Origin of the sequence: Ferriphaselus sp. R-1 (genome assembly GCF_000746095.1) — a bacterium.
Lineage (GTDB): Bacteria > Pseudomonadota > Gammaproteobacteria > Burkholderiales > Gallionellaceae > Ferriphaselus.
The window spans coordinates 1-57,671 of sequence record NZ_JQKP01000011.1 but is presented as its reverse complement, the minus strand read 5'-3'; the positions used below and the strand labels follow the sequence as shown (position 1 = coordinate 57,671).

The window sequence follows — 57,671 nt, the reverse complement described above, 5'->3', positions numbered from 1 at the left end:
GCGACGGCAGCCTGCTGCGCCACCTCGCCGACACCAAACAGGTGCGCGGCTACGGCGTGGAAATCGCCGACGCCGACATCGTCGCCTGCCTGAACAACGGCGTGGATGTGATTCAGAGCAATCTCGAATCCGGCCTGTCCGGCTTCGAAGATGGCGCGTTCGACTACGTCATCCTGTCGCAGACGCTGCAAGCCACCCGCCACACCGAACCGCTGGTCAGCGAAATGCTGCGCGTAGGCCGCGAAGCCATCGTCAGCTTCCCCAACTTCGGCTACTGGAAGGCCCGCCTCAACGTCCTGCGCGGCCAGATGCCGGTGTCCGCCGAACTGCCCTACCAGTGGTACGACACCCCTAACGTCCACCTCTGCACTCTGGACGATTTCGAGATGTTCTGCGCCAACTCCCGCCTGACCATCCTCGACCGCCGCGTGATGACCGGCGGCAACGAAGTCGGCTTCCTGCCCAACCTGCTGGGCGCGACGGCGATGTACCGGTTCAAGCGGGCAGAATGAACGTCTGGCAGCAGTTGTTCACGCGGAGGATGGCGATCTGCGTGTTCACCGGCTTTGCGTCCGGGCTGCCGCTGTATCTGTTGCTCAACCTGGTTCCGGCGTGGTTGCGCAGCGAGCATCTCGATCTCAAGACCATCGGCCTGTTCGCGCTGATCCAGTTTCCCTACACCTGGAAATTCCTCTGGTCGCCCTTGCTCGACCGTTATGCCTTGCCCATGCTGGGGCGGCGGCGGGGGTGGATGTTTTTGACGCAGGTCGGGCTGCTGGTGAGCATCGCCTTGCTTGGCGGGTTCTCGCCACAGTCCGAGCTGGCTACCATCGTTGCTATCGCCACGCTGCTGGCCTTTCTTTCCGCCACCCAGGACATTGCGCTGGACGCTTTTCGCCGCGAGATCTTGTCCGATGCCGAACTGGGGCTGGGCAACTCGGTGCACGTCAACGCCTACCGCATCTCCGGGTTGGTACCGGGCTCGCTGTCGCTGATTCTGGCTGACCATTTCGCCTGGGCTACGGTGTTCCAGATCACGGCGCTGTTCATGTTGCCGGGCATTGCCATGACGTTGCTGGTGCGCGAACCGTCTGCCGCAGCGCAGCCGAAAACCTTGCGCGCGGCGGTGGTCGAGCCGTTCCGCGAGTTCATCGGGCGGCAGGGCTGGCGCAGCGCGCTGTTCATTCTGGCCTTCATCTTTCTCTACAAACTGGGCGACAGCCTGTGCACCGCGCTGGCCACGCCGTTCTATCTGGACATGGGCTACAGCAAATCCGACATCGGTCTGATCGCCAAGAACGCCGGACTTTGGCCCGCCGTCATCGGCGGTCTGCTGGGCGGGCTGTGGATGGTGAAGATTGGCATCAACCGTGCGCTGTGGCTGTTTGGTGCGGTGCAATTGCTGGCGATTTTCGGCTTTGCCTGGCTGGCGACGCTGGGGCCGCAGGCGGAAATCGGCGCGGTGCAGCGCATCGACCTGGCGTTGGTGATCGGCCTGGAGGCCTTCGGTGTCGGGGTCGGCACGGCGGCCTTCGTCGCCTTCATCGCACGTACCACTCACCCGGCCTACACCGCGACCCAGTTTGCGCTGTTCACCAGCTTGGCCGCCGTGCCGCGTACCTTCGCCAATGCCACGACCGGCTGGCTGGTCGAAGGGCTAGGCTGGAGCGGGTTCTTTTTGCTGTGTGCCGTGCTGGCCGTGCCGGGAATGGCGTTATTATTCAAGGTGGCACCGTGGAAAGGGGAGGGGGCTGGCGGCCGCCTTGGCTCAGGTGCGTGAGTGCCGGATACTGAACGGGGGTGATGATGAGATATGTACCCAGCTTGCCGCGACCATTGGAGTTGTCCGAGGGGCGCACGTCTGGCCCGCTGACCCAGAAGCACACCGTCAAGCCGACGCAACCGCACGGCATGATCCAGCCAACGTCCCGCCATCCCGAGACCAGCGAGCGGCCAGTCGCTGACGCGGTCTCAGCGCCAGCTCGGCGGGAGAAGCGTGACCCGCAGAGCGGCACGGATGAGCGGCGCACCTTGTGTCGCCGTATCCGTCGTCAGCCGGTGTTGATCGAGCTGCGTGCCGACCGTGACCGCCGCAAGAATCGGCAGCGCGAAACCGATCGTCTGGAACACATCAGCCAGCACGCCTAAAGCGGAACGGTCTCGCTATTCTTGGTGGGGTTTCCATCCCGATTGAACGTGCGGATACGCATGCTGCGCTGTTTCCAGTCCAGATCCACCTGAGTGTAGTTGTCGTCCTGCTCGAAGCTCCAGGCTTGGTAGCGCATCATCCAGCCGTTCCCGATGTCGAAGTCATCGTTCTCCTTGCTGGAGTTGTGCACGTAATCTAGCGGGTTGCCGTCGGCGAACGGGTAGGGCCAATAGAATGCTGACGAGGTGATGGAGTAAGCGCGTATCGGACTGTCTTTCCCGTTCTGCTTGTCGTAGAAATTGATCGCCGCCACGTTCGAGCAGTGGATGTCGCCGGACAGGAACACCACGTTCTGGATGTGGTTGTCGGTGATCGCCTGCAGCAGATGCCGGCGCGTGTTGGGGAAGGCAGCCCAGGCGTCGTCTTGCGCTTTCTCGCGATCATTGCGGGTCGTGCGCACTTCGTTGGGGGCGAACACACTGGCGGTGACGATGAACTTGGGCCGGTCGCCACGGGTTTTTTGCTGCTCGATCAGCCAGTCCACCAGATTGTCTATCTGCCCCTGGTAGCCAGTCCCCTTGCCGGGGCGGCCCAGCAGGTAATTGTCAGTCAGATCATAATCTTCGTCATCGCGCAGGCGCTGCGTCCGGCCATCCACCACAAAGAAGGGGAAGCCGCCCACCTGGAACGAGTAATACAGATATTTGCCGAAGTTGCGCGGCCCGTGGAACCACTGATAGCTGGTGTAGGCCTGGATGGCCATCTGGAACAGCTGACGCTTTTCGGAGCGGCGTATCCGGCCTTGCACCCAGTTGTCCTCGATCTCGTGGTCGTCCAGGATCATGTAGGTGGGCACGCTTTGCAGCAGTTTGCGCGTGTTCGCGGCCCCGAAGGCGCTCATGTAGCGCTCGCGGAACTCCGCCTCGGTGTCCGCCACCCCGATGCCCAGATCCTTGGGGAGCGTGTCCGCATAGATCTGGTCGCCCACCATCATGAAGAAGCGTGGCTGGGTGCCATCGCCCGGCGCGTTGAAGCGTTTCAGGATGCTTCCGAAGATCGCATCTGCGCGCTTCTTCGTCCACAGCAACCCCGGATAACGGCACGAGCCGAAGATGAACGACAGTTTGTCCACCTCGCCGCCGGGGAACGTCCGGAAGTTGGCGGCAGCCGTGTCCAGTGGCAGGCTTTCCAGCTGTTTGAGCCAGCTCTCGGCAGGCGGTAGCAGGCCGAACACCTCCTCGTCGGGAGTGGCATCATGAGGGTCCGCCGTATCCAGCGACAGCGACCCCATGCGCACCAGATACGGCGTATCCGCCTTGATGTCGATGAAATCGGCGAGTCCGGTCCGGTCATACTCCCGTTTCAGCCGGAAGTATCGGGCCGACTGTTTGACGTATTTCCCGTTCAGATAGAGTGCCGCGATACCTACCGTGCGGCTGTCATCGGATTCGTTGCCCCGCATCCACACTCTGGCGGACGTGTCGGTAGTGTGGCCGACGATGGGGCCGAGGCTGGGAGGGCGCAGTGCTGAAGACATGGGGTTCTCCTTTGTTAACGGTTGGCCGTTTGGGCCGGGTCATCTGAGTGCGTCTGGCCCTGCACGGGCGAGGCGACTCAGCTTGCTTTGGGCTTTCCTACCGTGGGTGTGTCGGTTCCCTTCAGCTTGTCAAAGCTGCGCAGACCGGCGATGCCCAGCATGCCCGATAGCACCACCCAGAGTTGATCGGCGGGCAATACAGGCGGCGGTTCAAGTGTGGGAGGCACCCAGCCGTGCGCCTTGAAGAGCGACCATCCCCAAACCATCAGTGGGTAGAGGATGAACTGGTAGGCTAGCGCCACGCCTCCGACCCAACCGATGAAGGGCCGCCAGCCAGCGACGAACAAGCTGGCGTGTCCCGCCTCGACCTTGTTGATCTCCAGCTGTCCCTTGACCAGATCGGCCTCGATGCTTTTCTCTTGCAGCGCGATCTTCAGCCGCTCCTCGTCCGAGGTGAACAGATCGTCGGCTACCTTGCCGACACCGGAAACGATGTTGCTGATACCCAATAGATCCAGACTCATGCCAGCCCCCTGATCGTGCGATTGATCCAACCCAACAGGAATTTGCTCTGCTCCCGGTCCTTGTTGCAAATCTCCGCGTAGCGGGCGACCTTGGCGAGCGCGAATTTGAGGACGAACACACTTTCTTCCATCTCGTTCAGCTTCCCCAGAGTCACCGGCCCCAAGCTTCCGTCCGGCACGGTCCCCAGAGTGATCTGAGCCAGCTTCAATGCGGTCTTCACCCCGGCGTTCACAGCGAAATCGAAGAGCGACTCAGCTGTGATCTGGCGGGTGATCGCATCGCCGGACAGCTTGTCCCAGAACTCCGTCTTGTAAAAGCTGCCCACCAGATTGGAGAGTTGCAGGTTGGTCAGGTCATTGGCATCGATGTAACGCCAGCCCGCCCAGTTCGGGTGATAGTTGCGGGCGATCCCGGCGTACGTTTGTCCGCCACGATCCGAAGCCACGTTGATGAGTTTGTAACCGCCCTCGTTGCGTATCATCTTTTCAAAAGCAGGATCGAAATTCGCCATATTCCCTCCCTCAGGCAGGTGTGTAGTGGTTGGCGGAATAGGCCGCCAGCTCCTGATCCAGCGCGCTTACCCTGGAAACGGCCAGCATCAGTTGCTCGCGCGTCAGCACCGCATCCTTGATGGGTACCGCTGCGATGGCCAGCCAGAGCGGGAAGGAGACCGTATGGATGCCGGTCAGCTTCAGCCGGTGATGTTCGCGGCACAGCACCACCAGATTGCGCGCATCGTCGGGGCTGGTGAGCAAGGGCTTCTTCTTGCCCAGTTCGGCCAGTACCTGCCGTAGCCGATCTGTGTCCTTGGCCAGGGCGGTGTAGTCGCTGTCGTAGAATTCGATGGCTTTGAGGATGTCGGTGACCTTGCGCCGGTCCAGCGCATTCCAGAATGCCCACTCGAACACGTGGTGCACCTCAAGGTCTTCCGTCGCGCCGCAGATCCAGCATGGCGCGCCGCAATCGTCCCGGAGCAGTTTCTTGTTGGATTTGAACAGCGCGGACTCGCGCCGTTTTTCGTGGGCTGGGAGCCAGTAGCGCTCCTCGAAGGTCCCTCGCTGAAAATGCGTTACGACATCGTTCATTTCGCCTCCCCCGTCAGTGATCTACGTATTACACAGTAGTCAAACCTGCTGTGGCGCATTCTGTGCGTGGCTGCGGGTGAGCACAATATGTCGGTATATCTAGGCTGGACAGGCTAGGAGATACGCATCCGGCGTGATGGCGGGCTTGTGCCCGAACGTCCCTTGGTATACAAAGGCCGCACTTTGAAAGCTCGATGCACATGCCCAATCCCGACCTGCTGAACCGATCCCTCGCTGCCGTTTGGCACCCCTGTACGCAGATGAAGCGGCACGAGACTTTGCCGCTGGTGCCTATCGCGCGCGGCGCGGGCGTGTGGCTGGAGGATGCCGACGGGCGGCGCTATCTGGACGCGGTGAGTTCCTGGTGGGTCAACCTGTTCGGCCATTGCAACCCGCGCATCAACGCGGCTTTGACCGATCAGCTCGGCAAGCTGGAACACGTGATGCTGGCCGGTTTTACCCACGAGCCGGTGGTGGAGCTTTCCGAGCGCCTGCGCGCCCTCGCCCCGGCCGGATTGGGGCATTGCTTCTACGCCTCCGATGGCGCTTCGGCCACCGAAATCGCGCTCAAGATGAGCGCCCACTACTGGCGCAACCACGGCCAGCCGAAAAAATCGCAATTCATCAGCCTGGCCAACAGCTACCACGGCGAAACGCTGGGTGCGCTGTCGGTCACCGATGTCGCCCTGTTCAAGGATGCCTACGGCGCGCTGGTGCGGCAGAACGCCACCGTACCCAGCCCGGACTGGCGCGAGGCCGAAACGGGCGAGTCCGCCGAGGATTACGCCCTGCGTTGCGCCGATGCACTGGAGGCGCATCTGCAACGCCACCACCAGGAGATCGCCGCCTTCATCCTTGAACCGCTGGTGCAAGGCGCGGCGGGCATGGCGATGTACCACCCGGCTTACCTGCGCCGCGCGCGCGCGCTGTGTACGCAGTACGGCGTACACCTCATCGCCGACGAGATCGCCGTCGGCATGGGGCGAACGGGGACGATGTTCGCCTGCGAACAGGCCACCGTCCGGGCTGCGTCTGCCGCAGCCTCGCTTTCAGTCTCCGATCATCCTTCGACAGGCTCAGGACGAACGGAGACTGGGGTCTCTCCCGACTTTCTGCTGCTCTCCAAAGGCATCACCGGTGGTTATCTGCCACTGTCGGTGGTAATGACCACCGATGCCGTCTACCAGGCCTTCTATGCTGACGAAGTGGCGCGCGGTTTCCTGCACTCGCATTCCTACACCGGCAACCCGCTGGCCTGCCGCGCCGCACTAGCAACGCTGGACATCTTTGCCGCCGACGACGTGATCGCCGCCAACCGCACCAAGGCAGCGCTGTTCAACCAGCTCGCCGCACCGCTACGGGGGCATCCCAAGGTGCGACACTTCCGCAACACCGGCATGATCTGGGCCTTCGAGGTGGAAACACCGCACACCGACTTCGCCCAGCGTGCCTTCCGTCTGGGGTTGGAGCACGGCCTGCTGCTGCGCCCGATGGGCAACACGGTGTATTTCATGCCGCCTTACGTCATCAGCGCAGACGAGATGCGCCACCTGCTGGACGGCACTTTGCGCGTGGTGGAGGCGCTGGCATGAACAATATGCAGCGCCGTCATTCCCGCGCACGCGGGAATCCAGTCATTCAATCCATAGCCTGCGAAGCAGGACGAAACCCGCGTGGCCCGCTACGCGGGGCCAATCTTTTTAGCTGGATTCCCTCCCCACGCTTTCGCGGGGGCAGGCTCGGTGCGGGAATGACGGCTAGGTGGCTGAGCTGGCTGGTGGTTGTGCTCGGAGTCAGCGCCGCCTCGGCTGCCGACCTGCCGCCGCCAATGTTGAATGCGCTGGAGCAGGCGCACATTCCGCTGGCGAATGTCGCCATCGAGGTGCGCGAGGTGAATGCCCGCTCACCGCTGTTCTCCCACAACGCGGACCGTGCGATGAATCCGGCCTCGGTGATGAAATTGCTCACCACCTATGCTGCGCTGGATCGGCTGGGGCCGGCCTATACCTGGAAGACCGAAGCCAGGCTGGCTGGCGAGCTGGATGCCGAGGGCGTGCTGCACGGCGACCTGATCCTCAAAGGATACGGCGACCCGAACTTCAGCGAGGAGCAGTTCTGGCTGTGGCTGCGCGAGCTGCGCAACCGTGGACTGCGCGAGATTCGGGGCGATCTGGTGCTGGACCGCAGCGCCTTCGAGCTGCCTCCGTTCGATCCTGCTGCCTTCGACAACACGCCCTTGGCTCCCTACAACGCCGGGGCCGAGGCGCTGGTGGTGAACGGCAGCGTGCTCACCCTGCGCCTGCTGCCGCGCGCAACCTCGGTGCAGGTGCTCGACGAACCTCGACTGGCCGGTCTGGCGCTGGACAACCGTTTGCGCCTAACCGCTCGCCCCGGCTGCGGTGCGAACTGGGACGACGGCATCCGCGCAACGGTGGCGCAAGGCAGGCTGACACTGGTGGGCGACTATCCCGCCGCCTGTGGCGAACGCAACTTCTATCTCAGCCCGCTGCCTCATCGCGACTACGTATATGCGCTGTTTCGTAACTTGTGGCAGGAACTGGGTGGGACGCTGTCCGGCGGACTGCGCGACGGCACTGCGCCAGCCACTGCCACCTTGCTTTCCAGTCACGAATCCGCACCGCTGGGGGAGTTGATCCGCGCCACCAATAAATTCAGCAACAACCTGATGGCGCGTCAACTCTACCTGACGCTGGGCCTGAGCGAGGCCGCCCCGGCCACGCCGGAACGCAGCCGTGCCGCCATCGCGGACTGGCTAAAGTCGCATCAGGCCGACTTCCCCGAACTGGTGATCGAGAACGGCGCAGGGCTGTCGCGTCGCGAACGCATCTCGGCCCGTCATCTGGCCGACCTGCTGCAATGGGCCAGCGCCAGCCGCTTCCAGCCGGAGTTCGAGTCCTCGCTGGCCATCGTCGGACTGGACGGCACGCTGCGCCGCCGCTACCGCGAGCGCGCCTTCGCCGGTCACGCTCACCTGAAAAGCGGCAGTCTGGACGAGGCGCGCTCGCTGGCCGGTTACCTGCAAAGCCGCAGCGGTCGCCAGTGGTTGCTGGCGATCATGGTCAACCAGCCCGGCGCGGCGGCGGCCCAGCCCGCTTTCGATGCCTTGCTGGAGTGGCTGTATCAACAATGAGCAGCGGCTGTCAGGCTGCCGCGCATCCCGTATAATCCGCGACTTCCGCGCGCGACCGCGCGCATCACCCAGCCAGGAGCGAACATGAGCGATCTTTCCGTCTTGAATCAGAAATTCGGCATTGCCGGCCAACTGGAATTTGTCGAGGCTGCGCCCGGCATGGTGGTGGCGCGTATCAGCAACGCGCACGCCGAAGCGAGCATCGCGCTGCAAGGCGCACATCTGATGACGTTCAAGCCGGTCGGTCAGGCCGATGTGATCTGGATGAGCCCCGCCGCCAAGCTGGTGGTCGGCAAGTCCATCCGTGGCGGCGTGCCGGTGTGCTGGCCGTGGTTCGGCGCACATGCGTCCGAAGCCAGCTTCCCCGCGCACGGCTTCGCCCGCACGGTGGGCTGGGATGTGGTGGATGCCCGCCCGCAACCCGGCGGTGAGACCCGCATCGTGTTCGAACTGCCCGCTTCCGCCATGCCCAAGGCGCAATGGCCGCACGCCTGCCGCGTGCAACTGCACATCAACGTAGGCGCGAAGCTGACCATGGATCTGGTCACCGACAACACCGGCGACACCGCTTTCCCGCTGGGCGAAGCGCTGCACACCTATTTCCCGATCAGCGATGTGGATCAGGTCACCATCACCGGGCTGGACGGCTGCACTTATCTGGACAAGGTGGAGGGCATGTCGAGCAAGGTGCAAGGTGGCGACATCGCCATCCCCAGTGAAGTGGATCGCGTCTATCTGGACACCGAGGCGACTTGCGACATCGTGGATCGTGGCGCGAACCGTCGCATCCGCATCGCCAAGAGCGGCAGCCGCTCGACCGTGGTGTGGAACCCGTGGATCGAAAAGGCCGCCAAGATGGGCGACTTCGGCAGCGACACCGGCTACCGCACCATGGTCTGCGTAGAGAGCGCCAATGCCGCCAGCAACGTGTTGACGCTGGCACCGGGCGAATCGCACACCCTGAGCGTCAGCTACAGCAACGAAGCGCTGTGATCACCAGCCAGCACCGATGAGACTGGTTCATCTGTTCCGCCCGCTGGGCTGGCTGTTGCCGGCGCTGCTGCTCGCTGCCTGTGCCTCGACCGCGCCGGAGATACGCTACAAGGAAGTCGATCCGCCCAGCTCGGTCAGCATCCAGCCGCTGCACAACAAGGACAGGCCGGTGGTGGCGTTGGCGCTGGGCAGTGGCGGCATACGCGGTTTCGCGCATATTGCCGTGATCAAGGTGCTGGAGGCGAATCACATCCCGGTGGACATCGTGGTCGGCACCAGTGTCGGTAGCGTGGTCGGTTCCCTGTACGCCGGAGGCTTTGCCGCTGCCGATCTGGAGCGATTGGCGGTGCAGCTGGATGAGGGGCAGATACGCGATGTCACCATCACCCGGCGCGGTTTCATCGGCGGCGAGAGGTTGCAGGATTTCATCAACCGGGCGCTGGAGAACCGCAACATCGAACAACTGGCCAAGCCCTTCGCCGTCGTGGCCACCGAGCTGGATAACGGCAGGGTGGCCGTGTTCAATCACGGCAACACCGGCCTGGCGGTGCGGGCCTCCAGTTCCATACCCAGCATCTTCAATCCGGTCGAGATCGGTGACGTCACCTATGTGGACGGCGATCTGAAGAGCCCCGTGCCTGCCTCCATCGCCCGTCAGATGGGGGCCGATGTGGTGATCGCGGTCGACATCTCGCAGCAGCCGCAAGATTTTCCGGATGCCAGCGGACTCATCGACGTGTTGATGCAAAGCATACGCATCATGCGCCAGTCCATACTCAGCCATGAGTTGAAATTGGCTGATGTGGTCATCCATCCGGGTATCTCCGTCAGTTCGTTCGATTTTAGTCCCGAGATGAAGCAAGTCCTGTTCAAGGCGGGTGAAGAGGCGGCTACCGCCGCCCTGCCCAGGATACGCGAGCAGCTTGAGCAAGCCGCGCAGCGCAAGCATGTCCATGCACACTAGGCATCATCCGGTCTGCGTCTGAGTCCGTCCCGTGTTCCGCCATTCGCTGCCCTATCTCGCAGACAGTAGCACCTACTTCGCTGCCATTGCCGATCTGCCCTGGGCAGTCTGGCTGGACAGTGGCGGGCGTGACCGGTACGACATTCTGACTGCCGCTCCCCTGGTCACGCTGGTGACGCGGGGTGCGCAGACCGAGATCAGTGACGGTTACGAAGTGCGTTGCTGCGGTGACGATCCGCTCGACCTGATTCGGCAGCAGCTCGGAGCGGTGGTCGCCAGTGCGCCGGACATCCCGTTCGCCGGAGGGGCGCTGGGATATTGGGGCTACGACCTCGCGCGTCGCTGGATCGCACTGCCCGAACTGGCGGAGGATGCCGAGCTGTTGCCCGAGATGGCCGTCGGCATCTACGATTGGGCGCTGGTGGTGGACCATCACCAGCAGACCGCGCAACTGGTTTCTCACCTTCGTCACCCCCAGACGGCCACGCGGGTGCACGAGCTAGTCGAACGCTGCTCCGGGCTGGGCGGGGGGCTGGGCGATTGCCGGGTCACTACGCCCGTCCGCAGCAACTTCACCCATGCCACTTATGCTGCCGCGTTCCGCGCTGTGCAGGGTTATCTGCATGCGGGCGACTGTTATCAGGTTAACCTTGCCCAGCGTTTCTCGGCGGCGGCTACTGGGGATGCACTGGCCGCCTATCTGGCGCTGCGGCGGATCAGTCCGGCCCCGTTCTCGGCCTGGCTCAAGTTGCCGCATGTTCAGATCTTGTGTGCTTCGCCGGAGCGCTTCCTGCGCGTGGCGCGTGGCCGGGTCGAGACCCGGCCCATCAAGGGGACGCGTCCGCGCAGTGCCGATGCGACGGAAGATGCGGCCCGCATCGCCGACCTGCGCAGCCACCCCAAGGATCGGGCCGAGAATCTGATGATCGTCGATCTGCTGCGCAACGATCTGGGGCGTTGCTGTGTGCCGGGCAGCGTGCGCACGCCGGGGCTGTTCAAGGTCGAGAGTTACTCCAACGTCCACCATCTGGTCAGCACGGTGGTCGGCCAGCTGGCTGCCGGCGAGGATGCCTTGTCGCTGCTGCGTGCCTGTTTCCCCGGGGGGTCCATCACGGGGGCCCCCAAACAACGTGCGATGCAGATCATCGAAGAGCTGGAGCCGCAGCGTCGGGGTGTGTACTGCGGGACGATAGGTTATGTCGGGTTCGATGGCGACATGGATTGCAACATCGTCATCCGCACCCTGGTCTACGCCGGGGGTGAGATGCGAGGTTGGGCGGGCGGCGGCATCGTCGCCGATTCGGACATGGATGCCGAATATCGGGAGACGCTGGACAAGGCGGCGGGGATACTTGAGTTGCTGGAAGGGGTGAGCGAATAAGTGATGTACGGCAGGAACTTGGCGACGAACGTTGTGGTCATAACGCCAGTTTCTGTCATAATGACATCAGTAATTCTACCCATACGACCATGACTGAAATTACTACCACCCATAGCACCTCTATCACCTGCCCAGCGATGCTGGATCGGCGTGTACCGCCTTCCATCGAGGAAGCTCCGTTGTCGCGGTTCATGCGCACGCTGGGCGAGTTCGACGAGAGTAAGGACTGCTTGAGGAAGTTTCTTGCCCAGATGTTCGTGATCCGCGAAAGCAAGGGGGAGGCGCGTGTGGTGGCCGAGCGCTTCATCCATGATTGCTTCAGTCGAGCCTATGGGGCGAATGTCACCAGCTACATGCCGCAACTGTTCGAGCTGCTGACGCGGCGCGGGGAGTTGACGGCGGTGTTCGGGGTACGCAGCGCAGCGCAGGGGCCGCTGTTCCTGGAGACGTATCTTGCCGCTCCGATCGAGGATGTGCTGGAGCAAAAACTGGGTGCTCGTCCTCCGCGCGCGCGCATCGTGGAGATCGGCAATCTGGCGGCGATTTATCCCGGGGCGGTACGTTGGCTGATCGTGGCACTTACCGTGCATTTGTATCGGGAAGGTTATGAGTGGGTGGTGTTCACTGCCACCGCCGAACTGAAGAACGGCCTCCGGCGCTTTGGGTTGCGCCCGATACCCCTGGCCCGGGCGGACGTGGCGCTGTTGGGGCCCGAGCAGCGTGCGGCCTGGGGCAGTTATTACGATACCCAGCCGACAGTGATGGCAGGCAACATCAGCCATGTGTTCCACGAACTTGAGACTCATTTCGAGATCCCGGATGTCACTGGGGTCGATTCCATGGAGGTTGATCGATGAGCCGTGTGTTCCAGGCGGTTTCCGAGCATGCCCGGCTCAGACCGGACGCGATCGCGTTACAGGGGGCGGATGAGGCGTTGAGCTACGCCGGATTGATCGAACGGGTGAAGGCATGCAGCTCCGGTTTGAGCCGCACCGGGCTGCACGCCTTCGGTCTGCTGGCGGATAACGGCATCGATTGGGCGGTGGCCGATCTGGCTGCACTGTTCGGCGACCAACTATTGGTGCCGCTGCCGCCGTTCTTTTCGCCGCAACAGCTGCAGCACGCGATCCGGGACAGTGGCCTGGAAGCTATCCTCACCGATCAGCCGGAACGAGTCACCACCTTGCTTTCCGGCCAGGTCGAACGCGTGGATGCTGCGTACGCAGGCAACCTGAGCCTGCTGCGTTTGACGCAAGCCAGCACCGTGCGCGTGCCTGCCCGCACCGCCAAGATCACCTACACTTCCGGCACCACCGGCAATCCGAAAGGCGTGTGCCTGAGCCGGATGGCGATGGAGAACGTTGCGCAATCGCTGTGTCAGGCGACGGCAGCCGTACCGGAGGATCGCCACCTGGGGCTGCTGCCGCTGCCCACCTTGCTGGAGAACATCGGAGGCATCTATGTGCCGTTACTGGCCGGAGCGACCGCCTGCGTGTTGCCGCTGCAACAGGTCGGATTGAGCGGCGCAGCGGCGCTGGATACCGCTGTCATGCTGCGCGCCATGCACAGACAGTGCGCCTCGACCGCCATCATGGTGCCGCAGATGCTGCATGCGCTGACGGCCGCCATCGGCATGGGCGCACCCGCACCGGCCAACCTGCGCTTCGTCGCCGTGGGCGGCGCGCCGGTCTCGCCCAGCTTGCTGCAAAACGCCGCGCGGCTGGGCGTGCCCGTGTTCGAGGGTTACGGCCTGTCGGAATGTGCCTCGGTGGTCGCCGTCAATACGCCGGGGGCGAATGTGCCCGGCAGCGTCGGCAGACCCTTGCCACACGTCAAGGTCAGATTCGCCGAGGATGGCGAGATCCGGGTCGGCGGTGCGGTGTTCGAGGGCTACCTTGGCTTGCCGGAGCAGCCGGATAGCGACGGCATGTGGGCGACCGGCGATACCGGCTATCTGGACGAGCAGGGCTACCTGCATCTGACTGGGCGCAAGAAGAACATGTTCATCACCTCGTTCGGGCGCAACGTCGCGCCGGAATGGGTGGAGCGCGAACTGACTATCCAGCCTGCCATCGCCCAAGCTGCGGTATTCGGTGAGGCCAGACCGTGGAACGTGGCCGTCATCGTGCCGCGCCCCTTGCCGGGGCAGGATGTCGCGCAATCCGTGGCCGGGGCGGTTGCGGCGGCCAATACCCTGTTGCCGGACTATGCCAGGATCAAGTGCTGGCTGCTCGCGACCGAGCCGTTCACTCCGCAGAACGGCCTGCTCACGACCAATGGCCGACTGCGTCGTGCGGAGATAGCGTCACTTTATAGCCAGAACATCGATCAACTTTACAAGGAGACCCAGGCATGAGCTTTTATGAAGAACTGCAGCAAGCCACTATAGCCGAGCGCAATGCGCTGCTGTCGGTGCCCATCATCGGTCGAGCCCTGCAGGGTAAGGTCACCCTAGGCGAGTACCTCGCCTTCCTGACCCAGGCCTATCACCATGTGAAACACACCTCGCCTCTGCTGATGACCTGCGGCGGGCGTGTGCCGGAGAGCCATGAGTGGATACGCGAAGCGCTGGCGCACTACATCGAGGAAGAGGTCGGTCATCAGGAATGGATACTGAACGACATCAAGGCCTGTGGCGGCGATGCCGAGGCGGCCCGGCGCAGCCAGCCCAACATGCACACCGAGCTGATGGTCTCCTACGCCTACGACACCATCATGCGCAACAATCCCTGCGGCTTCTTCGGCATGGTGTTCGTGCTGGAAGGCACCAGCGTGCAGCTGGCCACGCACGCCGCCGGTCAGATCGAGCAAGCGCTCGGCTTGCCGAAATCGGCGTTCAGTTACCTCACCAGCCATGGCTCGCTCGATCTGGAGCACATCGACTTCTTCGAGAGCGTGGTCAACCGGCTGACCGCAGAGGAGGACAAGCAGGCCGTGATCCATTGCGCCAAGGTGTTCTTCCATCTGTACGCCAACATCTTCCGTTCGCTGGAGCCTGCTGCATGAACCTGCGAGGCAAGCGCATATTGGTCACCGGCGCGGCGGGTGGCATCGGTCGTCTGGTTTGCCTGAGACTCGCTGGCCAGGGGGCCGAACTGCTGCTGGCCGACCGTCCCGGTGACGCACTCGATACACTGCTGGGCGAACTCGGGGGGCAAGCTGTCGCGCTGCCGACCAATTTGCTGGAAGACGGTGCGGGCGAGCGGCTGGCGGCGGATGCGCAGGCCACCGGCCAGATCGACGTGGTCATCAACCTGGCCGGCATCATGAGCTTCCGCCTGTTCCAGAACGAGAGCGCCGACAACCTGCAGCGCATGTGGCAGGTGAACGTCATCGCGCCGATGCAGCTCACCCGCGCTTTGCTGCCCGCGATGGTGGCACGCGGCTCGGGGCGCATCGTCAACATCGGCTCCATCTTCGGTTCCATCGCCTTCGCCTGCTTCACCACCTATTCGGCCAACAAGTTCGCCGTGCGGGGTTTCTCCGAAGCCTTGCGCCGTGAGCTGGAAGGCAGCGGTGTGGATGTGACCTACATCGCCCCGCGCTATACCAAGACCCCGATCAATGCCGGGGCAGCCGCCCGCATGTCGGAGGCGCTGAAGATGAACATGGACGAGCCGGATGTGGTGGCCGCCAACATCCTGCGCGCCATTGAAAAAGATGCCAAGGACTACTACATCGGCTTTCCGGAGTGTCTATTCGTGCGTATCAACGCTATACTGCCGCGCCTGGTGGATGGTGTCATGCGCAAGCAGAACGCGCAGATACGCGAGTTCGCCCGCAACGAATGATACGTACACTTCAAAAAGGAACTGTAGATGAGAGTCTCAAGCTGGATACTGGCTGCGACCCTGATGGGTAGCTCGGGCTGGGCCATGGCCGATGCCATGATGGATGCGATCGCTGACTTGCAGCACGGCTGGGCCAAAGGCTATTACAGCACTCCGGAGAAACAGCAAGAGGCCTACTTCGATGCCTTGCAAACCAAGTCGCATGAAGTGACGGCCAAGTTCTCCGGCAGGGTCGAGGCCTTGATCTGGGAAGGCATCATCACCAGCAGCCATGCCAAGTTCCAGAACAAACTGGTGGCAGGGGAGAACGCCAAGGCGGCGCGCGACCTGTTGCTGGCGGCAGAAAAGATCGACCCCAACGCCCTCGACGGTTCCGCGCTGACCTCGCTGGGCAGCATGTACTACAAGGTGCCGCGCATCATCTCCTTCGGTGACCACACCAAGGCCCGCAGCTATCTTGAGCGCGCGCTCAAGGTGAATCCCAACGGCATCGACCCGAACTTCTTCATGGCCGAATTCCTGGTCGAGAAGGGGGAGAAGGCCAAAGCCATCGAATACCTGAAGCGTGCCCAAGCCGCTCCGGCGCGCCCCGGTCGGGAAGATGCCGATGCCGGTCGCCGCGCCGAGATCCAGGATTTGCTCAGCCAACTGAAGTGACGCACTGCGGCCCGCTCCGCTGGCATGTTCATGCACCGGATCGGGGAGCGCTGCAAGGAAGACGACAGGCGGAGAGCCTGCCTGAATCAGCCTCGGGACGAGGAAAGTTGCCGTGCGTGTTGCCATTGAGTCCATTGAAAACAAGTGGATAGGGCTGGCCGGACTATTCTTTCGGAAAATTCACGCGGTAATGTGGCTGGCTGGCATGCCGATTGCTTTATAAATAACTGAAAGTAACGGGTACACACTTGCTGCTTTCATTCTTCTCCTCCTGTGGTTTGGGGCATCCTCCTCCCTCTCGGATGCCCCATTTTTTTCGACTGTTGTTCAGCCGCCGCACAGGGAGGGATGACTGGCTTCCCGTATAATCGGTCGTCAGTTCTTCAGGTTCATATCCATGTCGTCCTCCCATTCTTCTGTCGATACGCAGTCGCCGCGCAGCGACTGGCAGACCATACGCACCATGTTGCCGTACCTGACGGAATTCCGTGGCCGACTGGTGGCGGTGGTCGTTCTGCTGATATTGGCCAAACTGGCCAACGTGGCGGTGCCGCTGGCGCTGAAAGAGATCGTCGATGCGATGAGCGTGGGCCAGGCCTTGCTGGTGGTGCCGGTCGCCCTGATCGTCGGCTACGGCGTGTTGCGCCTCGGCAGCACCTTGTTCGGCGAGCTGCGCGATGCCATTTTCGCCAAGGTCACGCAGCGCGCCATCCGCCGTGTCGCGCTGCAAGTGTTCGAGCATCTGCACGCGCTGAGCCTGCGCTTCCATCTGGAGCGGCAGACCGGCGGGGTTTCGCGCGACATCGAACGCGGCACGCGCGGCATCAGTTTCCTGCTCACCTTTCTGTTGTTCAACATCCTGCCCACCTTTCTGGAAATCTTCCTGGTGGCGCTCATCCTGCTGAAGAAATACTCGCCCTGGTATGCGGCGATCACCTTCATCACGCTGGTGATTTACGTGCTGTTCACGGTCAAAGTGGCGGGCTGGCGCATGAACTTGCGCCGCACCATGAACGAGCTGGATTCGCAGGCCAACACCCGCGCCATCGACAGCTTGCTCAACTATGAGACGGTGAAGTATTTCGGCAACGAGCGCTACGAATCCGAGCGCTACGACCGCCAGATGGCGAGCTGGGAGACGGCGGCGGTGCGCGACAAGGTGTCGCTGGCTGCGCTCAACGCCGGACAGAGCCTGATCATCGGCATCGGTGTCACGGTGCTGATGCTGATGGCGGCGCGCGAGGTACAGCAGGGCAGTATGACGGTGGGCGATCTGGTGCTGGTCAACGTGTTCATGCTCCAGCTTTACATGCCGCTGCACTTCCTCGGCTTCGTCTACCGCGAGATCAAGAACGCGCTGGCCGACATGGAAAAGATGTTCCGCCTGCTGGACGAGAACCGCGAGGTCCAGGATGTGCCGGGTGCGCCCGCGCTGGTGCTGGGTAAGGCTGCCGTCCGTTTTGAACGAGTCAGTTTCGGCTACGATCCGGCGCGGCAGATCCTGTTCGACGTGAGCTTCGACATTCCCGCCGGGCACACCGTGGCGGTGGTCGGAGCGAGCGGAGCGGGCAAATCCACGCTGTCACGGCTGCTGTTCCGTTTCTACGACGTGACCGGCGGGGCGATCACCATCAGCAGTCAGGACATCCGTGGCATCACCCAGCAAAGCCTGCGCGCCGCCATCGGCATCGTGCCGCAGGATACCGTGCTGTTCAACGACAGCATCCTCTACAACATCGCCTATGGCCGTCCGGACGCGACGCGGGACGAAGTCATCGCCGCCGCGCGTTCCGCGCATATCCACGATTTCATCGACGCTCTGCCGCAGGGCTACGACACGGTGGTGGGCGAGCGCGGGCTGAAGCTCTCCGGTGGCGAGAAGCAGCGCGTCGCCATCGCCCGCGCCATCCTGAAAGACCCGGCCATCCTGATCTTCGACGAAGCCACGTCGGCGCTGGATTCGCATTCGGAGCGGGCCATTCAGGATGAGCTGCGCACCATCGCCCGTGACCGCACCACGCTGGTCATCGCCCACCGGCTGTCCACCGTGGTCGAGGCCGAGCAGATCCTGGTGATGGATCAGGGGCGTATCGTCGAGCGCGGCAGCCACCGCGAACTGCTGGCGGAGCAAGGCCGTTATGCGCAGATGTGGGCCTTGCAGCAGCAGGATGCGGAACCGGGAGACAGTGTCGTGCGGCAGGAATAGAATCGAGCGCGTGACAGCGGCGGTAGGGATCAGCTTGCATGGGGAGGGACGGATGAGTCGAATCAGCTCAGTTGCCTGGATGGGCGGGATGTGGGTCATGTTGATGGGGCATCCCGCCGTGGCTGAGGATCTGTTGGCCCTGCCGTTGGAGTCTCTGCTGCAGGTCGAATACGAAGTCAGCAGTGCCTCCAAGTTCACTCAAACTGCATCACGTGCCCCGACCTCGGTACTGGTGGTGGATGCCGAAGCCATCCGCCGTCATGGCTGGCGCACCCTGGCTGAATTGTTCAACAGCCTGCCGGGCATGCTGTTCGGCTCCGACCGGGGCTATGACCACATCGGGACACGGGGTTTCCAGAATTCGCGTGATTTCAACAACCGCTGCCTGTTGGCGATCGACGGCCAGCGCGTGAATGATCCCGTGTACGAACAGGCCCTGGTCGGTGATGAGTTCCCGGTCGATCTGTCCATGGTCGAGCGCGTCGAATTCGTGGCCGGGCCGGGCTCCTCCATCTATGGCGCGAACGCCCTGTTCGGGGTCATCAATGTCATTACCAAGCGCGCAGCCCAGATAGGCACGGGAGCCTCGGTCTCTGCGTCCAGTGATGGCTGGCGCATCGCCAATGGCCACGTCTCGAACACGCTGGAGAACGGCAGTAGCGTGTCGCTGGCGGTGGCCGTCGGCGACAAGGCTGGCCGCGATGTGGCGTATTCCGCGCCGGCTGGTTACCTGACCCTGCCGAACGGTGTGGGCGTGACCAACGGTGTCGCGGTGGGGCTGGACAAGACCAGGCTGGCGCGTGTATTCGCCCGCTGGGAGGGTGATGGCACCGATCTGACCGTGATCCACGGCACCCGCGATCACCACCCCTCCGCGCCGCTCTACGAGACGTTGTTCAACGATCCGACATTTCGCTTGGAAGATACCTCGTCAAGAGTGAGTCTGAGCACGCACCGCGAGCTGGCAGCCGACTGGATGTTCCAGGGGCATGTCGCCTATAACCGCATGAGCTATACCGGCGATTACCCGTTTCTGGACCCGGTGATGGGGCATTACCTCAACCGTGACCAGGCCGATGCACGCTGGTGGTCGGGCGAGGGCTATGTGGTCTATTCCGGCATCGATAGCCATAAGCTCGTCAGCGGTATCGAGTTCCAGCACGAGTCGCTGGCACGACAGACGAATCAGAATCTGCCACCTGCCCAGGGCGGCTATCTGCTCAACATCAACACCCCTTCGCGCACCGTGGGGTTGTATCTGCAGGATGAATGGGCCTTCGCGCCCGATTGGCTGGCCAATCTGGGCGTGCGTTACGACCATCACTCCCAATTCGGCGGAAAAGTCAGTCCGCGCCTGGCCTTGATCTGGCAGCCGCAGCAGCGGAGCTCGCTCAAGCTATTGGTCGGCAGTGCCTATCGCAACCCGACCGATTTTGAAGCCAACTATGCTACGGGAGGGAGTTGGCTAGCCAACCCGGCCTTGCAGCAGGAGTACATCCACACCTACCAATTGGTCGGTGAGCGCTGGCTGAGCGATCACACCCAAATTGCCGCATCCTTGTTCCGCTATGACCTTTTCAACCTGATCAATCAGGTCGCGCTGCCGAACTTGCAGTGGCAATACCAGAATGTCGGGCCGGTGAACGCGCGCGGAGGGGATGTCACCGTGACCCGCCGTGGCGTGGATGGCGGCCAGCTCTCAGCCTCGCTTGCCCTGCAGACCGTGACAGCGGGCGGCGCGGCTAATCAGCGGTTTGAAAACTCTCCCCACTGGAGCAGCAAGCTGTTGGCCAGTCAGCCCGTGGGCGGCGGGTGGGTGCTGGCCGGGGAGGCCAGGGTGACGGGGCCGCGTTCGTTCGTCTGGGCGGATGGCGTGGCACGGCACTTGCCGACCGAGCCTATCGTGGACATGACACTGAGCACGCCGCACGGAGCCTGGTCAGGGCAGCTGCGGCTGACCAACGTGTTTGATCGTAAGAGCTTCGTGGCGGGCAACAATCTGAGTATGGCACCGCTGATCCCTACGTTTGGTCGTACCCTGTGGCTGACGCTGAACTATGCAGACTAGATACGCCGTGCCCTTGCTGTTGCTGCTGGGGCTGCTGCTCCCTGCTTCGGCACGCGCCGTCGGCGAGTATGAGCTGAAAGCCGCGTTCCTCTATAACTTCGCCTTGTACACGGAATGGCCGTCGCAGCATGCCACCTTGCAGTTCTGCGTGATGGGTAACGACCCTTTCGGTGACGCGATGCAGCCGATCACACGCAAGACCGTGCGTGGTGCGACGGTGAGATCGATGCAGGTGTATTCGGTCGCCGAGGCTAGGGGCTGTCAGCTGCTGTTCATCGCGGCTTCCGAGCGCGGTAATCTGCCCTACCTGGCAGAGCAATTGAGGGAGGTGCCGGTGCTTACCGTGACCGAATCCAACGGGCTGGCTCCCAGTCCGGCGATCATCGCGCTGGTCTCCGCCAACAACCGTATCGAGTTTGAGATCAATCAGAGTGCAGCGCAGCAGGTGGGGCTCAAGTTGAGTTCTCACCTGCTCAAGCTGGCCAGGAAGGTGTGGTGACCATGAGCAGATGGTGGCTCGATCATTGGACGGACATGCGCTTGCGCTACAAGCTGCTGCTCATCAACCTGCTCGCCATGTTTCTGGCTGCCCTGGTCGGGGCGGCGGCGATCTCCTGGTGGGCTTGGGAGGGAATCCGCGATCAGGCGGAGGTGGATGCGATGACCCGTGCGCGCGTGGTCGCTGACAATGCCGCAGCCGGACTGTTGTTCCACGATCCCAAAGCTGTGACCGAGACGCTGGGCGCTTTGCAGATAGACAAGCGGGTGTTGTATGTGGCGGTATTCGACGAGCAGGGCAAGTCGTTCGTGCAACGGGGCAATGCCATGTCGGTCGGGATGAGCGCAGAGCCCCTGCAGAGTGAACGGGTGATTCTGGCGGGGGACTTCCTGGAAGTCTGGATGCCTATCCGCATAGAGCAGCAGCCGATCGGGATGCTGTTGGTGCGTGAAGATGTACACACTCTGCGACAACGCGTCATTTCCCTGGTTGGCACCGTGTTGATGGGCATGTTGCTGGCGGCGATGTTGGGCGGCTTGATCATCTACTACCTGCTGCCACGCCTGTTGGCTCCGCTCAGCAAGCTGTCCGGGTTGATGCAACATCTATCCCGGCGCGGCGATTACTCTCATCGGGCCGAGATCTGCGCACATGATGAGGTCGGTGAGCTGGCCGAGAGTTTCAACCAGATGATCCAGCAGATCGAGGACAACAACCGTGCGCTGTCGGAAGAGCTGCGCCAGCGCCGCGAAATGGAGATCAAACTCGACCGGCTGGCGCATTACGACAACGTCACCCAGTTGACCAACCGTCATTATTTCGAGCATCGCCTGCGCGGCCTGTTGCAGGATATTGAGGAACGCCAAGCTGGCATCGCGCTGCTGTTCCTGGATCTCGACAACTTCAAGCGGGTGAACGATACCTACGGCCACCATGTCGGTGATGTGTTGTTGCGTTCCGTCGCCGATCGCATGCGCAGTGTGATCCGGATCGAGGACGAGATCAGCCGCTTGGGCGGGGATGAGTTCGCGGTCCTGCTGACCGAAGTGGGTGGGCGCGACGAGATCGGGCGAGTGGCGCAGAAGTTTCTGGAGGTGCTGTCACATCCGGTCCGCATCGAAGGGCATGACATCCTCGTCGGGATATCCATCGGCTCTGTCTTGTTGCCCGAGGACACTACGGAGTTCGGCAACGCGCTGCGCTTTGCCGATGTCGCGATGTACGATGCCAAGCATCGCGGCAAGAACAACCATCAGGAGTTCCGCCAGGCCCTGCTGGCCGACCAGGGGCAGCGGCTGAAACTGGAGGGAGAGTTGCGGCAGGCGCTGGATGAGGCGGAGCTGGAGGTCTACTACCAGCCGATCTATATCCTGGGCGAGACTCACACCTTGGTGGGGGCGGAGGCCTTGGTCCGCTGGCGGCACCCCGAGCGCGGCTTGTTGTTGCCCGATGAATTCATCCCGTTGGCGGAAGAGAACGGCCTCATCGTCCCTCTCGGCGAGTGGGTGCTCCGCACCGCTTGCCACGAAGCCATGGTTTGGCGTGCCGAGTTCGGGCATCCCCTGTTCGTCTCGGTCAACCTTTCTCCCCGGCAATTGTCGGACGTGCATGTGCTGGCGCGCATCCGTGTCGCGCTAAAGGAGTCCGGTCTGGATCCAGCGCTGCTCGATCTGGAGCTGACTGAGTCCATCCTCACCAATCAGTCCAGCGAATCCATCCTGATCCTGAGGCAGATCGCCGAGATGGGGGTGCAGCTGGTGCTGGACGACTTCGGCACCGGCTATTCATCCCTGGCCTACCTCAAGCATTTCCCCATCGCCAAACTCAAGATAGACCGCAGCTTTGTGACGGAGTTGCCGGATAACCTGGATGACAAATCCATCTGCGACGCGGTGATCGGCCTGGGCAGGAGTCTGGCGGTGGTAGTGCTGGCAGAAGGGGTGGAGACGCAGGAGCAGGTCGACATGCTGTCCGGCATGGGATGCCAGCAGGCGCAAGGTGATTTCTTCAGTCACCCGGTCCCGGCAGACGAGTTCCGACAACTCGTGCTGCTGCCGACGCTACGCTGACAGGGAACGGGGCGGGTGGCACGCGGAGTTTCCGGCAGGTGACTGTGCTCAGGGAAGGCGAGAGGGCTGGCTCAACTGCGTCGCCAAGTGGTGCCCTGCGGCCCGTCTTCCAGCACGATACCCGCTTCCAGCAAGGCCTTGCGGATGCGGTCGGCCTCGGCGAAATCGCGGGCTTTCTTGGCGGCGGCGCGGGCTTCGATCTGTGTCTGGATAGCCGCATCGTCCAACCCATCGCTTGACCCGGCTTGCAGGAATTCCTGTGGCTCGCGCTGCAACAGGCCGAGCACGCCGGCCAGAGCCTTGAGCTGCGCGGCCAGCTCAGTCGAACGAGTCTTGTTCACCTCGTTGGCGAGATCGAACAACACGGCGATGGCTTCAGAGGTGCCAAAGTCGTCGTCCATCGCCGCGCGGAAACGCTGGGCGTGGGGTTCGTTCCAGTCCACATCTCCTGTTCGCCCTGAGCCTGCGGAAGGGTCGCCGCGCAACGGCGGGGCACCCACCGGCGTACTCCTTGCGGGTGCTGTCGAAGGGCGTGCTTCGACAGGCTCAGCACGAACGGCTTTAAGGGCGGTATAAAGCCGTGTCAGCGCGCCCTTGGCATCGTCCAGGTGGGCATCGGAGTAGTTCAGCGGGCTGCGGTAGTGGGCGCGCAGGATGAAGAAGCGCACCACTTCGGCGTCGTATTTCTTCAGCACCTCGCGGATGGTGAAGAAGTTTCCGAGCGACTTGGACATCTTCTCGTTGTCCACGCGGATGAAGCCGTTGTGCATCCAGTAGTTCACGTACTGGCAGCCGTGCGCACCCTCGCTCTGGGCGATCTCGTTTTCGTGGTGGGGAAACTGCAAATCCGCCCCGCCGCCGTGGATGTCGAACTGCTTGCCCAGCAGCTCCGAACCCATCGCGGAACATTCGATGTGCCAGCCGGGACGGCCCTGGCCCCACTTGGAATCCCACTTCACCTCGTCGGCTTCGCTGTCTTTCGCGTGCTTCCACAACACGAAATCGAGCGGGTCGTTCTTGCTCTCGGCCACGTTCACTCGCTCACCAGCGCGCAGGTCTTCCAGCGACTTGCCGGAGAGCTTGCCGTAACCGTCGAACTTGCGCACGGCGTAATTCACATCGCCATCGGCGGCCTGGTAAGCCAGTCCGTTCTTCTCCAACGCCTCGATCATGGACAGCATCTGCGGCACGAACTGCGTCGCGCGCGGCTCATGGTCCGGGCGCTGCACGCCCAGCGCGTCGGCATCCTCGTGCATCGCGGCTATGAAACGCTGGGTCAGCGCATGGATGGATTCCTTGTTCTCCGCCGCGCGCTTGATGATCTTGTCGTCGATGTCGGTGATGTTGCGCACGTAGGTCACGTCGTAGCCGGATGCCTTGAACCAGCGCTGCACCATGTCGAACACCACCATCACCCGCGCGTGGCCTAAGTGGCAATAGTCGTACACGGTCATGCCGCACACGTACATGCGGACGTTGTTCGGTTCGATGGGGCGGAAGTCCTGCTTGTCGCGGGCCAGGGTGTTGTAGATTTTCAGCATGGGGGATTCAGACTGGCAAGGGTTTGTTGTCGTTCAAGTTGAGCCAACCTTTGACTATGCGGTAGATGATCCAGCAGAAGTTGGCGAACAGCACGGCAAAGCCGATCCCGAAGATGACCGTTGCACCGCCCACCATTGCCCACAGCAAGCCGAACCAGAAGGTGCGTATCTGCCAGCGGAAGTGGCTTTCCAGCCAAGTGCCCGCGACATCGTCCCGCTTCACGTAGTTGACGATGATGCCGACGATGGCGGTGAGGCCGGTGAAGTAAGAGAGGGCGTACAGGACATATACGACCAGTGTGATCGTCTTGAGGGATTTGAGCTGCTCAGCGTCGGGAGCGGGGATCATGTCACTCATGTTCGCTGCGGATCAGTAACACCGGCACGGTGGCGTTGCGGACGATATTCTCGGCGATGCTGCCCAGCAGCAAGCGATCGATGCCTTTGCGACCATGGGTGCCGGACACGATCAGGTCGGCCTTCCACTCGGCCGCCTGCTCGGCGATGATGGCCCCCAGATTCTGTCCGGCCTCTTCCACCTGCCTGATCTCGGCCTTGACACCCTCTTGCTGCACTTTTTCCAGCACCTCGGTCAGCAGTCCGTGGTCACGCTCCAGTTCGCCGGTCATCGGGGTGAACCCCGGCACGATCCAGTTCTCCTCGTTCCACAGCAACACCGGATCGATCACGTCCACATGAAGCAGCAACAGCGTGGCATCGGCGAACTGCGCCAGCCTGATCGCCTCGGTCAGTGAGCGCGAAGCGGGATTCCCATCCACTGCAACCAGAATTCTTTGGTACATATTTGCTCCTTGGTCTATCAGCCCTTGGTCCAGCCATCGCGCAGTGTCACTGTGCGATTGAACACCAGTTTCCCGCCCGGCTGATGGTCGCGGCGGTCAGTGACGAAATAGCCCAGGCGCTCGAACTGGTAGCGTGTTTCGGGCGCGGCATCCTGCACGGCAGCCTCGACCCAGCCTTGCACCACGGTCAGCGAATCCGGGTTGATGAAGTCGAGGAAGCTCTGCTCCTTGTCGCCATCGGGTTCCGCCACGGTGAACAAGCGGTCGTACAAACGGATCTCGGCGGGCAGAGCGTGCGGGCGCGACAGGAAGTGGATCACGCCTTTGACCTTGCGGCCTTCCGGGTTCTTGCCCAAGGTGTCGTGGTCGATGCTGCACTTGAGTTCGACCACCTTGCCGGATTCATCCTTGATCGCTTCGTCGCAGCGCATCACGTAGCTGTGGCGCAGGCGGATCTCGCCGCCCAACGTGAGGCGCTTCCAGCCAGGCGGCGGCACTTCGGCGAAGTCGTCGGCTTCGATGAGCAGCTCGCTGGAGAACGGCACCTCGCGGCTGCCCAGTTCCGGCACATTGGGGTGGAAATCCGCTGCGCGGGTCAACGCGCCTTCGGCATTCGTAATCGTGACTTTGAGCGGATTGATGATGGCCATCACGCGCGGCGCGCGCAGTTCCAGGTCTTCACGGATCGCGCCTTCCAGCACCGCCAAATCCACGTTGTTGGCACTCTTGGACACGCCGATGCGCTTGGCGAATTCGCGGATACCCTCGGGCGTGTAGCCGCGACGGCGCATGCCGGAGATGGTCGGCATACGCGGGTCGTCCCAGCCTGAAACCTTCTTCTCGTTCACCAGTTGCAGCAACTTGCGCTTGCTGGTGATGGTGTATTGCAGTTCCAGCCGCGAGAACTCGTACTGGCGCGGGTGGCAGGGGATGGTGATGTTGTCCAGCACCCAGTCGTATAGCGGGCGGTGATCCTCGAACTCCAGCGTGCAGATGGAATGGGTGATGCCTTCCAACGCGTCCGAGATGCAATGGGTGTAGTCGTACATCGGATAGATGCACCACTTGTCGCCAGTACGGATGTGGTGCGCGCGACGGATGCGGTAGATAGCCGGGTCGCGCAGGTTCATGTTGGGCGAGGCCATGTCGATCTTGGCGCGCAGCACCATCGCGCCGTCGGCGAATTCGCCCGCTTTCATGCGCGCAAAGAGATCAAGATTTTCGGCTACCGGGCGGTCGCGGTTGGGGCTGTTGCGACCCGGCTCCTTGAGCGTGCCGCGATATTCGCGCATCTGCTCGGGACTAAGGTCATCTACGTAGGCCAGGCCCTTGTTGATGAGCTCCACCGCGAAGTCGTACAGCGCATCGAAATAATCCGAGGCCCAGCGCACGTCGCCGTTCCACTGGAAGCCCAGCCAGCGCACGTCGTCCTGGATGGACTGCGCGTATTCCTCGCTCTCCTTCTCCGGGTTGGTGTCGTCGAAGCGCAGGTTGCACAGGCCGCTGTAATCCTTGGCCAGCCCGAAGTTCAGGCAGATGGACTTGGCGTGGCCGACGTGCAGGTAGCCGTTCGGCTCCGGCGGGAAGCGGGTCTGGATGCTGCTGTGCTTGCCGCTGCCAAGATCATCCTCGATGATGTTGCGAATGAAATTGGAAACTGGCGAAGGCGTAAGACTATTCATGCACTTAATCAAAATATGTATTGAAACGCGGGCGATTTTACCTGAAAATCCGGGCACTCTTCCTGTCAAAGCAAGGGAAGTCGTTACAGGGTGCACAACTTGCACCGCAGCTCAGGGGGTCTGGGAATTTCCGGGCCGGATGAACATCAATGCCATCACAATCAAATAAGATGAATATGCCCAGACACCTCACCCAGCGCGCCGCGATCAGTGCGATGCTTCTTTGCCTCAGCCTGCCTGCGAACGCAGAGAATATCCAGGATGCCAATCGACTGTTCAAGCAGGGGCAGCCGACGCAGGCGCTGGAGAAAGTGAACGCGCTACTGGCAAAAGACCCCAAGGATATGCAGGCGCGCTACCTGAAGGGGGTGATTTACACCCAGCAAGGGCGCACCAACGATGCTATCGCCCTCTTCCAGTCCATCGTCGCCGACTACCCGAACATCGCCGAGCCGTACAACAATCTGGGCGTGCTGCACGCCAGCCTGGGCCAGTACGAAAAGGCCAAGGTCGAATTCGAGACTGCGATCCATCTGAAGCCTAACTATGCCATCGCCCACGAGAACCTGGGTGACCTGCACGTCAAGATGGCGGGCACTTCCTACGGCTACGCGACCGATGCCGATCGTCGCAACGCCAGTGCCAAGGACAAGCGCGAACAAGCGAAGTCGATCACCTCCAGCAAGCCAGCCGCTCCGGCGGCACCGCTCGCTCCTGCCGTGGTGGCTGCGAAGACCGAGCCGACGAAACCGGCTGTGGTCGCTCCTGCTAAGGTCGAGCCCGCCAAGCCTGCGGCTCCGGTCGCGGCGGCCAAGCCCGAAGCCCCCAAACCTGTGGCAGCAGCCCCCGCGCCAGTGGCTAAACCTGTGGTGGCTGCTCCAGCGCCCGTTGCCAAACCCGCCGAGCCAGTGGTGGCCGCCAAACCTGCGGCTCCCGCTGTCGTCGCTGCGCCGAAGAAAGTAGCAGCACCTGAAGCGCCGGTCGCAGCCAAACCTGCTGCGCCAGCTGCGGCACCGTCGTTGTGGCAGGTGGTCACCGGCGCTCATCCGGATGCCCCCAAGATTGCGCCTGCCCCGGCAGCCAAACCGGCTCCGGCTACCCCGGTAGCCGCAGTGGCCAAGCCTGCGCCAGTGGCGGCAGCGACACCCGCCACGCCGGTCGAGACTCCTGCTCCCGTGGCGACCAAGCCGGCGGCTCCGGCGGCCAGCGTCACGGTGCAAACCAAGGCGGCCACTGCCGCGCCGTCGCTCAAGGCGACTGCGCCTGCCGCAGCTCCCGTCAAGGCAGAGCCAGCCAAGCCTGCTGCGCCAGTTGTAGCGGCCAAACCCGCCGCTCCTGCCCCGGCTCCGGCCAAAGTTGCAGCAGTGACTCCTGCTCCGGCGGCTGCCAAGCCCGCAGCACCGGCGGTCAAGACTGCACCCGCACCGAGCAAGGCGGCATCGTCTGACACTGCCGTGCTGAGTGCGGTCAATGGTTGGGCGGAGGCGTGGTCGAGCCAGGATACGAAGAAATACCTGTCGTACTACGCCAAGGATTTCTCTACGCCCGGCGGCGTGTCGCGTTCCTCCTGGGAAGCCACGCGCCAGCAGCGCATCAGCAAGCCGAAGTTCATCAAGGTCGGCGTGGACGGCGCGAAGGTCACCTTGACTGACAGCACCCATGCCAGCGTCACATTCAAGCAGACCTATCGATCCAGCCTCCTGAGTGAGGTCGGCGGCAAGACGCTCACCTTGGTCAAGTCGGGTGATGCCTGGCTGATCAAGGACGAAAAGGCCGAGGCTGCCTCTGTGGCAGCGTCTCCCGCACCGGCCAAGTCCGCAGCTCCGGCAGCTGTGCGTGGGTCGAGCGCGGCTGCTGAACCGAGCGGAACCGGCATTGTTCGTCCATCCATGCCTGTGCTGCCCGGCAAAAAGTAACTCTGTCGGGCCGTTGGCCCGGTCGATGGTCATACGAAAATCCCGCCTCGGCGGGATTTTTCATGTCTGTGTACTTGTGATCGGTTCGCTGCCCGTAGCGGGAATGGCGAATTTCCGGGCTACCCGCCTATGTTAAAATCCGCCGCAAACTTTCTGCGAGAGCGCGCCATGTCTGGAAACACCTTCGGAACCCTGTTCACCGTCACTTCTTTTGGCGAATCGCACGGCGCGGCCATCGGCTGCATCGTCGATGGTTGCCCGCCGGGGATGGAGCTTTCCGTCGCCGACATCCAGCCCGATCTCGACCGCCGCAAGCCCGGCACCTCGCGCCACGTCACCCAGCGCCGCGAAGCTGATGAAGTTGAGATTCTCTCCGGCGTGTTCGAGGGCAAGACCACCGGCACGCCCATCGCGCTGCTGATCCGCAACACCGACCAGCGCAGCAAGGACTACGGCACGATCGCCGAGAGCTTCCGCCCCGGTCATGCCGACTACACCTACTGGCAGAAATACGGCATCCGCGACCATCGCGGCGGTGGGCGCAGTTCTGCCCGCGAGACCGCTGCCCGCGTCGCCGCTGGCGCCATCGCCAAAAAATGGCTGAACGAGCGTTTCGGCGTCACCGTGCGCGGCTACCTGATGCAGCTCGGCGAAGTCCTCGTGCCGTTCAATAGCTGGGACGACGTGCCGCACAACGCCTTCTTCGCCCCCAACGCCAGCGTCGTGCCCGCGCTGGAAGACTACATGGACGCGCTGCGCAAATCCGGCGACTCCATCGGCGCGAAACTCGCCGTCGTCGCCAGCGGCGTGCCGGTCGGCTGGGGCGAGCCTATTTTTGATCGGCTGGACGCCGAGATCGCCTACGCGCTGATGGGCATCAACGCCGTGAAGGGCGTGGAGATCGGCGCAGGCTTCGACTGCGTCACCCAGCGCGGCAGCCAGCACGGCGACGAACTCACCCCCACCGGCTTCGCCAGCAACAACGCCGGCGGCATCCTCGGCGGCATCTCCACCGGCCAGGACATCGTCGCCCGCTACGCGATCAAACCGACCTCCAGCATCCGCCTGCCACGCCACAGCATCAACAAGGCAGGCGAAGCCGTGGAAGTCTCCACCGAAGGGCGGCATGACCCGTGCGTGGGGATACGCGCCACGCCCATCGCAGAAGCGATGGTGGCGCTGGTGTTGATGGATCATGCGCTGAGGAATCGGGGGCAGAATGGGGATGTGGAGTGCGGGACGGTGAAGTTGAAATAGCGATTCAGTAAAGGATCGGCCGGTTAATTAACTATAAGGGGTTAATAATGCTACAGAAAACTGGATTGTTCGTAATTGCAGTAGTTATTGCCAACTCGCTTACTGGCTGTGCGTCAAAACGCACAGAGGTTTCCTTATTCATGCCCTCCAGTCCTATAACCAATCAAATCGAAACCAATAAGACAGTTGCAATTAGATCAATTTCTGACAGTCGTACTTTTGAAAATAATTCGCCCAATCCAAGCATTGAATCACTTGGAGTAGGCATGATTTCTCCAGGAGAGGATGTACAAGAAATACAGACACGAGCTATTGCCAGAGTTTCCAATGGCAACAATGAAGCCATGGGAAATGTAGTTCTTCAGAAGGGACAGACGGTTGAGTCATTAGTAAGAGATAGCATTTTTAGTGTACTTCAGCAATCCGGATATCGAGTCGTGCCTATGTCAAATGCTTCCAAAACGACGCTAATTTTGGATGTAAGTATTCGAAAATTCTGGGCGTGGGACTCATTCGGAATGATGGCCAAAAGGGTGCATGCAGCAATCGACACAACTATAACTCGCTCAGACAAAACACAACCATTAACTACACATATACACACAACTGTAACGAAGTTTACAGGCGGGCATGACGAAGCAATTCAGCAAGCCCTAAGTGACTACCGAAGCCGGTTAGGGAGTGATTTGGAGCATTAACTCCGTAAAACCAACGGGCCACTCCGGCGGTTTTGCTTTTCGCGCACGGCGGTACTCAGCGAACAACCCGGTAGCCAAGCCAAGTAGGGTGGGCACAACGTGCCCACGCGGAAATGAACTTGGCGATGTTCAACGGAAACCGCCGGGGGTGGCCCGGCAGCCAGTTACTTTCTTTGTCTCGCCAAAGAAAGTAACCCAAGAAAGGCGACCCCAATCCGCCATCCCTATCGGGATTCCCTGCGCGGCTCCGGCTGGTCAGGCTTCCTCATAAACTCGCACGACCGGCTCGCCGTCACGTGCTCAAACATATTCGTCAGAATTCCCTGATCATCCTCCACTGCTCGGTGGCGGATGAGGGGAAAACGGGCGGTACGCAGCAAGGTAGGGCGCAATCGTTATTGCGCCGGATGTTTTAAGCGCAAAGCCGCCGGGCTACCTTCGGCGGTTTTCATGGAATCCGGCCAAACTCATACGGGGCAGTTTTGTTCCTTGAGATTCACGGCATCCCGCCTCAATGACTGCATGCCCCGTGCGGGAGCGGCTATAATCGCGGCATGGATCGCATAACCCACGGGAGTTGAATATGAAGAAGATCGAAGCCATCATCAAACCGTTCAAACTCGACGAAGTCCGCGAGGCTTTGTCGGAGTTGGGCGTGAGTGGTCTGACTGTGACCGAGGTCAAGGGGTTCGGGCGGCAGAAGGGGCATACCGAGCTGTATCGTGGCGCGGAGTATGTGGTGGATTTCCTGCCCAAGATCAAGCTGGAGGTGGTGGTGTCCAGCGAGCAACTGGATACCGCAGTCGATGCTATCGTCAAGGCGGCGCATACCGGCAAGATCGGCGACGGCAAGATCTTCATTTCTTCGGTGGAGCAGGTCATTCGCATTCGCACCGGCGAGACTGACGAATCGGCTTTGTGATCGGAGTCGGGCCTGCGGTCGGTGGCCGGACTTTCATGAGCGCGGCTGGCCGATGTTGGATGGGGGCGTGTCATGGGTAACAAGCTGGAATCGGTCTTTGGGGAGGTGCTTGTCGCCATTGAGCGCGATGAGCTGAGCTTCCCGGTCTTCCCGGAGTGCGCGAACCGGGTCAGGACGCTCATTAACGATCCCGATGTCTCGGCCCAACAGGTGGTCGCTGCGATCTCCGGCGATATCGGTATCTCGGCGCACCTGATCAAGGCGGCGAACAGCGCCGTGTTTGCCGATAAGCCCAAGGTCGAGCATCTGCGTCAGGCGGTGTCCCGTCTGGGCTACAAGCAAGTCCACAATCTGGTGTTGCTGGTCACGTTGAGTGAGTTGCTGCACACCCAGCACCCGGTCATCAGCCGGTATCTGCGCGATTTCTGGTGCCGTAACCGCGAAGTCGCCGCGTTCTCTTTCGTGCTTGCCCAGTCGAACCGCCAGATCAATCCCGAGCAGGCGATGTTGGCGGGCCTGCTCCACAACATCGGTGCGTTGCCGATCTGCCTGTATGTCGATCGGCCCGGTTTCGAGCTGGACATCGAGGAGCTGTACGAACTGATAGACCGGCTGCAAGTCCAGGTGGCGGCCAAGTTGCTCGCGGTGTGGCGCTTCCCCGATGCGGTCATCGCGGCGGTCACCGGTGGCGCGGCGGCTGACGGGCCGGTCCACTATGCCGACCTGGTCAAGCTGGCCAGCCTGCTCAGCCAGCCATTGGTGAAAGACATCGATTGGGGGAATGTGAAGGCGGCGCAGCGGCTGGGGATGGACGAGCATGCCTGTCGCAGCTTCGCGCTCGATCATCAGGTCCAACTGACTCAGGCCCGGGCGTTGCTGGGCATCGAGTCGGCGAACCCGGCACCGCCTGCGCCCCCGGTGGCAGCGCAACCGATACCGCAGGTCATCCGACCGGTGCGCGCGCCGGTTCGGGTCGAGCCGGTCAGCAAGCCCGGCTTCTTTGCCGCGATCTTGCGTTTCTTCGGACTGGGTTAGCTCAGTCCGCCTTATCCGTAACGCAGTTTCATCACCAGCACGGCACCTGCCAGCAGCACGGTGATGGCGTTGGCGATGATGATCGGCCAGGCTCCCAGCAGCAGCCCGTACACCAGCCACATCGCGACCCCGCAAGTGAAGATGGCATACATGCCGAGCGAGATGTCGTGGGTGTGGCGGGTGCGCCAGACTTGCCACACCTGAGGCACGAAGGCGACGGTCGTCAGCGTGGCGGCGATACTGCCTATCCAGTCCACTGGCGCCATCAATAGTGCCCGTGCGACGAATCGTCGTCGTCATCCAGCGGCCACAACTGGTGGGCGTCGAGCAGCAAGCGATAACGTGCTTCGTTGGCATCCAGCTGGGCCGTGGTTTCGGCCAGGCTGGATTCCAGCGCCAGACGGCGCGCAGTGAGCGTGTCGGACAGGCTGCTCTCGCCCAGCGCGTAGGCTCGGCTGACCAGCTCGGCGTTCTGCCGCACATGGGCGGCGGCATCGGCGGCCTGCTGCCAGGTGTCGTAACTGCTCACCGCCTGGGCGTAGGCGGCCTGCACGTCGCCCTCCAGTCGGTGGGTGACGAAAGCCTCGCGGTTGGCGGCGGCATCGGCCTGGTGCTGCAAACCTTCCGCCTGGGCACCGCGCAGCCCGAACGAGATCGGGACCGAGACGTACACGCCGGTGACCTTCTCGTTGCCGCCCATCTCGTTGGAGTAGCGCACGCCCACAGTCGGGTCGGGGACGCGGTCGGCGCGACCACGCTGTGCCAGCAAGCTCTGCAAGCTGCTGTCGGCTTGCACCATGCCCAGCTCATGGTTGTGCTGGAAGACTTGCTGTTTCCACCAGGCCAGATCGTGCGGGATGGCCTCAGGCACGGTGCGGGGGATGCCGTCCGGCAGGGGCAGGTCGGGGAACTGGCGCAGCAACTCGTTCGCGGCCAGTTGCGCGCGCAGCGCGGCTTGCTGATGCGAGACGCTGGCCTGAGCGGCGGCCGCCAGCGCCTGGTTCGCTTCCATCTTGGGCGCATCGCCTGCCTTGACGCGCTTGGCGGTCATGCCGGCCTGCGCCTGCAAGGTTGCGCTTTGTTGCTGCCACTGTTGCGCTGCCGCCAGTTCGCGTTGCCAGGTGAACCATAAGCGCAGCAGAGTGCGCCCCGCCTCGTGGCGCGCGTCGCCCAAGGCATACTCGGCACGCTGCACGCTGGTCGCACCGATCTCGCTGTCCAGCAGCATCTTGTTGGGCAGGCGCAATGGCCGTTCGATGGCGACATCCCATTCTTTCAGCGCTTGACCGGTACTGGCGATGCGTCGTTGCGACGAACCCGCGCGCACGTTGAACTCGTAGTTGCCGCTGCCCCAGCGGCGACGGTTGCTTTGTTCGATGCGGATGCCATGCGCAGCGGTCATCACGGTGACGCTGTTGCGTATCGCGGCCTCGGCCAGAGCGGGTGGCGGCAGATCGGGGTGCTCGGCCTCTGCGGCCAGAGCGGGGACGGCCAGCAAGGCGGCGATGAGCAGTGTGAGGCGCTTCATACCAGCCTCCCGAATTCGATCACGGGCGTGATCCAGTAGGCGACTTCGGGGTTGGAGGCATGCGCTTTCAGGTGGGCGATCAGCTCGTGTGCATCTTCCAGATTCATCACCGAGCAGATCTCCACCCGGCGCGAGCGACCGCGTACTTGTTCCAGCATGCTGTGCAGGACTTCCTTCTGGCTGCCGCCTTCGATGTGGCGCACCGAGAAGCCGGAGACCAGTTCGGGGTGTTCCAGCAGATGGCTGACCAGCAGTTCTTCCATCGACTGATGGCAGACCAGCGTCAACGAGCAATCGAGTGGCTTTCTCATTTCTTGGTCTCCACGATCTTGATGCCGAAGCGGCGGTACAAAATGGGCAGCATGATCAGGGTCAGCAGGGTGGAGCTGATCAGGCCGCCAGTGACCACGATGGCCAGAGGCTTCTGGATCTCGGAGCCGGGGCCGTGGGCGAACAGCAGCGGCAGCAGGCCGAAGGCGGTGATGCTGGCCGTCATCAGCACCGGGCGCAGACGGCGCTTGGCACCTTCACGGATGACTTCGTCCAGACTCATGCCCTGCGCATGCAGCTGGTTGAAATAGCTCACCATCACCACGCCGTTGAGCACGGCGATGCCGAGCAGGGCGATGAAGCCGACCGAGGCCGGCACCGACAGGTATTCCTGGCTGATCCACAGGGCGAACACGCCGCCGATCAGGGCGAACGGGATGTTGGTCAGCACCAGCGTGGCCTGGCGCACCGAGCCGAAGGTGGCGAACAGCAGCATGAAGATCAGCCCGAGTGCGACCGGCACCACCACGGCCAAGCGGGCGGCAGCGCGTTGCTGGTTCTCGAACTGACCGCCCCAAGTGAGGCTGTAGCCAGCGGGGAATTTCATCTTCTGGGTGACGGCGGCCTTGGCCTCTTCGACGAAGCCGACCAGGTCGCGGTCACGCACGTTGCTCTGGATCACCACCATGCGTGAGCCGTTCTCGCGGTTGACGCTGACCGGGCCGTCGCTGCGCTCGATGTGTGCCACCACCGACAGCGGCACGCTCTGGCCGTTGGCCAGCGGCAGGGTGAGGGCGGCGAACAGCGCGGGAGATTGCTGTACGTCAGGCTCGCCCCGGATCAGCAGCGGCGTGCGGCGGCCCGCTTCGATCACCGTGCCCACGCGCTGGCCTTCGATCTGCGCGCGCAGGGCGTTGCTGATCTCGTCCACCGACAGGCCGAAGCGGCCCGCCGCCAATCTATCTACCACCACGCGGTAATACTGCACGCCGCTGTTCTTGACGGTGTAGACGTCTTCGCTGCCGTGGATGCTTTCCAGCGTCTTGACCATCTGCTCGGCCAGTTCGTTGAGCTTGTCGATGTCGGTGCCGAAGATCTTGACGGTCACATCGCCGCGCGAGCCGGTGAGCATCTCCGAGACGCGCATCGCGATCGGCTGGGTGAAGCTGTATTCGATGCCGGGGAAGTCGTCCATCACCTTGCGGATGTCGTCGATGATGGCGGTCTTGTCCGGGCTGCGCCATTCCTCGCGCGGAGCCAGAACGATGAAGTTGTCGGCCTCGTTCAGCCCCATGGGGTCGAGACCGAGCTCATCGGCCCCGGCGCGCGAGATGAGTTGGCGCACTTCGGGCACGGCCTTGAGGATGGCGTGCTGGATGCGCTCGTCGATGTCCGCCGTCTGCGCCAGATTGATGGACGGCAGCTTGGCGGTCTGCATCACCAGGTCGCCCTCGTCCATCTCCGGCATGAAGGTCTTGCCGATCAGGGTATAGACCCCGGCGGTCAGCACCAATGAAGCGACCGCGCCGATGAGTACCTTGCGCTCGTTGGCCAGCGCCGCCTTGAGCATGGGCTCGTAGATGGCCAGCGCTTTGCGCACCAGCCAGGGCTCCTCGTGGCTGGCGGTCTTGAGCATGTACGAGGCCAGCGTCGGCACGATGGTCAGCGACAGCAGCAGGGAACCGGCCAGCGCGAACACGATGGTCAGCGCGACCGGGATGAACAGCTTGCCTTCCAGTCCCTCTAGCGTCAGCAGCGGCAGGAACACGATGATGATGATGGCCACCCCGGCGGCGACCGGCGTGATGACTTCCTTCACGGCGCGGTAGATGACGTTCAGGTGCGGCAGATGGCGGCGCGAGTGGGCGAGGTGGCTGATGATGTTCTCGACTACCACCACGGCACCGTCCACCAGCATGCCGATGGCGATGGCCAGGCCACCCAGCGACATCAGGTTGGCCGACATGCCGAACTGCTGCATCAGGATGAAGGTGATGAGCACCGCCAGCGGCAGCGCGGCGGCCACCACCAGTGCGGCGCGCAGGTTGCCCAGGAACAGCACCAGCAGGATGACCACCAGCACGATGGCTTCGGTGAGCGCCTTGGAGACGGTGCCCACGGCGCGTTTGACCAGGCTGCCGCGATCATAGAAGGTCTTGGTGGTCATGCCCGGCGGCAGCATGGGGGCGAGCTCGGCCAGTTTCGCATGCACGCCCTCGACCACTTTCTGGGCGTTCGCACCGCGCAGGCCCAGCACCAGCCCTTCCACCGCCTCGCCCGCGCCGTTCATGGTGACGGTGCCGTAGCGGGTGAGTGCGCCGATGCGCACTTCGGCCACATCACTGATGCGGATCGGGTTGCCGCCGGGGCTGGCGATGACGATGTTGCGCACGTCGTCCAGCGTCTTGATGCTGCCCTCGGCGCGTACCAGCAGCGCCTCGTCGCCGTCGTTCAGGCGGCCTGCGCCGTCATTGCGGTTGTTCATCTCCAGCGCCTGTTGCAACTGCACCATGGTCAGACTGCGTGCCGCCAGGGCCAGGTGGTCGGGCATCACCTCGAAGGTGCGCGCCATGCCGCCCAGCGAATTGACATCCGCCACGCCGGGCAGGGTGCGCAAGGCCGGGCGGATCACCCAGTCGAGCACGCTGCGGCGCTGCTCCAGGCTGTAGTTGTCGCCCTCCACGGTGAACATGTACATCTCGCCCAGCGGGGTGGTGATGGGCGCGAGCCCGCCACCGACTCCGGCGGGCAGATCGCGCAGGACGTTGTTGAGGCGCTCGGCTACCTGTTGGCGCGCCCAGTAGATGTCGGTGCCGTCAGTGAAGTTGAGGGTGATGTCCGCGATGGCGTACTTGGAGATCGAGCGCATGATGCGCTGGTTGGGGATGCCCAGCATCTCCAGTTCGATGGGGGAGACGATGCGCGCCTCGACCTCTTCCGGTGTCATGCCCGGGGCCTTCATGATGAGTTTCACCTGCGTGGTAGAAACGTCGGGGAAGGCATCGATGGGCAGATCGCGGAAGGACAGTATGCCTGCGCCGATGACGAGCAGGGTGAGCACGATCACCAGCAGTCGCTGGGTGAGTGCGAATTCGACGGGTTTTGCCAGCATCACTCGCCTCCGCCGATGCCCATCATCTTGGCTTTGAGGGAAGACGTGCCCTGAACGACGATCTTCTCATCGCCTTTCAGCGTGGCGCTGACCATGGTGCTCTGCGCGCCTTCGTTCACCACGCTGACATTGGTCGGGCGGAAGCCCTGCTCGGTGGCGACGAACACCAGGGTCTTGTTGCCGACCCGGGCCAGGGCGCTGTTGGGCAGGTTCCACTGCGCCTGGTCACCGGCAACGGCGACGCTGGCCTCGACGAACTGGCCGGGGCGCAGGTTCTCCGTGCCCTGATCGATCTGGGCGCGCAACAGGATGGTCTGGTTGCCGCCGCTCAGGTTGTGGCCGACGGCGGTCAGCTTGCCGCTGGCACCGAATTTGGGGATGGTGACCCGGGCACCGGGCTGGAGCCGGGGAGTCTGTCCCAGCGGAGCCTGGATCTCCAGTCCCAGCGGATGCAGCTGACCGACCTTGAACAGGGGGACGGCGGCATCCAGACGCTGTCCGGCAGCGGCGCTCTTTTCCAGGATCACGCCGTCGATGGGCGAGGTAACTGCCAGCAGACTACCCAGCGCCTTGCCGGATTGCAGCTTGTTGATGGCGGCTTCCGACATGCCGGAGACGCGCAACATCTGCCTGCGTTCGGCCAGCGCAGCAGCGGTCTCGATCTGCTGACCGCGCGTGGTGCGGTAGCGGCTTTCCGAGATGATGCCTTCCTTCCAGAGTTGCTCGTCACGCGTCAGGTTCTCGCGGGCGAGTTGCGCCTGCGTGCTGGCTTGCAGCAGACCGCGCTGGGCTTCGGCTAGCGCCGGGCTTTGCAGGTTGGCCAGCACTTGTCCTTTCTTGACGCTGTCGCCCACGCCGACCAGCGTCTGCTCGATCATGGCCGGTAACGGGGTGCTGACGACGAACAATTGTCCGCCGGGGACGATGACCTGGGCGGGCAGGCCGGAGACTTCTCCGGCTTGTTTGGCGGGCAGGGCCGCGCTGCGAATGCCCAGTGTGGCGATCTGTTTAGCGGACAGGGTCAGTTCATCGCCTGCGCTGGCCAGGGTGGATAGCGCCAGCAGGCACAGTCCGGTGAGATGGGAAACCTTCATTGTGATACTCCATGATGCAGTGGGTCGGCGCGAGTCAGGCTCGCACGTGGAAGCGCTTATGCTAATGCAGGAGGGGCATGCGACAAAGGGGTTTCGTAGCGGGGGTGGATCGGGTGGTATCCGGCGGATGCTGGCCAGTCCGATGCAGGACGGAGCTGCGTCAGTGCCGGCACAGGGGCCGGGAGTCGCGCCAGCGTGTCGAGCAGGAGGGGTGTGTTGTCACGCGCCAATTGGTGCGGCATGCCGATGGCGGGTGAGTCCGGGAGGCTGAAAGCGGGGCCGAGCGATGCTGGTCCTTCTGTCAGTGCGCGTTCCAGTTCGACCGCGTGCAGCCCGCTGTTGACCTGATCGCCGTTGATATGGGCGTGCGCCAGCGGAGCTACGCCTTGCAGCAAGGTGAACAGGCAGATGAACAGGAGTCGGGACCAGTGTTTCATGGCGCGGATGGTAGCACGCTGGATGGATAGAGCGCCCTGTGACCGCAAGTCGGGAAAAAAATTCCCTGCTAAACTGCGCTCACGTTTAACTGGGGAGATGGATATGAATGGCAAGGCACATGAATGGCGCTTTTTCCGTGCGGGCGGCTTTGATCAGGTACGTATCGAGACGGGTGCCGATCTGCTGGCGCTGGCCGATCTGGATCAAAAACTCTGGGTGGCGCTGAGCTGTCCGACGCGCGGCATCGAGTTCGATGCGCGCACGCTCGATCTGATCGACTCCGACAAGGATGGGCAGGTGCGCGCACCCGAGGTGATCGAGGCGGTGAACTGGGCGGCGGCGTTGTTGAACGATGTCGACCTGCTGGCCCGGGGAGCGGATACCTTGCCGCTGGCGGCGATCGATGCCAGCACGGATGCGGGGGCGAAGTTGCTGTCTGCGGCGCGACACATCCTCGCCAGTCTGGGCAAGCCCGAGGCGGACTCGGTCAGTGCCGCCGATACCACGGATACCGCGAAACTGATGGCCGGATTGCGCTTCAATGGGGACGGCGTGATCGCGGCGGCAGCGGTGGAGGATGCAGCGACCCGCGCCGTGCTGGCAGACATCGTCAGCTGCCTGGGCGCGGTGGTCGATGCCGGTGGCGAGCCGGGGATAAACAAGGAGTTGGTCGAGCAGTTCTTCACGCAGGCACGCGGTTTCGATGCCTGGCACCTGCGTGCCACGCAGGATCCCGCCATCCTGTGTCTGGGGGAGAACACGCCAGCGGCGGCAAGTACCTGGCGGGCGGTGCGTGCCAAGGTGGATGATTACTTCACCCGTTGCCAGATGGCCGCTTATGACGCGCGCGCGGCCCTACCCTTGAGCCGCTCCATCGAAGACTATCAACAGTTGGCGGGCAAGGAGTTGAGTGCCGGGGCCAGCGCAGTAGCGGCATTCCCTCTGGCTCTGGTGGGCGCGGGGCAAGCGCTGCCCTTGCGCGACGGTATCAATCCTGCTTGGGCGGCAGCCATGGCCGACCTGCGCGGGCAGGTGGTGGTGCCGCTGCTGGGCGAGCGGGACGGATTGGCTGCGGACGAGTGGGCCGAGCTGTGTCAGCGGTTCACCGCTTATGAAAGCTGGTTGGCAGACAAACCGGCGACCCCGCTGGAGGTGCTGGGTGCGGCCCGTTTGCACGCGATATTGGCAGGCGGGCACGAGGCCGCCCTGCTGGACCTGCTCGCGCAGGACGCAGCGTTGGCCGACGAAGTGAAGGCGATCGCTTCGGTGGATCGCCTGGTCCACTATGTGCGTGACCTGGGGACGCTGGTCAACAACTTCGTTTCGTTCCGCAACTTCTATATGGGCGTGGACAAGGCGGTGTTCCAGGCGGGGACGTTGTATCTGGATGGCCGGAGTTGCGAGTTGTGCATCAAGGTCGAAGATGCGGCCAAGCATGCCACGCTGGCCAACCTGAGCCGCGTCTGTCTGGTCTACTGCGAGTGTATGCGGGGTTCGGCCAAGCAGACCATCGCTGCCGCCTTCACGGCGGGCGACTCCGACCAGTTGATGGTCGGGCGCAACGGTATCTTCTACGATCGCAAGGGGCAGGACTGGAATGCCACCATCATCCGCATCCTGGAGCACCCGATCGGCATCCGTCAGGCGTTCTGGTCGCCCTACAAACGCGCGGGAAAGATGATAGGGGAGCAGTTGCAGAAGTTCGCCGCCGCCCGTTCGCAGGCCGCCGAGACCAAGTTGGTCACTTCGGCGCTGGAGGCAGGGAAAGCGCCTGCCGAAGCGCCCAAGGCACCGCCTGCGCCGTTCGATGTGGGCAAGTTCGCCGGTATCTTCGCGGCCATAGGTTTGGCGGTCGGCGCGTTGGGGACAGCGTTGGCTTCGGTGCTGACCGGTTTGCTGGATCTGCGCTGGTGGCAGATGCCGCTGGTATTGGTCGGGGCCTTGTTGGCAGTGTCCGGGCCGTCCATGCTGATCGCCTGGTTCAAGCTGAAGCAGCGCAATCTCGGGCCGTTGCTGGATGCGAATGGCTGGGCAGTGAACGCGCGCGCGCGGATCAACATCCCGTTCGGGACATCGTTGACGGGAGTGGCCAAGTTGCCGGAGGGCGCATCTGCGCTGCATATGGTCGACCCCTTCGCCGAAAAGAAACAGCGCTGGCCCTACTACGTGGCTGTGTTGCTGCTTGCCGGGGTGGCTTGGGCCGCGTGGCATTGGAGTGCGGTGTTATTCCACTGATCCTTCGATGTATTTCCGCTCCCGATCGGGGTGTGTAGAAAAAACATAAATTTTTTTCAAAAAAAGCCTAAAGTTTTTTCAGCATGCGCCGATAGTGAAATCGTAAGCATGAGTTTGTCCCCTTGCAGATTCGTGTTATTTGAAGACTTTCCCTGTTTATACAAGCGTTTGCTTGATGCCAGGGGAAGTCTTCCCTTCTTTTTGTAGGAACTCTGACTACAAAAAATACAGAAACCCGCTGATTTTTTCCTACACGCACGTCCCCCAGAATGCAGCCGTCGATAAAGACGATGTTCAAATTTCAAGGGGACGAAAATGAACGCTCATCAACTGCACGAAGAAATCAAGGAAACCAACCTTTCCTATATGCTGCTGGCTCAGCAAATGATCCAAGAGGATAAAGCCTCTGCGATCTTTCGTCTGGGTGTCAGCGAAGAGACTGCCGAACTGATCGCTGGACTCACGCCAGCTCAACTGCTGAAGATGGCATCGGCCAATATGTTGCTCTGCTGCTTCCGCTTGGATGAGAGTGTGCTGCTGAACATGGTCACCGATTACAACAAGGACCGGATGATGTCGCAGGCTCATGCCGCGATATTGATGGCAGGTCGTCCAGTCGAAGCGCTGGCTGCCTGATCGGGGCGGGACGGAGACGGTCATGCGCAACAAAAGTGTGGTCAATGAAGCCAGAGAGATTCACATCGCGGTCGAGTTGATTGAGTTGGGTGCCCGTTTGCAGCTGCTGCAAGAGGAGACAGCTCTGAGTCGTGAGCGCCTGCTCAAGTTGTACAAGGAAGTGAAGGGAGCCTCTCCCTCCAAGGGCATGTTGCCATATTCGACCGATTGGTTCATGAGTTGGCAGCCCAATATACATTCGTCGCTGTTCATCGGTATCTACCAGTTCCTGCTCAAGAACGCCGGGGTCAAAGGCGTGGAGGCCTTGATCAAGGCTTATCGTTTGTATCAGGAGCAGATCAGTTTCACCGGCGGCGAAGCGCTGCTGAGCGTGACCCGCGCTTGGTTCCTGATCCGCTTCTTTGAGGCGGACATGTTGCAGTTGGCCACGTGTGTCGAGTGCGGTGGCCAGTTCGTGGTGCATACCAATGAGTTGTGTGGCAGCTATGTCTGTGGGATTTGCCACCCGCCCTCGCGTGCCGGCAAGACCAAAAAATCCGTCGAGGGGCAAGCCTTACCTGCCTGATGCCGTTGGCAGGTGTCCCTAAAGTTTCCATCCTCCTGGCCGTTAGCATCAGCACATGAGTCGTAAATGGTTGTGGCCTTCTCTTGGGGGAAAGCTCCCGGGAATCGGGCGAAAAGACAACAATAAACAGCGTTAATTGGATGATGAGGTTGCTTGGGGCAGTGTTACTTTGCCATCCAGTAAGAATAATCAAGAGCAGGGGGCAGTCATGTTCGTTATCGTCGGGTATGTGGTGGTGTTGGCCAGTGTGTTCGGTGGCTTCGCCATGGCGGGTGGCCATCTTGCTGCGCTCTTCCAGCCACTTGAGTTGCTGATGATCGGTGGCGGCGCGCTCGGTGCGTTCTTTGTGGGCAACACGCCCAAGGCGGTCAAGGCCACGGTGAAAGGATTGCCTCTGGTGTTCAAGGGGGCGAAATACACCAAAGATACCTATATGGAGCTGATGGCACTGCTCTACGAGTTGCTCGGCAAGATCCGTAAAGAAGGCTTGATGTCGATCGAAGGCGATGTAGAGAAGCCCGACGAAAGCCCGCTGTTCTCCAAGTATCCCAAGATTCAGTCTGACCATCATCTGGTCGAATTCATCACCGATTACCTGCGCATCATGGTCAGCGGCAACCTCAATGCCATGGAAATCGAGAATCTGATGGATGTCGAGATCGAGACTCATCACCACGAAGAGCTGGTTCCGGCGCATACCATCGCCAAGTTGGGTGACGGTATGCCGGCGTTCGGTATCGTGGCGGCGGTGATGGGTGTGGTGCATACCATGGAATCGGTGGGTGCGCCGCCGGCGGAGTTGGGGATGTTGATCGCACACGCGCTGGTGGGGACGTTCCTCGGCATTCTGCTGGCGTACGGTTTCGTGGGTCCCCTTTCCTCTGTGCTGGAGCAAAAGGCGGATGAGTCCACCAAGATGTTCCAGACCATCAAGGTCACCTTGCTCGCCAACCTGAATGGATATGCGCCCGCGATGGCGGTTGAGTTTGGGCGCAAGGTGTTGAATTCCACTGAACGTCCGGGCTTCTCCGAGCTGGAAGAGCATGTGAAACAAAAACGCTGATATACGGACTTTAATCACAGCGGAGCGGGGACATGGCAGGGGACGACAAACGGCCAATCGTGGTCAAGCGAATCAAGAAGGTCGCCGGTGGGCATCACGGCGGGGCGTGGAAGATCGCCTATGCCGACTTCGTGACCGCGATGATGGCTTTCTTCCTGCTGATGTGGCTGCTGGGCTCTACGGCCAAGGGTGATCTGCAGGGGATCTCCGAATATTTCAAGACTCCCCTCAAGGTGGCGCTGGAAGGCGGCTCCGGCAGTGGTGACAGTTCCAGTGTCATCAAGGGTGGCGGCAAGGATCTCACCCGGTCGACCGGACAAGTCAAGGAAGGTGATGTCGACAGCAAGAAGCGCACCGTCAACCTGAAAGCCACCAACGAAGAGTTCAAGCGCCTGCAGCAAGCCAAGGAAATGGCCACGCTTCAGCAGCTGAAGTCGAATATCGAACAGGCCATCGAAGCGAACGAGAAGTTGAAGAAATTCAAGGAGCAGATTCTGCTCGATTTGACCAGTGAGGGGCTACGGGTGCAGATCGTCGATGAGAAGAACAGGCCGATGTTCCAGTCTGGCCGTGCCCAGCTTGAGCCGTATACCCGGGATATCCTGCGTGAGATCGGCAAGACGCTGAACGATGTCCCCAACATGATCAGTCTTTCCGGGCATACCGACGGGCAGGCGTATTCGCTGGGCGACAAGGGATATAGCAACTGGGAATTGTCGGCGGATCGTGCGAACGCTTCGCGCCGTGAGCTGATCAATGGTGGGATGAGCGAGGACAAGGTGGTGAGAGTGGTGGGCCTTGCCTCGGCGGTTCCGTTCGATAAGGAAAATCCGCTCAATCCCATCAATCGCCGAATCAGCATCATCGTCATGAACAAGCAGGCTGAAGAGGCTGCTCGCCATGATGGAGGTACCGTGGAGGTGGATGCTTCCCAAGGGGAGATCGAACTGACGATACAGGAAGGGATCGGTCAGGCACAGGGAGCACGACATTAGGCCCATTCAATGTGTGGCGGTCATGTTTTGTTATGAAGTCGAAAGTGTAAGTAAGGGGAAAGATCATGGCTAACTGGTGGAGTTCGTTGTCTCTCAAGAACAAACTGCAGATACCGATTCAGGCAATACTGATGATCATCTTGGTGTTCGCGCAGATGTGGATGGTGAATAACTACGAGGCTACGATAGCCAACGAGGCAAGGCACAAGGCTGAGTTGGCGGCGAAGGCGCTGTTCAATAGTGTCAACACCATGATGATATCGGGCCTGATCAGCGACAAGGAACAGCGCGCCAGTCTGGTTAAACGCATGGCTGCCACCGAAGGCTTGGAGGAATTGCGCATCTTCCGCAACAAGCCCGTCATCGACCAGTACGGTCCGGGGCTGCCGGAAGAGCAAGCCAGAGACGATATCGAACGTAAAGTGTTGAGCAGCGGCAAACCGGAGGTGGTCTTCAGCTCGGGTGACAATCCTAATCTGCGCGTGGTCTACCCCTTCCTCACCTCGCGTGACTACCATGGGGTGAACTGCTTGCAGTGCCATGCCGGCAATGAAGGCACCATCAATGGCGCGGTCAGTGTGCGTATCCAGCTGTCCGACGAGTATGCCGAGCTCAATCGCATGAAGAAGTGGCTCTGGATCGGGCAGTTCGGGTTGCAGGTGGCCCTGTTCTTCATCATCGGGGGCATCATCCGCCAGGTGACCGCGCCAACCCGAGAGCTGCAAAGAGTGATGCAGCAGATGCAGCGCGAGGGCGACCTGTCGCTTCGTGTCCAGGTGCGCAGTGAAGACGAGATCGGTCAGACGGGCCGCGTGTTCAACGAGTTGGCCAAGAGTTTCCAGACCATCGTCGGTCTGATGCATGGCTACGCCGAGCAGCTCTCCAGTTCGGCCTCAGCGCTGGCGCTCAATGCGGATACGGTAGCGAACAGCTCGCAGAGCCAGAGCGACTCTGCGACCGAGGTGGCCCACGCCGTCGAAGAAATGAGTGAGAGCATCACGGCTGTCGCAGATACCACTACCCGGGTGCAGACTCATTCCGAAGAGAGCTTGAGGCGTGCGCAGAGTGGTCGGCAGAGCTTGCAGGAGCTGATGAGCGAGATCGAGCACGTGGAAGGGGCGGTCAATACCATGGCCGGCTCGGTGGGGGCTTTCGTGAAGAACACGGAAACCATCACCAGCATGACCAAGGAGGTGCGTGATATCGCCGAGCAGACCAATCTGCTGGCGCTGAACGCTGCCATCGAAGCTGCCCGTGCCGGGGAGCAGGGCCGGGGGTTTGCCGTGGTGGCCGATGAAGTGCGCAAGCTGGCCGAGAAGTCCGCCCAAGCGGCGAGCCAGATCGACGTGGTGACGCGAGAACTGAGCGAGCAGAGCGACCATGTGGAGAGCAGTATCGGCAACGGATTGAAATCGTTGCAGACCAGCCGTAGCCATATGGAGACCGTGGCGGATGTGCTGGCGCAGTCCAACGAGACCGTGGTGAGGGTGAATTCCGGAGTCGAGGAGATCACATTCTCGGTCGGTCAACAGAAACTGGCTGGCCAGAGTATCTCGGAGAACGTGGAGCGCATCGCAGCCATGGCCGGGACCAATAATGCCGTGGTCGTACGCACCGTTCACTCGATCAAGCATGTCGAGCAGCTGGCCGCAGACATGAAGCAGGTTGTGGAGCGTTTCAAGGTATAGATGACGTGGCCGCTGTTCGGGTGTGGGTCGGTGCGGCGGGATGGGCCGACGCGGGGTTAGATGAGGTGCTTTATGTCTGAATTGCTAAAAAGTATCGATGCCCGTACCAAGCTTGCGGGGACCAACAAGCTTGAGATTCTGATGTTCACGCTCGGGAAGAACAATCAGACCGAGCGGCGCGAGGTGTTCGGGATCAACGTGTTCAAAGTGCGCGAGGTGATGCGTGTACCTCCCATCACTCATGCTCCCGAGATGCCGAGTGCAGTGGAGGGGATGGTCAGTCTGCGCGGGGTGCTGGTGCCGGTCATTGATCTGGCCAGATATGCCGGGATTCAGACCGCGACCCGGCCCGAGATCATGATCATCACCGAGTACAACGGCCATACACAGGGCTTCCTGGTCGAAGCGGTGGACACCATATTGCGGCTGGACTGGTCATCGATGCGAGTGCCGCCACCCATGCTGTCGGCAAAGATGGGGGGGCTGGTCACGGCGGTCACCGAATTGCCGGACGGTAAGCTGGTCATGATGCTGGACGTGGAAAAAGTGCTGGCAGAGACTGGCCACTTCGATGACGATTTTGCGCTGAAGAACATCAGGCCGCTGGCAGTGCAGGGGCGTACGGTGTTCTTTGCCGATGATTCCTCCGTCGCTCGCAAGCAGATCGAACGCACACTGGATGCGATGCAGGTGCGCTCGGTTTCGGCGGTGAACGGTCGCCAGGCTTGGCAGGAGTTGCAACGCATGGCTGATTACTCCGAGGCTGCGCACGTCCCCTTGCGGGACATGCTCCAGGTGATCCTGACCGATGTCGAGATGCCCGAGATGGATGGCTACATGCTGACGCGCAAGATCAAGGCCGACAAACGCTTTGTCGGAATTCCGGTGTTGATGCACTCGTCGCTTTCGAGTGATTCCAATCAACAGCTGGGAAAGGCTGTGGGGGTGGACGAATACGTTCCCAAGTTCGATGCTCAGAAATTGTCGCAGACCTTGGCTAGGCTGTTGACATGAGAGGGATGCAACCATGAATGCTGAAATGGCCTATCCGCAGTTCTCGGCCAATGCGGGCAGCGATAGCTTACTCGATCGGGTCGATGCACGAACCAATCTGGCGGGCTCCAACAAGATGGAGATCCTGTTGTTCTCGCTGGGCTCTCAGGAGCTGTTCGGGATCAATGTGTTCAAGGTGAAAGAGGTCTGCCGTGCGATGAAGATCACACGCACGCCGAACATGCCGCATGGCGTGGATGGGATCGTCAGCCTGCGCGGACACATCATCCCGGTCTTGAATCTCGCCCGGTTCCTGGGCTTCGATGGGGCGGATGCCGCCGAGCAGCGGACCATGATGGTGGCCGAATACAGTCGTCATATCCTCGGGTTCCTGGTACATCACGTCGAGCACATCATCCGGGTGGATTGGGACAAGGTGCGCGCTACCGAAGGAATGTTGTCGAATAACGTCAATCTGATCACGGCGCTCACCGAATTGCCCGATGGCAAGTTGGTCTCCATTCTGGATGTGGAGCAGATCCTGGCCACGGCGTTCGGTGAGGACGTGGTCGGTCAAGTCGAGCGCGTGGAAAATGGCCACGAAAGATGTGTCTTTTTCGTAGATGACTCCGGTGTGGCCCGGAAGAAAATAAGCGAAGTGCTGGACAAACTCGGAGTCAAGAGCATACAGGCCCACAACGGGATGGAGGCGTGGGATCGCCTGAAAGTGTTGGCCGATGGTGTGCAGAGTATGGGCGGCGAGTTGCACGACCAGATACAGGTTGTGCTGGTCGATGCGGAGATGCCGGAGATGGATGGGTATGTGCTGACCCAGAACATCAAATCGGACCGGCGCTTCGATGGCATCCCGGTGGTGATGCATTCGTCCTTATCGTCGGATGCCAATCGGGCCATGGGCAAGCGAGTCGGAGTGGATTATTACGTACCCAAGTTCGATGGTGGTGCATTGGCGGAGACCCTGCGCCCCTTGCTGGTGTAAGGATAGGTTGTAACAAGGAGATCGATTATGGTTGATTCGAACATGAGGTTCCTGGTGGTGGACGATTTTTCGACCATGCGCCGTATCGTGCGCAACTTGTTGAAGGAATTGGGGTTCACCAATGTCCAGGAAGCCGAGGATGGCGTGGATGCATTGAACAAGCTGCGCGCGAGCGGTTTTGATTTCGTGGTGTCGGACTGGAATATGCCAAACATGACCGGCATCGATTTGCTCAAGAATATTCGGCAGGACCCGGCGTTGAAGCATCTTCCCGTGCTGATGGTGACGGCGGAAGCCAAGCGCGAGAACATCATCGAGGCAGCCCAGGCGGGGGCCTCCGGCTATGTCGTGAAGCCGTTCACGGCGGCGACTCTGGATGAGAAGCTAAAGAAGATTTTCGAAAAAATGCCACAAAAGTGAGGCCAAAATGAGTGCCACTCAAGATTCAGACGATTTAGAGGCCCTGTTCGACAGCATCGTTTCGGCTACCCAGCAGGACGAGACCTCGGCGGAAGTGGTGGAGGCGGACTCCGGGGCTGAGGGGGGACTGACCGATGGTCATGTCATCAACCGGATCGGTCAGATGACGCGCGCCCTGCATGATAGTTTGCGCGAACTGGGATTCGACAAGAATCTGGAGAGGGCTGCAGCGGCCATCCCGGATGCGCGGGACCGGCTTAACTATGTGGCGGCGATGACCGAGCAAGCGGCGGAGCGGGTGTTGAACGCGACCGAGGCGGCGCAGCCCATCCTGAACAAGGTCGAAGATGAGGCGCATCGCCTGGCCACACAGTGGCAGATGTTGTTCGACCAGCAACTCACTCCGGAACAGTTCAAGAGTCTGGCGACCCAGACCCATGCCTACCTGATCGAAGTGCCCAAGCAGACCAAGGCCGCCAGTGCCCAGTTGCGCGAGATCATGATGGCTCAGGACTTTCAGGATCTGACCGGTCAGGTGATCAAGAAGATCATGGAGGTCACTCAGCAGTTGGAGCAGCAAATGGTCAGCCTGCTGGTGGATAGTGTTCCCGCAGCCGCGCTGAAAGCGGATTCCGGTTTGCTGAACGGGCCGGTGATCAAGGCGGAAGGACGTTCCGATGTCGTTACCAGCCAGGATCAGGTAGACGATCTGCTGGATAGTCTGGGGTTCTAGCATGAACGACTTCGCAGGAATGGAAGAGCTGCTGCAGGACTTCCTGACGGAATCGTCCGAACTGTTGTCCGATGTGGATGGCAAACTGGTCGAACTGGAGAAGTCGCCCGGAGATCATCGCCTGCTCAACGACATCTTCCGTGGCTTCCACACCATCAAGGGAGGGGCCGGGTTCCTGAACGCTTCAGAGTTGGTGACCCTGTGTCATTTGACCGAGAACCTGTTCGACAAACTGCGTAATGGCGAGTTGCAGATGAGCGCGGGCCTGATGGATGCGATCATGGCGGCCACCGGCGAGGTCCGCAGCATGTTCAATGTGTTGGCCCAAAGCATACAGCCCCCCGCCGCGCCGGGAGATTTGATCGCTGCGTTGCAAGCGGCGATCAAGGGAGAGAGTGTGGCCAGTGTCAGGGGCGGTGCCAGTCCGGTGGTTGCTCCGCCGGCCACTCCGCCGGTCGCCGTGCCTGCGGGACTGGATTGGAACGGGCTGTATCAGACCGTCACTGGAGGCGCACCTGAAGCGGTAGCTACGACACCGGTCATCGAGGCTGCCGTGGCCGAGTCGGTGCAGACCGCGATCGACGAAGCCAAACTCAAGACCAGTGCGTTCGGTCGGCGTGCGGGCGATGCTCCGGGGGGAGCAACCACCCCGACCGCGCCGCGCCGTGATGGCGATGCCGCCAAGGACAATACCATCCGTGTCGATACCGACCGGCTCGACCAGGTGCTCAATCTTTCCGGCGAGATCGGCCTGACCAAGAACCGTTTGACCCACCTGCGCAACGACATCCTGCAGGGGAGCTCCGATCCGACGACCTTGAGGGCGCTGGACGAGGCGGTCAGCCAGTTGGACATGCTGGTGGTGAATCTGCAGAACGCGGTGATGAAGACGCGGATGCAGCCGATAGGCCGATTGTTCAAGAAATATCCACGCTTGGCGCGCGACCTGGCACGACAGTTGGGCAAGGATGTCGAGCTGGTGTTGTCCGGCGAGGAGACCGAGATCGACAAGACGATGATCGAAGATCTCAATGACCCCTTGGTCCACTTGATACGCAATGCGGTGGACCATGGTGTGGAGGAGACCGCCCAGCGTTCCGCTGTGGGCAAGTCGACCAAGAGTACGGTGAACCTTGGTGCCCGGCAGGAAGGGGACCACATCCTGATCACCATCCAGGACGATGGCAAGGGTATGCGCCCGGATGTGATACGCAGCAAGGCGGTGGAGAAGGGCCTGATCAGCATGGAGCAGGCCAACAGTCTGGATGACGTGCAAAGCCTGGAGTTGATCTTCCTGCCCGGCTTCTCGACCAAGGACCAGATTTCCAGTGTGTCCGGGCGCGGTGTGGGTATGGACGTGGTGAAGACCAACATCCAGCGCCTCAATGGCACGATCAGCATCGAATCCGAGATCGGCAAGGGGTCGGTGTTCACTATCTCGTTGCCGCTGACGCTGGCCATCCTGCCGGTATTGCTGCTGCGCTTGTGCGATCAGCCGTTCGCCGTACCTTTATCGATGGTGCGGGAGATACTTTCCATCATGCCGGACCAGATCCAGCAGGTGGCGGGCAAGGAGACTCTGGTGGTGCGCGGCGAGGTGTTGCCGGTGATGTCCCTGGCCAGGTTGGTGGGGTGGGAAGATAACGGACGGCCCGAGGTCGGTGTGCTGATGCAAGTGGAGGGGAGTAGTTTCATCCTTTCAGCGGATGGTTTCGCCGGTCATGACGACGTGGTCATCAAGTCGCTCGATACCTTCCGTCCGAAAGGTGTGGCAGGGGTGACGATGTCGAGTGAAGGAGAGATCGTGTTGATTCTGGATATCAAGGAGCTGCTGGGTTGTTCCAGCATTTGAGGTGACCATCATGGAGCAACGAGTGAGTAAACCGGGGGTCAGGGTCCTGTTGGGGGCCAGCGTGGTCGGCCTGTTGTTGCACTGGGCAGTCTCCACATCCGGTCTGGAGGGATGGGTGGCCTTGGGGTTGAACGCGATCATCACGCTGGCGGTGGGAGCGGTGCTCTTGTCCTTGTGTGGAGCCAGAGAGTCCGCAGACAAGCCGAGTGGCTGCGAAACCATGCAGGAAAGTGCTGTCGAGAGTGTGCTGATGCATACCTATCCGCAGTTCGCCGACCAATACTCCGGGGCCAATGAGGATATGCATCAGGTCCAGATGTTGCTGGCAGATGCCATCCAGAAGTTGATGGATGGGTTTGGCGGCATGCAGCAACTCATTCAAAGCCAGCGTGAGGCGGCGCTCTCGGTCACCGAGCAGAGCGAGCACGCAGATAACGCCTCGCTGGAAAGCTTCCTGGGCGACACCTCCGAGACGATGAAGCAACTGGTGGGCAGTATCATCAACAACAGCAAGGTGGGCATGGAGCTGGTGGACAAGATGGACACGGTCAGCCAGCAAGTCCGGGGCATTCTCAATGTCCTGGGCGAGATCGACGGCATCTCCAAGCAGACCAACCTGCTGGCACTCAATGCGGCGATCGAAGCCGCGCGGGCAGGCGAGGCGGGGCGTGGCTTTGCGGTGGTCGCCGATGAAGTGCGCAAACTGTCCGGTCGTGCCGAGCATTTCAGCCAGCAGATACGCGCGAACGTGAACCAGGTGCATGATGCCATCGCCGAGGCCGAAGGGTCGATCACGCTGATGGCGACGCTGGATATGGACTTCGCCGTCAGGTCGAAGAATCAGCTCCAATCGACCTTGACCAGTGTGCAGAAGATGAACGAAGGGATGGCCCAGGTCATCGAGCGGCAACAGGCAATCTCGAACGAGGTCGATCTGGTCGTGGGGCGTGCGGTCACTTCGTTGCAGTTTCAGGACATGGTGACACAATTGATTCAACATTCCCGAAATCGTGTCGACAATATGTCACAGGCTTGGCGTAAATTGGGCGATTGGGCGCGTGAGTCCAGTCGCGGCGAGGTGGCTTCACGGGCAAGGTCGGAGTCCATGCGTGCCGAGATCAGCGCCCTGCTCGCCCAAGCCAACCGGCACGATGGCGGACGACAGGTCAGTCAGCATGGCATGGACAGTGGTGAGATTGAATTATTCTGAATGTTTTGATTGTGGGAGGTGAAGATGGCCAAAACGGTACTTAGCGTCGACGATTCCAGCTCGATCCGGCAGATGGTGGCATTTACGCTGAAGAGCGCCGGTTACGATGTGATAGAGGCGGTCGATGGGCAGGATGGGTTGAACAAGGCCAAGATGAAGACGGTCGATCTGGTTCTCACCGATCAGAACATGCCTGTCATGGATGGGCTGACGCTGATACGCACCTTGCGCGCCATGCCCAACTATCGTGCGGTTCCCATCCTGATGCTGACCACGGAATCCAGTGACGGAATGAAGATGCAGGGCAAGGCAGCTGGTGCTACGGGCTGGCTGGTCAAGCCATTCGACCCCTCCAAGCTGCTGGAAGTCGTGAAGAAGGTGATCGGCTGAGCCAGGATCATACAGACCATGAGTCTAGACCTTAGCCAGTTCTACCAGGTCTTCTTCGAGGAGACGGCTGAACATCTGGGAGCGATGGAATCGCTGTTGCTCAACCTGGATGTCGGCGCGCCTTCCATGGAGGATCTGAATGCGATCTTTCGTGCCGCCCACTCCATCAAGGGCGGGAGCGGCACCTTCGGTTTCACCGATATGACCGAGGTCACCCACGTTCTGGAGACCTTGCTGGATCGCCTGCGCAAACAAGAGATGACCTTGACCGATGATATGGTCAACGCTTTTTTGCGCGCTGGTGATGTGCTGGCCATGCAACTGGCGGCTCATCGTGGCGAGGGCGAGGTCGATGCAGCCGAGGTCCGCTCGGTGTGCGAAGAATTGAACGCCTTGGCGGTGGGCGGTGCCAGCAGTGCGCCGCCTGCCCCGGTCGTCGCCGTGACAGGCAAGCAGGAAGAGGCTGACTATGGCTTCTTCGGCGATGAGCCTGTGGTATCGGCGAGCGATGCCGGGTACGGCTTCTTCACTGACGATGCGCAACCGCCGCAGCCGGACCCAGGTTACGGCTTCTTCGATGCAGTGCCCACCCCAGCGGCTGCCGCCGATCCGGGTTATGGCTTCTTTGACGATCTGCCTGCGCCGGTGTCCAGCGAGGGCAAGGCAGTCGAGGCCGATGCAGGTTTCGGGTTTTTTGAGGACGCGCCGGGTAGCGTGGCGGTCATCGAGGATGCACGCGGTTATGGCTTCTTCCGGGAGACCCCGTCCCAGCGCTCGGTCCGCGAGAATAAACAGGGTTACGGAATCTACGAAGAGCACGAAAAGGCGGATGAGGGTCAGCCCGCCGCTGCCGTACCGGCGGCCTCGCCCGGCAGGCGGGCAACGGACGATCCCCAGGCGGACGGTGTCCGTGCCGGCAAGCGCGCGACCGACCGAGTGGTCGCAGCGCCTACCGATACTTCGATCCGTGTCAGTGTCGAAAAGGTCGATCAACTTATCAATCTGATGGGCGAACTGGTGATCACCCAGGCGATGTTGAATCAGGCGGCGACCCATACGGATGGTGTGATGCAGGAGCGGTTGGAGCACGGTCTGCGCCAACTCGAACGCAACACGCGCGACTTGCAGGAGGCGGTGATGTCTATCCGCATGTTGCCGATCTCCTTCGTGTTCAGCCGCTTCCCTCGTGTGGTACGCGATCTGGCCGGTAAGTTGGGCAAGCAGATCGAGCTGAAGACCTTGGGGGAGAGCACCGAGCTGGACAAGGGGCTGATCGAGAAGATCGCCGATCCCCTGACGCATTTGATCCGCAACAGTCTGGATCACGGCATCGAGCTCCCCGAGAAGCGCGTCGCAGCAGGCAAGAACCCGAAGGGTACTGTCACACTCAATGCTTTCCATCAGGGTGGCAGCATCGTCATCGAAGTCTCCGATGATGGTGGTGGGCTGAATCGCGGCAAGATATTGGGCAAGGCGAAGGAGCGCGGCCTGCCGGTGAGCGACGATATGCCGGATGCCGATGTGTGGATGCTGATCTTCGAGGCAGGTTTTTCGACAGCCGATGTGGTGACCGATGTCTCTGGTCGCGGCGTGGGCATGGATGTGGTCAAGCGTAACATCGCCGAATTGGGTGGGCGTATCGAGCTGGATTCGCACGAGGGGTCGGGAACCCGCACCACCATTCGTTTGCCGCTGACACTGGCGATCCTCGATGGCCTGTCAGTCTCCATCGGCGGAGAGGTCTATATCGCGCCCTTGAATGCCATCATCGAGTCGTTGCAGGTCTCCGAGACCGATCTCAAGACGGTCGGACGTGATGGACGCTTGCTCAAGGTGCGGGGTGAGTATCTGCCACTGTTGCCGCTGCATGAGGTGTTCAATATCGCGCCCAAGGCGCGGGAACTGGAGCAGGGCATCGTCATCATCGTCGAGAACGAGGGGCGCAAGACTGCACTGTTCGTGGACGAGCTGCTGGGGCAGCAGCAAGTGGTCATCAAGAGTCTGGAGTCGAATTTCCGCAAGGTTCATGGCATCTCCGGTGCCACCATCATGGGCGATGGGCGGGTGGCCTTGATTCTGGACGTGAATGCGTTGGGCGCGATGGTCGCGCAGCATCAGGCAATAGCAGGATAGGAGGCGGTATGACGATGCAACAGGAAGTCGGTTTGAACAGCCACGCGATCGGTCGCGAGTTCCTCACCTTTACGCTCGGGCAGGAAGAGTACGGCATCGATATCCTCAAGGTGCAGGAGATCCGTGGCTATGACGCGGTCACACCCATCGCGAACACCCCGGCCTTCATCAAGGGTGTCATCAACCTGCGAGGCACCATCGTGCCCATCGTAGATCTGCGCATCAAATTCGGTCTGGGACATGTCGAGTACGGCCAGTTCACGGTGGTCATCATCCTTAACGTTGGTAACCGTGTGGTCGGCGTGGTGGTGGATGGGGTCTCCGATGTGCTGACTCTTGCGGTCGAGCAGATCAAGCCGGCTCCCGAACTGTCGGCAACCATAGACACCGGCTACATTCTGGGACTGGGTACCGTCGGTGAACGGATGCTGATCCTGGTCGAGATTGAGAAGTTGATGGGTAGTTCTGAAATGGCGCTGACCGATGAGGCGGCGGCCTGAGCTTGTTGCCAGGAGAGATCGTATGAAAGACTTGCGCGTAAATACCCGTTTGATGCTGTTGCTGTGCGTGTTTGCTGCCAGCTTCCTCGCCTCCGGTTGGGTGGCCATGAGTACACTTGGCCTGGTCAAGGTGGGCGGACCGACCTATCTTGGCATCGTCCAGCAGAAAGACCTGGTGGCCGACATCCTGCCGCCGCCGGAGTACTTGATCGAAGCCAACCTCAATGTGTTCGAATTGGCAAATGCCGATGCCAGATCCATGCCCGCGCTGGTGGCGAAGAGCAAGCAACTGCGTGAAGACTATGAGGTACGCCACAAATACTGGGCTGACAATCTTGCCGACGGGGCGATACGTGAATTGATGCTGGTGACGTCGTACGAGCCAGGCAAGGCTTTCCTGGACTTGCGCGACCAACAGTTCATTCCGGCGCTGTTGCGCGGTGACCGGCAGGCAGCGGCAAACCTGCTGCCGCAACTGGAACAGCATTATCTGGCGCATCGTCAGGCGATCGACGCGCTGGTGGTGAAAGTCAACGAAAAGACCGCACAGGATGAGAGCGCGGTGGCTGCGGTCATCCAGGGGCGCACCGGCTGGCTGCTGGCCTTGATGCTGGGGAGTGCGGTCGTGGCTTTGTTCTTCGGGATGTGGATCGCACGTAGCCTGCTCAAGCAACTCGGGGGGGAACCCGGCCATGCCGTCGAGATGGCCCGTCGTATCGCGGCGGACGACTTCTCGGTGGGTGTGCGGGTGGAGCACGGCGACACGTCGAGCATGATGGCCGCGTTGCAGACCATGCAGGTCACTTTGCAGGAGCGCAAACAGACCGAGCAGCGCAACGCCCGCGAGATGTCGCGGCTGAAATGTGCGCTGGATAACGTCAGCATGTGCGTGCGTGTGGCGGATAACGATGGCACGGTCATCTATATCAATCATGCCCTGCGGGATACGTTGGCCAAGTATGAGCGGGCGTTCCAGCAGGAGAACCCCAACTTCGTGGCGAGCAAGGTGGTGGGCGGCAGTATCGGAGTGTTCTACGCTGATCCGCAGGCAGCCGTAGAGCGCTTGCGCTCGCTGGATGCCACGGTCAAGACGCGCATGCGCCTGGGGGGGCGACAGTATGATGTGATTACCACTCCGGTCGTGTCAGCCGAGGGCGAGCGTCTGGGGACGGTCGGCCAGTGGATAGACCTGACCGATCAGCTCAAGGCGGAGGAGGAAGTCGGGGCCATCGTCCAAGCGGCAGCGGCAGGGGATTTCCGGGGACGTATCGCGCTCGAAGGCAAGCAGGGTTTCTTCCTGCAACTGGCTCAATCCATGAACACTTTGATGGAGACCAATTCGGTCGGTCTGAACGAGGTGGTGCGCGTCTTGGCGGCTTTGGCCAAGGGTGACCTGACCGAAACCATGAACGGTAACTATCAAGGCACGTTCAGCCAGCTCAAGGAAGATTCGAACGCCACGGTGGCGCAGCTCACCGAGACGATCAGCCGGATCAAGGAAGCCGCCGAAGCGATCAATACGGCGGCGGGCGAGATCGCCTCGGGCAACACCGACCTGTCGCAGCGGACCGAGGAACAAGCCTCCAGTCTGGAGGAGACCGCATCGAGCATGGAAGAGCTGACTTCCACGGTGAAACAGAACGCGGACAACGCGCGCCAGGCCAACCAGCTGGCGGCGGGCGCGTCGGAAGTGGCGGTGAAGGGTGGCGCGGTGGTGGACAAGGTGGTGCACACCATGAGTTCGATCAGCGAGAGTTCGCGCAAGATTGTGGACATCATCAGCGTGATCGACGGGATTGCGTTCCAGACGAACATACTGGCGCTGAACGCGGCGGTGGAAGCGGCCCGTGCGGGCGAACAGGGTCGGGGATTTGCGGTGGTGGCATC

The 57,671-nt window shown here is 61.5% G+C and carries 52 protein-coding genes (1 of these 52 running past the window's edge); 38 read left to right on the top strand and 14 right to left on the bottom strand.

The window, feature by feature from the left end; genetic code table 11:
• The 3 genes in view from metW to DM08_RS07970 are tightly spaced (at most 23 nt apart) and all read left to right on the top strand, a layout consistent with a single transcriptional unit that may run on beyond the window.
• Positions 1–512, top strand: partial view of a methionine biosynthesis protein MetW gene (metW, locus tag DM08_RS07980; RefSeq protein WP_035384129.1) — the 3' portion only. The gene continues 88 nt to the left of window position 1, outside the view; 512 of the gene's 600 nt are visible here — the last part of the coding sequence; its start codon lies off the left edge, out of view; its stop codon occupies positions 510–512.
• Positions 509–1,780 (top strand): AmpG family muropeptide MFS transporter, encoded by a 1,272-nt coding sequence (locus DM08_RS07975; protein ID WP_035384128.1) that lies wholly within the window; start codon positions 509–511, stop codon positions 1,778–1,780. The genes metW and DM08_RS07975 overlap by 4 nt, the downstream gene beginning before the upstream one ends.
• Positions 1,781–1,803: 23 nt before the next feature.
• Positions 1,804–2,148 (top strand): hypothetical protein, encoded by a 345-nt coding sequence (locus DM08_RS07970; RefSeq protein ID WP_161780278.1) that lies wholly within the window; start codon positions 1,804–1,806, stop codon positions 2,146–2,148.
• Here DM08_RS07970 and DM08_RS07965 read toward each other — a convergent pair.
• From DM08_RS07965 to DM08_RS07950, 4 genes are all read right to left on the bottom strand, one after another.
• A complete protein-coding gene (locus tag DM08_RS07965) occupies positions 2,145–3,686 on the bottom strand; it encodes an alkaline phosphatase D family protein (protein ID WP_051937995.1) in 1,542 nt (513 codons plus the stop codon). The two genes, DM08_RS07970 and DM08_RS07965, sit on opposite strands and share 4 nt — an antisense overlap.
• Before the next feature lie 77 nt (positions 3,687–3,763).
• Entirely contained in the window at positions 3,764–4,210 is a 447-nt protein-coding gene (locus tag DM08_RS07960) for a holin family protein (protein ID WP_051937992.1), read from the bottom strand.
• Positions 4,207–4,722: a glycoside hydrolase family 108 protein gene (locus DM08_RS07955; protein ID WP_035384126.1), complete on the bottom strand. Its 516-nt coding sequence runs from the start codon at positions 4,720–4,722 to the stop codon at positions 4,207–4,209. Before DM08_RS07955 ends, DM08_RS07960 begins: the two co-directional genes overlap by 4 nt.
• Positions 4,723–4,732: 10 nt before the next feature.
• Positions 4,733–5,296, bottom strand: coding sequence for a hypothetical protein (locus tag DM08_RS07950; RefSeq protein WP_035384125.1), 564 nt, complete (start codon positions 5,294–5,296; stop codon positions 4,733–4,735).
• A 200-nt stretch (positions 5,297–5,496) separates the two neighbouring features.
• On the opposite strand from DM08_RS07950, the gene DM08_RS07945 reads away from it, so the two are divergent.
• From DM08_RS07945 to DM08_RS07880, 14 genes are all read left to right on the top strand, one after another.
• Positions 5,497–6,888: an aminotransferase class III-fold pyridoxal phosphate-dependent enzyme gene (locus tag DM08_RS07945; RefSeq protein ID WP_081908835.1), complete on the top strand. Its 1,392-nt coding sequence runs from the start codon at positions 5,497–5,499 to the stop codon at positions 6,886–6,888.
• Positions 6,889–7,046: 158 nt separating this feature from the next.
• Entirely contained in the window at positions 7,047–8,447 is a 1,401-nt protein-coding gene (gene dacB / locus DM08_RS07940; protein ID WP_035384123.1) for a D-alanyl-D-alanine carboxypeptidase/D-alanyl-D-alanine endopeptidase, read from the top strand.
• An 84-nt stretch (positions 8,448–8,531) separates the two neighbouring features.
• Positions 8,532–9,440, top strand: a complete 909-nt coding sequence (locus DM08_RS07935; protein WP_035384122.1) for a D-hexose-6-phosphate mutarotase — start codon at positions 8,532–8,534, stop codon at positions 9,438–9,440.
• A 16-nt stretch (positions 9,441–9,456) separates the two neighbouring features.
• Complete coding sequence (locus DM08_RS07930; RefSeq protein ID WP_035384121.1) at positions 9,457–10,404, top strand: patatin-like phospholipase family protein; 948 nt, start codon at positions 9,457–9,459, stop codon at positions 10,402–10,404.
• A gap of 31 nt (positions 10,405–10,435) precedes the next feature.
• Positions 10,436–11,785, top strand: coding sequence for an aminodeoxychorismate synthase component I (gene pabB / locus DM08_RS07925; RefSeq protein WP_035384120.1), 1,350 nt, complete (start codon positions 10,436–10,438; stop codon positions 11,783–11,785).
• Between the two features lie 89 nt (positions 11,786–11,874).
• On the top strand, positions 11,875–12,642 hold the full coding sequence (locus tag DM08_RS07920) for a thermostable hemolysin (RefSeq protein WP_081908830.1): 768 nt from the start codon (positions 11,875–11,877) through the stop codon (positions 12,640–12,642).
• On the top strand, positions 12,639–14,141 hold the full coding sequence (locus DM08_RS07915; protein WP_035384119.1) for an AMP-binding protein: 1,503 nt from the start codon (positions 12,639–12,641) through the stop codon (positions 14,139–14,141). The genes DM08_RS07920 and DM08_RS07915 overlap by 4 nt, the downstream gene beginning before the upstream one ends.
• Entirely contained in the window at positions 14,138–14,791 is a 654-nt protein-coding gene (locus tag DM08_RS07910) for a TenA family transcriptional regulator (protein WP_035384118.1), read from the top strand. The genes DM08_RS07915 and DM08_RS07910 overlap by 4 nt, the downstream gene beginning before the upstream one ends.
• On the top strand, positions 14,788–15,576 hold the full coding sequence (locus DM08_RS07905; protein ID WP_035384117.1) for an SDR family oxidoreductase: 789 nt from the start codon (positions 14,788–14,790) through the stop codon (positions 15,574–15,576). The genes DM08_RS07910 and DM08_RS07905 overlap by 4 nt, the downstream gene beginning before the upstream one ends.
• 27 nt (positions 15,577–15,603) lie before the next feature.
• Entirely contained in the window at positions 15,604–16,233 is a 630-nt protein-coding gene (locus DM08_RS07900) for a tetratricopeptide repeat protein (RefSeq protein WP_035384116.1), read from the top strand.
• A 397-nt stretch (positions 16,234–16,630) separates the two neighbouring features.
• Positions 16,631–18,439 (top strand): ABCB family ABC transporter ATP-binding protein/permease, encoded by a 1,809-nt coding sequence (locus DM08_RS07895; protein ID WP_035384115.1) that lies wholly within the window; start codon positions 16,631–16,633, stop codon positions 18,437–18,439.
• Positions 18,440–18,491: 52 nt separating this feature from the next.
• Positions 18,492–20,507, top strand: coding sequence for a TonB-dependent receptor plug domain-containing protein (locus DM08_RS07890; RefSeq protein ID WP_161780277.1), 2,016 nt, complete (start codon positions 18,492–18,494; stop codon positions 20,505–20,507).
• A complete protein-coding gene (locus DM08_RS07885; RefSeq protein WP_051937986.1) occupies positions 20,497–21,006 on the top strand; it encodes a YfiR family protein in 510 nt (169 codons plus the stop codon). The genes DM08_RS07890 and DM08_RS07885 overlap by 11 nt, the downstream gene beginning before the upstream one ends.
• 2 nt (positions 21,007–21,008) lie before the next feature.
• Positions 21,009–23,075: a putative bifunctional diguanylate cyclase/phosphodiesterase gene (locus DM08_RS07880; RefSeq protein WP_051937984.1), complete on the top strand. Its 2,067-nt coding sequence runs from the start codon at positions 21,009–21,011 to the stop codon at positions 23,073–23,075.
• A 71-nt stretch (positions 23,076–23,146) separates the two neighbouring features.
• Here the strand turns inward: DM08_RS07880 and cysS are convergent, their stop codons facing one another.
• The 4 genes from cysS to DM08_RS07860 are packed head-to-tail and all read right to left on the bottom strand — an operon-like array spanning position 23,147 to position 27,101.
• Positions 23,147–24,616: a cysteine--tRNA ligase gene (gene cysS, locus DM08_RS07875; protein ID WP_035384114.1), complete on the bottom strand. Its 1,470-nt coding sequence runs from the start codon at positions 24,614–24,616 to the stop codon at positions 23,147–23,149.
• A 7-nt stretch (positions 24,617–24,623) separates the two neighbouring features.
• Positions 24,624–24,974 (bottom strand): DUF4870 family protein, encoded by a 351-nt coding sequence (locus DM08_RS07870; RefSeq protein WP_035384113.1) that lies wholly within the window; start codon positions 24,972–24,974, stop codon positions 24,624–24,626.
• Positions 24,967–25,419: a universal stress protein gene (locus tag DM08_RS07865; RefSeq protein ID WP_035384112.1), complete on the bottom strand. Its 453-nt coding sequence runs from the start codon at positions 25,417–25,419 to the stop codon at positions 24,967–24,969. Before DM08_RS07865 ends, DM08_RS07870 begins: the two co-directional genes overlap by 8 nt.
• Before the next feature lie 17 nt (positions 25,420–25,436).
• Positions 25,437–27,101 carry a glutamine--tRNA ligase/YqeY domain fusion protein gene (locus tag DM08_RS07860; RefSeq protein ID WP_035384111.1) on the bottom strand — a complete coding sequence of 555 codons (1,665 nt, stop codon included), beginning with the start codon at positions 27,099–27,101 and terminating at the stop codon, positions 25,437–25,439.
• Between the two features lie 176 nt (positions 27,102–27,277).
• On the opposite strand from DM08_RS07860, the gene DM08_RS12300 reads away from it, so the two are divergent.
• The 5 genes from DM08_RS12300 to DM08_RS07835 all read left to right on the top strand — a co-directional run bounded on the left by DM08_RS12300 (position 27,278) and on the right by DM08_RS07835 (position 32,929).
• Entirely contained in the window at positions 27,278–29,017 is a 1,740-nt protein-coding gene (locus DM08_RS12300; protein WP_237560248.1) for a tetratricopeptide repeat protein, read from the top strand.
• Between the two features lie 168 nt (positions 29,018–29,185).
• Positions 29,186–30,274, top strand: a complete 1,089-nt coding sequence (aroC, locus tag DM08_RS07845; RefSeq protein WP_035384110.1) for a chorismate synthase — start codon at positions 29,186–29,188, stop codon at positions 30,272–30,274.
• Between the two features lie 47 nt (positions 30,275–30,321).
• Entirely contained in the window at positions 30,322–30,972 is a 651-nt protein-coding gene (locus tag DM08_RS12880) for a YajG family lipoprotein (RefSeq protein ID WP_152555810.1), read from the top strand.
• A gap of 583 nt (positions 30,973–31,555) precedes the next feature.
• On the top strand, positions 31,556–31,894 hold the full coding sequence (locus DM08_RS07840; RefSeq protein WP_035384109.1) for a P-II family nitrogen regulator: 339 nt from the start codon (positions 31,556–31,558) through the stop codon (positions 31,892–31,894).
• Between the two features lie 72 nt (positions 31,895–31,966).
• Positions 31,967–32,929: an HDOD domain-containing protein gene (locus DM08_RS07835; protein WP_035384108.1), complete on the top strand. Its 963-nt coding sequence runs from the start codon at positions 31,967–31,969 to the stop codon at positions 32,927–32,929.
• An 11-nt stretch (positions 32,930–32,940) separates the two neighbouring features.
• On the opposite strand, the gene DM08_RS07830 is transcribed toward DM08_RS07835, so the two are convergent.
• The 6 genes from DM08_RS07830 to DM08_RS07805 are packed head-to-tail and all read right to left on the bottom strand — an operon-like array spanning position 32,941 to position 39,370.
• Complete coding sequence (locus DM08_RS07830) at positions 32,941–33,195, bottom strand: SemiSWEET transporter (protein WP_035384107.1); 255 nt, start codon at positions 33,193–33,195, stop codon at positions 32,941–32,943.
• Positions 33,195–34,457: a TolC family protein gene (locus DM08_RS07825; RefSeq protein ID WP_035384106.1), complete on the bottom strand. Its 1,263-nt coding sequence runs from the start codon at positions 34,455–34,457 to the stop codon at positions 33,195–33,197. The genes DM08_RS07830 and DM08_RS07825 overlap by 1 nt, the downstream gene beginning before the upstream one ends.
• Entirely contained in the window at positions 34,454–34,768 is a 315-nt protein-coding gene (locus DM08_RS07820; RefSeq protein WP_035384105.1) for a DUF3240 family protein, read from the bottom strand. Before DM08_RS07820 ends, DM08_RS07825 begins: the two co-directional genes overlap by 4 nt.
• Complete coding sequence (locus DM08_RS07815) at positions 34,765–37,839, bottom strand: efflux RND transporter permease subunit (RefSeq protein ID WP_035384104.1); 3,075 nt, start codon at positions 37,837–37,839, stop codon at positions 34,765–34,767. The genes DM08_RS07820 and DM08_RS07815 overlap by 4 nt, the downstream gene beginning before the upstream one ends.
• Positions 37,839–38,933: an efflux RND transporter periplasmic adaptor subunit gene (locus DM08_RS07810; RefSeq protein WP_035384103.1), complete on the bottom strand. Its 1,095-nt coding sequence runs from the start codon at positions 38,931–38,933 to the stop codon at positions 37,839–37,841. The genes DM08_RS07815 and DM08_RS07810 overlap by 1 nt, the downstream gene beginning before the upstream one ends.
• A gap of 56 nt (positions 38,934–38,989) precedes the next feature.
• Positions 38,990–39,370, bottom strand: a complete 381-nt coding sequence (locus DM08_RS07805; RefSeq protein WP_035384102.1) for a hypothetical protein — start codon at positions 39,368–39,370, stop codon at positions 38,990–38,992.
• A gap of 103 nt (positions 39,371–39,473) precedes the next feature.
• Between DM08_RS07805 and DM08_RS07800 the strand changes: the two genes are divergently transcribed.
• The 16 genes from DM08_RS07800 to DM08_RS07725 form a co-directional block, all read left to right on the top strand.
• Positions 39,474–41,606 (top strand): hypothetical protein, encoded by a 2,133-nt coding sequence (locus DM08_RS07800; protein WP_035384101.1) that lies wholly within the window; start codon positions 39,474–39,476, stop codon positions 41,604–41,606.
• Positions 41,607–41,921: 315 nt separating this feature from the next.
• On the top strand, positions 41,922–42,242 hold the full coding sequence (flhD, locus tag DM08_RS07795) for a flagellar transcriptional regulator FlhD (protein WP_035384100.1): 321 nt from the start codon (positions 41,922–41,924) through the stop codon (positions 42,240–42,242).
• A 22-nt stretch (positions 42,243–42,264) separates the two neighbouring features.
• Positions 42,265–42,807 (top strand): flagellar transcriptional regulator FlhC, encoded by a 543-nt coding sequence (flhC, locus tag DM08_RS07790; RefSeq protein WP_035384099.1) that lies wholly within the window; start codon positions 42,265–42,267, stop codon positions 42,805–42,807.
• Positions 42,808–43,015: 208 nt separating this feature from the next.
• The gene (motA, locus tag DM08_RS07785) at positions 43,016–43,870 is read left to right on the top strand and encodes a flagellar motor stator protein MotA (protein ID WP_035384098.1); all 855 of its coding nucleotides are present in this window, start codon (positions 43,016–43,018) and stop codon (positions 43,868–43,870) included.
• Between the two features lie 32 nt (positions 43,871–43,902).
• Complete coding sequence (gene motB / locus DM08_RS07780; protein ID WP_035384097.1) at positions 43,903–44,865, top strand: flagellar motor protein MotB; 963 nt, start codon at positions 43,903–43,905, stop codon at positions 44,863–44,865.
• A 131-nt stretch (positions 44,866–44,996) separates the two neighbouring features.
• On the top strand, positions 44,997–46,553 hold the full coding sequence (locus DM08_RS07775; RefSeq protein ID WP_237560247.1) for a methyl-accepting chemotaxis protein: 1,557 nt from the start codon (positions 44,997–44,999) through the stop codon (positions 46,551–46,553).
• Positions 46,554–46,625: 72 nt separating this feature from the next.
• Positions 46,626–47,567 (top strand): chemotaxis protein, encoded by a 942-nt coding sequence (locus tag DM08_RS07770; RefSeq protein ID WP_035384095.1) that lies wholly within the window; start codon positions 46,626–46,628, stop codon positions 47,565–47,567.
• Between the two features lie 13 nt (positions 47,568–47,580).
• The gene (locus DM08_RS07765) at positions 47,581–48,546 is read left to right on the top strand and encodes a chemotaxis protein (RefSeq protein WP_237560246.1); all 966 of its coding nucleotides are present in this window, start codon (positions 47,581–47,583) and stop codon (positions 48,544–48,546) included.
• Positions 48,547–48,573: 27 nt separating this feature from the next.
• Entirely contained in the window at positions 48,574–48,966 is a 393-nt protein-coding gene (gene cheY, locus DM08_RS07760) for a chemotaxis response regulator CheY (RefSeq protein ID WP_035384093.1), read from the top strand.
• 7 nt (positions 48,967–48,973) lie between these two features.
• Entirely contained in the window at positions 48,974–49,699 is a 726-nt protein-coding gene (gene cheZ / locus DM08_RS07755; protein ID WP_035384092.1) for a protein phosphatase CheZ, read from the top strand.
• 1 nt (position 49,700) lies between these two features.
• Positions 49,701–51,551: a chemotaxis protein CheA gene (locus DM08_RS07750; RefSeq protein WP_051937978.1), complete on the top strand. Its 1,851-nt coding sequence runs from the start codon at positions 49,701–49,703 to the stop codon at positions 51,549–51,551.
• A 22-nt stretch (positions 51,552–51,573) separates the two neighbouring features.
• Complete coding sequence (locus tag DM08_RS13300) at positions 51,574–52,761, top strand: methyl-accepting chemotaxis protein (RefSeq protein WP_161780276.1); 1,188 nt, start codon at positions 51,574–51,576, stop codon at positions 52,759–52,761.
• Positions 52,762–52,785: 24 nt separating this feature from the next.
• On the top strand, positions 52,786–53,151 hold the full coding sequence (locus tag DM08_RS07740; protein ID WP_035384091.1) for a response regulator: 366 nt from the start codon (positions 52,786–52,788) through the stop codon (positions 53,149–53,151).
• 18 nt (positions 53,152–53,169) lie between these two features.
• Positions 53,170–55,284: a chemotaxis protein CheW gene (locus DM08_RS07735; protein WP_035384090.1), complete on the top strand. Its 2,115-nt coding sequence runs from the start codon at positions 53,170–53,172 to the stop codon at positions 55,282–55,284.
• An 8-nt stretch (positions 55,285–55,292) separates the two neighbouring features.
• Positions 55,293–55,784 carry a chemotaxis protein CheW gene (locus tag DM08_RS07730; RefSeq protein ID WP_051937975.1) on the top strand — a complete coding sequence of 164 codons (492 nt, stop codon included), beginning with the start codon at positions 55,293–55,295 and terminating at the stop codon, positions 55,782–55,784.
• 22 nt (positions 55,785–55,806) lie between these two features.
• A partial coding sequence (locus DM08_RS07725) for a methyl-accepting chemotaxis protein (protein ID WP_275451048.1) occupies positions 55,807–57,671 on the top strand: 1,865 nt, incomplete at its 3' end.

Coding starts and splice junctions, on each gene's coding strand:
- DM08_RS07930 (WP_035384121.1), top strand. CDS start 9,457: ATGAGACTGGTTCATCTGTTCCGCCCGCTGGGCTGGCTGTTGCCGGCG.
- DM08_RS07830 (WP_035384107.1), bottom strand. CDS start 33,195: ATGGCGCCAGTGGACTGGATAGGCAGTATCGCCGCCACGCTGACGACC.
- DM08_RS07945 (WP_081908835.1), top strand. CDS start 5,497: ATGCCCAATCCCGACCTGCTGAACCGATCCCTCGCTGCCGTTTGGCAC.
- DM08_RS07870 (WP_035384113.1), bottom strand. CDS start 24,974: ATGAGTGACATGATCCCCGCTCCCGACGCTGAGCAGCTCAAATCCCTC.
- DM08_RS07750 (WP_051937978.1), top strand. CDS start 49,701: ATGAACGACTTCGCAGGAATGGAAGAGCTGCTGCAGGACTTCCTGACG.
- DM08_RS07905 (WP_035384117.1), top strand. CDS start 14,788: ATGAACCTGCGAGGCAAGCGCATATTGGTCACCGGCGCGGCGGGTGGC.
- DM08_RS07765 (WP_237560246.1), top strand. CDS start 47,581: ATGAATGCTGAAATGGCCTATCCGCAGTTCTCGGCCAATGCGGGCAGC.
- DM08_RS07950 (WP_035384125.1), bottom strand. CDS start 5,296: ATGAACGATGTCGTAACGCATTTTCAGCGAGGGACCTTCGAGGAGCGC.
- DM08_RS07920 (WP_081908830.1), top strand. CDS start 11,875: ATGACTGAAATTACTACCACCCATAGCACCTCTATCACCTGCCCAGCG.
- DM08_RS07970 (WP_161780278.1), top strand. CDS start 1,804: ATGATGAGATATGTACCCAGCTTGCCGCGACCATTGGAGTTGTCCGAG.
- DM08_RS07900 (WP_035384116.1), top strand. CDS start 15,604: ATGAGAGTCTCAAGCTGGATACTGGCTGCGACCCTGATGGGTAGCTCG.
- DM08_RS07955 (WP_035384126.1), bottom strand. CDS start 4,722: ATGGCGAATTTCGATCCTGCTTTTGAAAAGATGATACGCAACGAGGGC.
- DM08_RS07960 (WP_051937992.1), bottom strand. CDS start 4,210: ATGAGTCTGGATCTATTGGGTATCAGCAACATCGTTTCCGGTGTCGGC.
- DM08_RS07880 (WP_051937984.1), top strand. CDS start 21,009: ATGAGCAGATGGTGGCTCGATCATTGGACGGACATGCGCTTGCGCTAC.
- aroC (WP_035384110.1), top strand. CDS start 29,186: ATGTCTGGAAACACCTTCGGAACCCTGTTCACCGTCACTTCTTTTGGC.
- DM08_RS07800 (WP_035384101.1), top strand. CDS start 39,474: ATGAATGGCAAGGCACATGAATGGCGCTTTTTCCGTGCGGGCGGCTTT.
- DM08_RS07835 (WP_035384108.1), top strand. CDS start 31,967: ATGGGTAACAAGCTGGAATCGGTCTTTGGGGAGGTGCTTGTCGCCATT.
- flhC (WP_035384099.1), top strand. CDS start 42,265: ATGCGCAACAAAAGTGTGGTCAATGAAGCCAGAGAGATTCACATCGCG.
- dacB (WP_035384123.1), top strand. CDS start 7,047: ATGACGGCTAGGTGGCTGAGCTGGCTGGTGGTTGTGCTCGGAGTCAGC.
- cysS (WP_035384114.1), bottom strand. CDS start 24,616: ATGCTGAAAATCTACAACACCCTGGCCCGCGACAAGCAGGACTTCCGC.
- DM08_RS07915 (WP_035384119.1), top strand. CDS start 12,639: ATGAGCCGTGTGTTCCAGGCGGTTTCCGAGCATGCCCGGCTCAGACCG.
- motA (WP_035384098.1), top strand. CDS start 43,016: ATGTTCGTTATCGTCGGGTATGTGGTGGTGTTGGCCAGTGTGTTCGGT.
- DM08_RS07935 (WP_035384122.1), top strand. CDS start 8,532: ATGAGCGATCTTTCCGTCTTGAATCAGAAATTCGGCATTGCCGGCCAA.
- DM08_RS07895 (WP_035384115.1), top strand. CDS start 16,631: ATGTCGTCCTCCCATTCTTCTGTCGATACGCAGTCGCCGCGCAGCGAC.
- DM08_RS07770 (WP_035384095.1), top strand. CDS start 46,626: ATGTCTGAATTGCTAAAAAGTATCGATGCCCGTACCAAGCTTGCGGGG.
- DM08_RS12880 (WP_152555810.1), top strand. CDS start 30,322: ATGCTACAGAAAACTGGATTGTTCGTAATTGCAGTAGTTATTGCCAAC.
- DM08_RS07810 (WP_035384103.1), bottom strand. CDS start 38,933: ATGAAGGTTTCCCATCTCACCGGACTGTGCCTGCTGGCGCTATCCACC.
- motB (WP_035384097.1), top strand. CDS start 43,903: ATGGCAGGGGACGACAAACGGCCAATCGTGGTCAAGCGAATCAAGAAG.
- DM08_RS07825 (WP_035384106.1), bottom strand. CDS start 34,457: ATGAAGCGCCTCACACTGCTCATCGCCGCCTTGCTGGCCGTCCCCGCT.
- DM08_RS07840 (WP_035384109.1), top strand. CDS start 31,556: ATGAAGAAGATCGAAGCCATCATCAAACCGTTCAAACTCGACGAAGTC.
- DM08_RS07740 (WP_035384091.1), top strand. CDS start 52,786: ATGGCCAAAACGGTACTTAGCGTCGACGATTCCAGCTCGATCCGGCAG.
- flhD (WP_035384100.1), top strand. CDS start 41,922: ATGAACGCTCATCAACTGCACGAAGAAATCAAGGAAACCAACCTTTCC.
- DM08_RS07890 (WP_161780277.1), top strand. CDS start 18,492: ATGAGTCGAATCAGCTCAGTTGCCTGGATGGGCGGGATGTGGGTCATG.
- cheZ (WP_035384092.1), top strand. CDS start 48,974: ATGAGTGCCACTCAAGATTCAGACGATTTAGAGGCCCTGTTCGACAGC.
- DM08_RS07910 (WP_035384118.1), top strand. CDS start 14,138: ATGAGCTTTTATGAAGAACTGCAGCAAGCCACTATAGCCGAGCGCAAT.
- DM08_RS07735 (WP_035384090.1), top strand. CDS start 53,170: ATGAGTCTAGACCTTAGCCAGTTCTACCAGGTCTTCTTCGAGGAGACG.
- DM08_RS07775 (WP_237560247.1), top strand. CDS start 44,997: ATGATCATCTTGGTGTTCGCGCAGATGTGGATGGTGAATAACTACGAG.
- DM08_RS07975 (WP_035384128.1), top strand. CDS start 509: ATGAACGTCTGGCAGCAGTTGTTCACGCGGAGGATGGCGATCTGCGTG.
- DM08_RS07820 (WP_035384105.1), bottom strand. CDS start 34,768: ATGAGAAAGCCACTCGATTGCTCGTTGACGCTGGTCTGCCATCAGTCG.
- cheY (WP_035384093.1), top strand. CDS start 48,574: ATGGTTGATTCGAACATGAGGTTCCTGGTGGTGGACGATTTTTCGACC.
- DM08_RS07815 (WP_035384104.1), bottom strand. CDS start 37,839: ATGCTGGCAAAACCCGTCGAATTCGCACTCACCCAGCGACTGCTGGTG.
- DM08_RS07885 (WP_051937986.1), top strand. CDS start 20,497: ATGCAGACTAGATACGCCGTGCCCTTGCTGTTGCTGCTGGGGCTGCTG.
- DM08_RS07865 (WP_035384112.1), bottom strand. CDS start 25,419: ATGTACCAAAGAATTCTGGTTGCAGTGGATGGGAATCCCGCTTCGCGC.
- DM08_RS07860 (WP_035384111.1), bottom strand. CDS start 27,101: ATGAATAGTCTTACGCCTTCGCCAGTTTCCAATTTCATTCGCAACATC.
- DM08_RS07965 (WP_051937995.1), bottom strand. CDS start 3,686: ATGTCTTCAGCACTGCGCCCTCCCAGCCTCGGCCCCATCGTCGGCCAC.
- DM08_RS07805 (WP_035384102.1), bottom strand. CDS start 39,370: ATGAAACACTGGTCCCGACTCCTGTTCATCTGCCTGTTCACCTTGCTG.
- DM08_RS12300 (WP_237560248.1), top strand. CDS start 27,278: ATGCCCAGACACCTCACCCAGCGCGCCGCGATCAGTGCGATGCTTCTT.
- DM08_RS07730 (WP_051937975.1), top strand. CDS start 55,293: ATGACGATGCAACAGGAAGTCGGTTTGAACAGCCACGCGATCGGTCGC.